Here is a 55,485-nt window from a genome sequence, read left to right as displayed (position 1 = left end):
TCATCAATAATAACAAGATGCCTGACCATGTTTCGACTCCTCTAACCCCCGCCCCAAAGCGGGGGTATTTATTTTGAAGCAATGCCCTAACGCCCGACTCGCCTGAACCGAAGTAAATCCGTATGCTTAGCCTTATTCAGACACGCATATGGAGCATCACCATGAAACCCCTGTTAACCATCGGCATCATCCTGACCACCTTGGTCAGCATTAACACCAACGCTGAAAACGCCACCCCGCTGGAACCGTTGTACAGTGCGCAATTCGATAACACTTATGTCACCATCGAAGTGCAGAGCAATGGCTGCACCCAGCCGGAAGATTTCACCATCCTCGCCAACGGCAAGGGCGGGGAAGCGTTCTCGACGCTGGGCATCCGCCGCGACCGGCCTGACACTTGCAAGGCAATGTCGCAACTGGTGCGCCTGCAACTGGAATTGCCACCTGCGCTGGCTGCACTGAAAGAACCTTACCGGCTGGAAAATCTGTTCGTCAGCAAGTCGCAGTTTCCCGGCGCAGCCAACACAGGAGATACGCATGACCGACCAAACCAAACTGACCAGCATTGACGCTTACCTGCTGTCGGTCACGCCTGAAGCCCGCACCATCCTTGCCAACATCCGGGAACTGATCCAACGCAACGTGCCTGATGCGCAGGAAACCATCAGCTACCAGATGCCCGCATTCAAGCGCAAACGCACCTTCATCTACTTTGCGGCTTTCCAGAAACATATCGGCATCTATCCGCCCATCAAACACGATGAAGCCTTGCTCAAGGAACTGCTGCCTTTCCGCAATGACAAGGGCAATTTGAAATTCCCGCTCAACCAGCCGATCCCTTACGAACTCATCGGCAGGGTGGCAACAGCCCTTGCGCAAGACTACGGATAAGCATTGAAACGCTCCTGACATAAGGGTGTCAGTAATCTTTTGCTATACTTCATACTTGACTGTATTACTTAACAAAAACACCTGAATGACAACCACCAAGGAGAAAAACCATGAGTTACGTAGACGGATTTGTATTACCCGTTCCTGAAAATCGTCTAGAAGACTACCGCGTGATGGCGCAGCAAGCAGGCGAAGTCTGGATTGAACACGGCGCACTTGCTTACAAGGAATGCGTGGGCGAAGACCTGAATTCCGAATTTGCCAACGGCTCTTTCCCCAAAATCTCCGGGGCACAAGAAGGTGAAACCGTCATTTTGGCCTTTATCATTTTCAACTCCCGCGAACACCGCGATGAAGTGAACGCCAAAGTCCACCAAGACCCGCGTATGCAGTGCGGCGATATGAAAGATTTGCCGTTCGATTGCGCCCGCATGAATTACGGCGGCTTCACCACGCTGGTCGATTTATAAGAATTTACCCATGCCTAAAATAACTATTGATCATTTTATGGAAAAACTGGAGCACCCTCATAAGGCGGTTATTCAGGAACCCCGTGAGTTCATTCTATCAATTGATGACCGAATTAAAGAGCAAGTGAAGTGGAATGCACCAAGTTTCTACCTGACAGAGGATTTTGCCACTCTGCGTGTTCAGCCAGCCCCTATGCTCCAATTGGTTCTTTATGCGGGTGTGAAAAAGCACACTGATCCCAAACAGTTCGAGATTCCAGACCCGTTAGGTATCGTCAAATGGATGGCAAAAGACCGTTGTACGATAACGCTTACTTCACCTGAAGACGCTCGTGAAAAAATGAACGCACTAACCCCTATCCTCGTTAGCTGGATTTCACAGTTGTAAGCAGGATCGTGGAAAGTGAATGAAACCCTCCTGACACAATGCTGTCAGGAGCAGGCAGTTACACTGCAAAAACCAATCAACAATGACCCACCAAAGGAGAAATATCATGAAACCGAACCCAGTCGGCTGGTTTGAAATTTACGTGCAAGATATGCCACGCGCAGTTGCCTTCTACGAAGCCATGCTTGCCACCAAGCTGGAAAATCTGCCGATGTCTGACCCAGAAGCATGGCCTGATCTGGAAATGTGGGCATTCCCGATGGATTACAATGTGACCGGCTCGGCAGGCTCATTGGTCAAAATGGGCGGTTGCCCATCCGGTGGCAACAGCACCATCGTGTATTTCAGTTGCGAAGATTGCGCGGTGGATGCCGCTCGCGCCGCCGCCAACGGTGGCAGCATTTTCAAGGAAAAAATGGGCATCGGCGAACACGGTTTTATTGCTTTGGTATTGGATACCGAAGGCAATATGATTGGTCTGCATTCCATGATTTAAGGACATCCCATGCGCCGTGCCGACCGTTTGTTCCAGCTTGTGCAAATCCTGCGTAACAAGCGGTTGGTGACGGCGCGTGAACTTGCCGAACGTTTGGAGGTTTCCGAACGCACCATTTACCGCGACATTCAGGACTTAAGCCTGTCGGGTGTGCCAGTGGAAGGCGAAGCGGGGGTGGGTTATCACCTACGTTATTCGCTCGACATTCCGCCGCTGATGTTTACTGCCGCCGAAATTGAAGCCTTAGTAGTCGGGGCGCGAATGTTGAAGGCGTGGGGTGGTAATGAATTGGGCAGCAGTGCGCAGTCCGTCCTCGACAAAATTCACGCAGTAATTCCCGCCGAATTGCACCGTCATCTGGAAGATAGCCGCCTGTTCGCCGTGCGTTTCGGGGTGCGCGAAGACCTTGAAACCACCCTTGATACTTGCCGCCATGCGATTGCGCAACACCGTTACCTACGGCTGGATTACCAACGGGCTGACCACGAATCCAGCCAGCGCGAAGTCAAACCGCTGGGGCTGTTTTTCTGGGGCAATGTGTGGACGCTGACCGCGTGGTGCGAGTTGCGTAACGATTTCCGCACCTTCCGCCTTGATCGTATCAGTGGACTGGACACGTTAGAACGCAGCTTTGAGGAGTTAGCGGGGCAAACCTTACCCGATTTCGTGAACTTGATGCGTTCGCAATGCGAAACCTTTTAAACAACCCTGCCCCATTGTTTAGGGATATTTGATCCGCCCGCCGTGCTTGTTATGCTTGCGGACATTATTTCACTGTCAGGCAGCACCCATGAGCGATACCACCCCTGTTGAATTCACCGAAGGCCAAGATTCCCGCCAATTGTTAAAAAACGAGCTGGCGCAACGTCAGGCGGCATTGATGCAATTGACCCCGGCGCATAACCCTCTCGAACGCGCCACAGTGCAATACGAAATTGCTGACATTATGTTGGAGCTGGAAGAGCCGGGAATGCGTGAAGCGGCATGGGGTATGACCCGCGAGTCGTTTGAGATTTTCCGCGATCACGAAATGTGGGAAGACGCGGTGCGTTGCTGTGATGTGCTGTTCCGCTGCGATTTGCCTGCGTCGGTTCCGGCGTTAGGGAACGGTTTGTGGCTGGCGGTCACGTACCCGATTGACCCGCAACTCACCCTGATTATGCTCAACCATTTAATCGACGCAACCCCGCCGCAATCCGACGGCGCGGCGGTGGCGGCTACGGTGGCACATTACATTGCTGATTTGCGTTTGGAAGGCGAAAAGCGCGACAGCGTGATGTTCCTCACCAGCGCGATGCTCTCCAAAGTGGCGGAACGTCACAGCAATGTGAGTACTCAAGAAGCCATGACAATGTGGTTAAACCGTTTGGATTTGCTCAACCCGGCAGTATTTTTACCGCGCTTGGGGCAAGTGATTGACGCTATCGTGGAAGGTCAATGGTGGTACGACCGCGAGGTGTTGCGCTCACGTCTCCCTGTGCATTGAAATAGCGGTAATGACCGATAATAGGCCAATAAAACAGCGCGTTTTCAATATTAGTGCCGTAAGCAATGTTATGCCCCATCAGCGGCACACCATCTTCAGTTTTGTAATGGGTCACGATGCCAATGTGTGCTTGACCCTTGCCTAAATCCCACGCGACCACATCACCCGGCAAGTAATCCGCCGGGTTTTGAGTAATGGGTTGCGCCTTGCCGTTACGCTCAAAAAACCGCATCAGGTTATACACCCGCCGATGGTCAATATTGGTGTCAGGGCGGCTCAACTTCCACTTTTTCGGGTAATCCTCGAAGGCTTTACGCATGTCTTCGTGCAGGGCTTGCTGCAAATCCACACCCTGCGCGCGAAACGCCCGCACCACCACATCCGCACACACGCCGGTCGTATCCGCGACATCGCCGCCGGGGTATTTCAGGTTCACGTAAGACGGGTCATACGAGCGGGTCACTTCCACCTGTTTGGTAATGGAGTTGAGTAATTTCGCCACATGCGCGGGCGGCACGGGTTTGAGTATCGGTGGTAAATCCGGGGTAGTCGGCGGTTGAAACGGCGAAGGAATGGTCACAACCGGCGGTGTCGGCGACGGTAAAATAAAATGCCGATACGCCCAAATACCTGCCAATGCGGTAGCAATAATCAGCAAGATAATCAGGATAACGCGCCACAACATAAGCTTTTCACCTACCAAGGATAATGACAAAAATTTAATGGCATTTTCTCACGTTACAAGGGCTACGTATATCGGTTATGACCTACACTCAAAGCTGGGAAAACGGTTTTTCCCGCACTGAAGTAATCGCACAAGGAGTGCTTATAATGATTGAAAATACAACACCTTATCCGCCACTATCAGAATTATCGGAAGCGCAATTACTGCAAGCGCACGACTATACCCGCCAGCAAATCATCGGCGAAACAGAGCTTACCCGCTCTGCCCTCGCCCGTAACGATGACCCGCGTAATATTGCCGACACTTTCACCCATGAAACCCTCGACGCGATTGAAGCGGCAGGGTTGCGCGAAGCCACTTTGCCCGAACAACCGTGGGCGGGGCATTACATCACTACCGCGATGGCAGCGGGATTACTCGGCTGTCGTTACCTCGATAGGAATACTGATCAAGAGTGGAGCAAACATTTTGCTTATATCCGTAACCATCCGGCAAAAGTGATTCTGCAAGGCGGTCTTGAAAACTGGATTGCCGAACTTGCACCAGCGGAAAAATACGATGCACTGGTGGGCGATGCAGAACAAACCTTAACCAAGCGCGTGTGGGCAAAAGGGCAAGCGGCGTTTGACCAGTACGGCGAAGTGCCTGGGTGGTTTGGCATTTGCCACGGCTGGGCTCCAGCGGCTTTCATGTTGCCGCGCCCGCAACACGCGCTGACTTTAGCCGCACCTAATGGCACACCGATTACCTTTCATCCTGCGGATATGAAAGCTTTGGCAAGCCTGCTGTGGGCAAATGCCGCACCACGGGTACGTTTCGTCGGCGGGCGTTGCAATATCGAGCCACCGTATGAAACCGACCCTGCCACCGGGCGGGTTGCACGCTTGTTTAACCCGTTCATTGCGGCGGAAGCCCCACCACTCGACCCGGTTGAATTCCCTGATGCGGAACCACTGGGCTGGGTAGAAGTGACCTTGGGCGAATACCAATGGAATGAGGAAACCGGCGAATCAACCCTGAGCGGCGGGCGCATTATCGCCGCTGAGTGCACCGACACCAACCCCGCAACTTGGCACTTGGCATTGGTGAACCAATTAGGTGTTTCCCAACGCGCAATGGTGATGGATGCCAGCTTCAACAACGAAGTGTGGAATCAACCGCTGTACGCTTACCAATACACCTATTTCAACCCGCAAACCTTGGTGCAAACTGACGACCTCGCCGCTGCTAGTGTCGCGATGGCGGATTTCAGCGATGACATTTTCACAAGCTACCGTGCGCCACAAGCAGCGAGCGTGGTGGGCGTGATCATGCGCGTCACTTACGTGGTGGAACCGTTTGAAAACGAACCGGAAAGCTATGTCCCCGAATGGGCAACAGAAAGCGATGACATCGAAGTGATCCGTCGCCAGCTTCAACTGAGTAAGCAGGATTACTACTACGATCTGGAACTGGATGCCGCTGGAAAAGTGATTGGCGGGGAATGGTATACCCGTGACCACCCCGACTTTTTGTGGACTCCGCCAGCCGGATCACGCGCCGTTACCCGTCATGAAGCTGCGGCTACCGGCGAGTGGGACAGCACCCAATCACTGCCTGAAAGCTGGCGTATTGCAGCACAGGCGGCAGCGCGGGAAGGCACGCCGTTAGCGACATTGGTGGAAAGTATGATTGCAGCGGCTAATGCGCAGGTGATGGGATAAGCATTACCAGCACCTTACAGCAGACATATCCTAAGACAGCCCTTGGATATGTCTGGTTTGTAATGCATCAGGGCAACGTATATGAAACCTGCATCTTGCGAATATTATAGCCAGCAAACTGATCCAGCCGCTATCACTCTGTTAATAATATAGAAAATCATTAAAAAAAGCCCCAGCGAGCGGAGCTATAAAATGGATGATTAACATAAACTCAGGTTTATTTTTTAGGGGCGATAACATTCATCCATTAATATATAAAATAATCAGTGCTTGATACGACCAAGATGAGTATAGCCAAGTGAATGTATTCACTTGCAACCAAAACAGTTACAATACACAACCTGTTCTGGCTTCTCTTGCATAGTCAATGATTACCGAGGGTAAGTCGTGAGATTTACTCAAAAATCTATCTACAATTAAACCAGCTTTTGGGAATCTATGATGTAAATGACCCAAACCATGCAAACCACTTTTCACACAGGCAGGATTTGGTAAATATAAAGCAAACTCCATTACTTCTGCCAAAGCAGTAAACACTTTATGTTGTTCACATAAAGAAACTTGGTTACTAGAGCAATAAGGTAAAGGGCTGATATCCCAGAGCATGTCGCAAATACAATTAATTTTATTACTGCAATCACAATGAAATTTTTGTTGACACCGCTTGTTAAAACCGTACTGATAAACCTTCTTGAAAGAACGAACAAGGCTTAGCTTACTTTCAAGGTTATTGCTGTGAATAATACTGTGCGCATAGCTACCAGTCAGCATTTTCTCTATGCCATACGCAATCTGATCATCCGTATATGAAAGCTCATAAGAATGATAGTACTCAAAGGATTGACTAATCAAAAAAGCAATTTCATCATCTGTTTCCTCAAGATCAAGAGCATTAAGGCAAGTATATCCTTCCGATAAGTCACGAGTGAATGATACTTCAAAAATATATCTTAGCCATTCAGGGAGTTCCATGATTGATTCCTATCTTCGGAAATTTTCAAATACAGAACAAGGTTTTGTAACTATTCTAATAGTTTGCTTTTTAAGCGCCGTCTTAAGGTAAGTGGCTTGGGCAGTTATGCCGACTTTGATAGTCTCATCTTTACCGCAAGGTTGCGGGTTCTTAGAAAAAGAAAGAACATCAGTCGCTGTGAAGTCTGTGTAAGTGCTATTTTCATTCACAAAATTATTTTTTGCTGAACGTGAAATGCCTGAACTACCGTAAACATGGCTACTTCTTGATAAAGTAGCATCACCTGAGACACGTAATTCAGTATCAAAAATAATTTCATCAAGCTGATCTTTTGTTGAGACATCAATCGAAAAATTAAAAGAACACCGAATAGTATTTGTAGTTGAGTTTCTGAAATTCAGAATAAGCATTTGCGGGTTTTCTGGTGCTCGATACGAGCTTATATTTTGACTTGGACAGTTATCACCGGTTCCAATATTAATATTGGAGTTGATATATGAAAATTTATTATTCTCATAGGAGTAGGTGCCTGGTGGTGCTGAGTAACCACTAACAGGTATTAACAGCGTGGCAATTACGATATAAAGTTTAACTTCTTTCATGATAATTCCCTATCGCAGCTATTTAATACTGGCTGTTGCATTACAGAGTGGGTAACTGTTACCTAGCAAATGGCGATAAATAATAGTTCGATTTGGATCGCTGATATTGACACCAATTTTCGTTTCACTGCCAAAGTCAAAAATAGCATATTTTTCATCCGCACTGATGACTTGCTTGATTATTTTTGTCGTACTAGCCGCAGGAATTGTACCACCACTTGGTTCAACCTTAATAACAAGAAAAGCACGTTGCATCTTTATATTAAAATCTACACCATAATCCATGCTCTTGCATTTAACCCACCAGTAGTCATCAGCACTAACCAGTGTCGGGTTTAGAGCAAAAGCTGCGATCAGTGTAAGAACAGGATATTTAACAAATTGATTGACTTTCATAATATGCGCCTTTTTAAATATAATTAATAATTTCCTGCTGTACGTCGCAAATATGCATTAATAGGTTCAGAGTTCCATTCAACACGATTATTATTAAGATTGCAGCCTTTATTCTCATCACCAATACCCAATGAAAATATCCAGGGAAACTCACCTTCGGCTGGTGAACGGGTATTCCACTCTTGATCGTAACTTAGAGCGTAACTGCCTTTAACACGACGAACAGCCACAGACTTCAAAGCCACTCGTGGCCCTTCACGGTAAAGAGTGATTGTTGTAGGGGATGCTGCACTCGGAACAGTGTAATTAAGATCGCTGTAGTTTAGCACAGTGCCTGTGATTCTTACTTTAGCTTGAAACTTTGATTTTCTTTCCAAAATCTGAAAACTAAATCCATCTGCTTTCAAATCAGCCAAACACTGCGACAGAGAATTAGTTGGCCTCAGTGGAGTAGTTGGTAGTCTAGGTATGTTATTATTAAAATTAAAATCTTGAGCTACTGCGATGCCAAAAGGAAAAGAAAAACCTATGGTTGTCATTACCAACAATAGTGACAACTTACTTCTTTCAAGTTTCATGATAAAAATCCTCAGACTAAACTAAAGGTAGAAAAACAATTTAATACAAATCCAGACTTGGTTTAACAGATTAAAAGCAAGCCAAATCTAAATTCTTAGTTTTTTGTGGCAAAAAAACCAAATTTTCGTCCTCCCCAATAGGTGACACCTGCCATCTTACTTTTATCCCAACTGAATATATATGCATCAAAACGCTGTTGATTTCCTGGGAAATGAATGAAAAAAATCATGTGTTGGCCGTTATCATCAATGCTTGAGATATGACCGCTGAGGTTCTGCCCATCTGATCCACGATAACGGACTGTCATGTCGCACCATAAGGGACGGGCGCAGTCTGCCGGAGTATCTGTTATTGTTAATGTCCCTCGCCAACCATCATGGTTCATCGCATAAGTTCCGAACCAGTCGGCTTTGCTGGCATCGGCGAAAACATGTATTGGGGTTAACAAAGTGACTAGCAAAACCAGCTTCAACTTGATAATGTTCATCGGTAAAATCCTTTAAATATTTGGTAACTACTCAGTCTATCCAAAAACCGCTCTGAGGGACTCAAACGAATTCCGTCTCTGAAGCTTGTCGGTTTTCCATAAGGAACGGATAACACAAAATGCCTCTGCGCCACCGATTATGCGGAGTACACTAGGACTTTCAATTTATCACCTTGAAAGCCCTACTAAGGAAGATGATAGAGGCAAGACTATTGATATTCCACAAAGCACTATAGATAGCCTGAACACTAACAATTATCACGGCTTCGGATACATCCTGGACTTGGAGGAGGTGTGCGGGGTGGCGTATAACCCGGCCTTGGCTGCGTGTTGCGCGGTGGGGGGATAAGCCTTGGCGGAGGCGGAGGAAGCCGAGACTCGCGCGGAGGAAGTGGTGGCGGTGAATACCTGTCACTTGGATATGTACAATGCCGTGGTGTACGATTATCACAGACTGCTCCAAATGGATTTGCCCGATCACGAGCCATAGCAAAATTCTGGCTAACTATCCCTAATACAATAAGAACTACAAAAGCTTTCCATGTTTTCATGACACTCTCCGTCAATAAAGGATAAATTCTAAAAATAGCAAAAGTGATGGGGCAACCTGCTTTTCCCAATCAACTATCATGCACTATATAGTCATTCTCCTGCTCATCAACAAGATCGAACTAGGTATAGACATTCATACCAGAATTGAGATTTTGCTCATCACCGACTTTTACAATTACGGACCAACCCTAGTTACACTAAAGCAACCCGGTCTTCCTTGACCAATCTGGAAGATGGTGTAGGCATTGGAATTAAGCAGTTGTGCCACGTATGACGAAGCACTGCTGCTTGAATCACAAATTCTCCTTGGCTCACTGTCTCTAAGCGCACGATCAGACCAAGTACACTGTCCGGGTTGCAATCCATTCGTTACTGCTCCAGCTCCTGGTGAAAATCTGATTTGGACTTGATTACCGCCCACATTATGTATGCTCAAACTACCACCCCCGCGACAAGTAAGCGGATAATCGGCATAAGCATAACTATTCAATAGCAGCGCAGCAGCAATCAAAGAAATTTTGCCTAATTTTTTATTCATGAAAATTCTCCTAATCCTAAAAATTATGTTTTCCATCCATTAATGATAATACATCTTTCAATAAGCGATTAAATATCAATCAAGGCTGCTATTGCTCGCAGTCGTGAAACTATTAATGACAGAGACATTGATAGCGACTAGATTCTCCCCTTCCACCACCCAACTCAAATAAACACTTGTTAGCGGAATCTTGTGAAGTGGATATATTAAATCCAGGTCGCCATTCTCCATTAATAAAACCTCTGCAAACATAGAACTGATAACCCTGCCTATCTCTTCCTGAAGATACTGCACTTGAGCATATTTCAGAGCACGATGTAGCAGGACTTGCTGCGACCCAGCGTAATGTGTTTGCCGATGCATTGAATGACGAAACAGCCAGCACAGTTACAGCCATAAACATAAGTAATAATTTTTTCATCTAAATAAATCCTTAATTAAGTTTTAAATATTTTAGGGGAGTATCCCTAAGCATAAACAACCATTAAATAATGGCACATCAGAAATCAAAAAAATTTTGTCTAGCTTTTATTCATAGAAGCCCTCCTTATCTTAAAAACGGTGCTGTCTATTAACAATTACAACTTTTCTATTATGGGTTTAAGTATAGTCAGTGATTCTCCGCTGCGACACTACCTCTTTGAATACATTCATTTGGATAGTAAAAAATATTTATACTCTATGAGTTCTGTACACGACAATTTTTTCTGTGGTGCTGTAAGTGATTGATTTATTGGCATGAGTGCAAACCTTGAAGAACCGTAAATCAATGAGTTACAAGCAAACAGCGTTTTTTGTCGTGTACAGAGTATTACATTATTAACGTGTACAAGTTATGCTGGTGAATGTTCCACAACCACCATCATCACAAACTTGTCCAGTGCCAAATAAGCGAGTCATTTCTCCAGACCGAATGTGACGCATAGCACCGTGGTTCAATACAGTGGTATACCCCTTATCTTTGCAAAACTTATCAGCTGTAGGACGACCACAGTTTTGTGCCCAAGGAGAACACCAATCAAGCAGAGTGTTATTTGCACCATAGCGAATCGGATCGCGAAATTCCTTCAGTTCGCGCTGACAATCTACCCAACCTTGGGAAACGGTACGGTGATAGTTATTATTCTCGGAACCATGCCAAGCATCAGCAGCAACATAATCGGGTCTTACCCGCAGAATAACCTTGCCCGGTACATTTGCTCGACACAACGCTTTCGCCAGTTCAGCATTTCCCCGACTAGCCATAATGCTCGTTGCACGATCACTTGCAGCGGTGCAAGCACGTCGTCTTGCTATGGGCGGTCGTAAATGTTCTCCATCTGCTTTAACTGCCGCTACGCCATTAAAACTGGCACTAACCTCACGTTGTTGACTGCCATCAGAAAGTGCAATCGTTCCCACCACGCGATGATTACTACTATCACAAGACCTTACTACGGCATGGGCTTGGCTAATGCTGCCTACAAATAATGCAGCCATTAATAACATTTGATGTTTCTTATTCATAAAAACCTCCTTATCTTGGAAATGGTGAATACTTTCTCAACTTGAAAATTATTTTCGTAGAACTAGCATTGTGTTACCACGCCAGTTACCATGCAAAAAATACTTGCAGGTTAGTCATGGAGGATGATTGATGAAAATTGATGGATCAGCATTGATAGCCGCACGTCAAAAGCTACGTGCCAACTTCCCCGGGCGTGGAGAGATAGGTAGCCCCTCCATAGGAACTCAAGAATGGTTGGCAGAGCAAGCACACGTCAGTATTAGAGCCTTGCAATACTTGGAACGTGGCGAAGGCAGCTTAAGCAACCTAAAAAAGGTCTGTACTGCCCTAGGCATTAGTCAGTGGCAACAACTGATCATCAACTATGGCGAAGACTACGTGAGCTGTATCGCGAACCGATTTGTGGATTTTCGACCAAGTATCTATCCACCGGAAAATCCAGAAACGTTTGCTAATAGTAGTCTACTCATGACACTAGACCCGTTAACCCTGTTAGTCGCTAAGGGTAAATTTGAGACTATTTTGCTTCAAGAAGTGAATGCGACGCTAACAGGGTTGGCGGAACCTATTACGTATACTTGGTTAGCTGAAGTGTCACTAACCCCAAATGGGCAAGGGTGGCTCGGCTGGGTGAAAGAAGTAGAACCCATGAATCTGTTAGCCAATGATGTACCGATGAATGTGCCGATTATGTTCAAGCAACTCTGCGTTCCGCAGGTGTCTTGGGGGGCGTTTGTTGACGCTGTGGAGAATCTGACAACCAGTCAGTTGAATATTGAGGTTTGTTTGATTTTTCAAAATTTCACCAAGAAATTCAAGGTATATGTTTCTGTGGATCTTCTGAAAATTTTATTTAATGAGGGGAGAAATAAATATCTCTCCCCATTGCCTTATCGCGCTCAGTTAAAGGCTATTGTTTAATTAGGTTGTCATCGGTCTATTACAGGGGCTACCATCACCACCACGACGATTAGCATTATCAGGGCAAATACTACTAAAGCGGCGAGGGGTAACTGCTGCCAATACTGGCACTTCAACCGTGACAGATCCTAAAGCTTTTTCTATTGCTTGAGTAACGATAGGTTCAAGTGCCTTTTGAATTGCTATCTGAAACGCTTGTTTGACTACTTTATCCAGTCCCTCACCCAAAACTCGGTTAATAGCTTGTTGCAATTGATTTTCAGGCATTGATTCAGTAGGAGGTGCTTCCGTTAATTCATCAATGGTTGGTTTTTGTGGTTCAGATTCAGGTGCTGCATCTACTAATTTATCATCAGCTTCCATGATATACTCCAAGTGTTTTATTGCTCTATAATTCATGGTAATTCAAAAAATGCTATTAATACGGGAGATTTTAAAGTTGAATTATTGAACGGTTAGCAGGATAGGTGCAGGTGTCCAAACTGTCCCCTCTCCGGCGTTGCGGTAGGGATAAGCTAGGCGAGTACCATTGACTTCTACGTTGAAATGTTGGGGGCCACCCCAGTCAAGACCAATAATCGCAAGATGGTATTGACCTGCGGGCAACCCGACTTCATACGAACCCGATAGTGGTGTCCATAGCCCATTCAGTTTGATCTGACCTTGGTAAGGGTTATTGCTGATATTAATGGTAACATCGACAGCTTTGTCACCACTTTGGATTGTACCAACCTCATAACTTGCGCCCCATTGATAAGCGATCAAAATCAATTGATTGTCACATCCTGTTACACGTATGGTATTAGCCATATTGAAGCTCCTTTTCTGGAATAACAAAACAAATAACTGCCTATGACATTTTACGATGCGGGCAGTAGTGGGGTTGAACATATAGTAAAGTTTATATGCTTGGTTTTAGAGATCCGAAATCACTTGATTATATGGGTAGTGTTTGTTTCTTTTCTCAAGTTGAATATTAGTTTTATTCTTTTGGTTCATCTACTATCACTTTGAATGTATCCAAATGAATAGTGTGATTTTTTCTTATTGCGAAAATTAGATTTTTAATCACTCCCCACAAGTGGCGACTATAAATTAATGATCAAAAAGATAAAATTCATTTTTATGGAAAAAGCCTGAAAAATTCACTTATTAACAGCATTAAGGCGATGTATATACAACCTGCATTTTGCGAATATTATAGCCAGCAAACTGATCCAACCGCTTTACTTTTTCTGCAAGTTGTTTCGCCTGCGTTAAATTCGCCCCCGCATAAACAGCAAGAAAATCATAATCATCACTATTCACATTGGTGTAAAAAATCAAATCATCCAGATAATTTCCAGTACAGCCTTCTTTATCGTAAAACACTTTATTTTTTGGGAAGTACGCCTGCGCTTTTTTTCTTTCGGAATCCTGCAAACTACACTTGGGTAGTGATTTAAGTATGATTGCATAAAATGGCACCGATTCAACGCGACCAAATGGCAGGTCTGGCAACACAAATGACAAATCATCTGGCCTGAATGAAGGATGGGTATATTTAGGATCTGAATAAATTGTGCCAACTGGTAAACCTGCACCATCGAGAACAACATCTTTCTTAATTAATGCGTGATCTAATTTTGGCCTTACAATAAGCTTATCGACAAACTTTTTAGCTGGATCAACCAACTTTATACTACCACAACGCTCAAAACCACAGCCGGGGCTGCTTTTCGTTGCTACAGAAAATTGCACTACACCTGTGGCATTGCTTTTTCCCATAGGGCTGTGTTCATTATCACAAAAAGCTTGGATATTTTTGACTGGCTGACGGTTTTTATCACGCAAAGTCAGATTATAAGACAAGTTAACATCGCCCCAGCAACCACACATAGAACGCCCACAAATCGCGTCTGCCATTACTTGTGCATTCACAATCATCAGCAAGGCACCAATAAATTTTATCAGGTGATTTTTAATTTTCATAACCGAACTCCAACTTCATCATTTCCACTCTATTGATAATATAGCAAATAATCAAAAAAAAGCCCCAACAAGTGGGGCTTCAAACGGATGATCAACAAAAAAACTCAGGTTCATTTTTTAGGAGAGAGAACATTCATCCATGAATGTGTATTGCATGACACGACTATCAATAAGTATAAAAACTTCGCAACTTCAAGCTGTACTTTCCATTTGCAACGACAGTGTGTCTGTCATGGGTTTAAGTGTAATCAGTTATTTTCCGTTGCGACACTATCACTTTGGATACATTCGTTTGGGTCATCAATCAAAGCCATTTTATGCTTCATATTCAAATGACACGAGCGATAAAAGTGATGGTATCTGTATAATGGGTGAGTGCGGTGACTGCTGGTCTTGTCACTCCACGAATAGTTATAGCAAGTTCAGTATCAGGTAAATTACATCCTCCCGCTGTTGAACCTCCTGTACCAACACTAATTACCAGTGGATGATTTGCTGGAATGTTATCATTTTGATCAAAATAACCATATTCTAAGTATTTATCCGCCCCAAAAGTAGAATGGAGATTGCTCGATTTGATCTCATATTTGATAGGATCAAGTCCGTCTGATTCTAACTCCCAGTCAGAGTCAGCACTGAGTTCACAAACTCCGGTGAATGTGGTTGGATAGCCTGTGGCACTCATGCCGATAGTACCCATAGATTTCGTGATGGTATCATGAACGCTAGATAATTAATCAAAACTAAGATCGGTTTGTGTTGTTCCGGTGACAGCACTACCATTTAATCTGAATTCTGGTACATCAGGCGTAGCATACAGATTAATAGTATGGCTACCTTCAGTAGCGGCGAAAGCCGCGCCGCTTACAGCGCAGGCGATAGCGGCAATAATGAGTTGCTTTTTCATGGTATGTACTCCTGTACAAAGGTTTAGGGGAGAGTAAATAGCTGGGTCGGGGTGTTTCACGAGGTTGCCCTCAAGTCCAGCGTTTGGGTTTCGCCGGGTTTGCCCGTGACCCGTATCGGCGGGTTGCGCAAATCCGGCAGGGAAAACAGTTCGACGCGGTAATTGCCTTGGCGGATGTGCGATAAGCGCATTACGCCGTCCTCGTCGGTGAAAAATGGGATAGGTTTACCACCCTGTTTGGCATCCAGCGCGATCAATTGCCCGCCTTGCAGCTTGAGCGGTTGCCCGCTGGCATCGGCTAAATGCGCTTCTAACATTGCGCCGCGTTCCCCGCCCACTTTCACGCGATAGCCGCTTTTGTAATCGGGCATGACATCAAACTCGGTAGCGTCGAGGTCAAAGCCTTCCGGCAATACCGCGCTGTCGCTGCTGACATGTTGCACTTGGTACGAAGCGAGGTTATTCAGCACCGCTTTGCTGCCCGGTTGCATCACCGCGTCGTAACGCTCCGGCAAGCTGTCGAGCGTGTTTTCTTTGCGTTGGAATAAATTCTTGCCACGGCTGGCTGCCATTGGGTGTTCCAAACCTTCCGGCGGTTCGAGGATGGCGAAACTGTCATGCACCGGGCGACTCATCGCCACCGCACCGTCAGCAAACACAATCGCGGTATTCACATTCGCCGAACCGCTGTAACCCACTTTGCTGCTGGCAAGCTGCGGCGTGATGGATAAATTCGCGTCAAATGCTTCGCCTTGGTAGCGCACATCCGCCCCCAACCCAGTGTTGCCGCGCTCATTTTGCAAGCGCACCCCGCCGCTCAAACTGTCCACCCCGCGCTTACGCTTGCCGGAAATGCGGTATGCCAGTTGCGAACGCCCTTTATCATCGTGCGAACCGCTCACCGATTGCCCACGCCCGGAAGCGGTAGCATCCAGCGGCATACTGAAACCGACCCGCACCGACATATCCGCCGCACCCTTGGCATCGCGGCTTTGCGAGCCATACACCGACACGTTGAGGTTTTTACCCAAACGGGTACTCACCCCGGCATTGAGATTGGTGCGGGTTTTGCCATCGTGTTGGGTGGTGTGCGCCACCCCAAGATTGCCACTGGTGCGGTCGCTAAACGCTTTGCTGACACTGGCATTGAGTTGCTGCTTAACCGCCTGAGTGGAGGTGGTAGTCGTCGTACCGTCGTCTTGCGGATTGAGATTTTGGTAATCGGGTGTGAAGCGTTCGGCGGCAATATCCCACTGGATCGGGTGTTGTTTGTCGCCTTCCCCACGGTTATCGGGGCGGCGGCTGATTTGCACCCGTGCCGCCTGCCCTTTTTTGCCGTTGCGGCTTTGGCTGTGGCTGACCCCAGCGGTGACATTACCGATTTCCGTTGCCCAAATAATGTCGCCGCCCACTTGATGCGCCTTACCGTCGGTTTGCACATCGACCCCGGCGGTGAGGTTCTCGGTCACACCTTGCTGGTAATAGGCACTGGCAACCGGGCGTTTGGTGTCGTATTTGAGCTGGTCGGCTTCGCGGCGCGAGGGGAAACCGACGCTAATGGAATAGCGCGAAAATTCCGGGCTTAACAAGCGGCTGTCGGTAAAGCGGCTGAATTCTTGCGTGGTGATTTTGCCAAGATCGTCTTTGATGCGCAGCTTGACGCTAGTGCCGCCGAGTGCGTCGAGTTCCGCCAACTCGTGTTCCCCTGCTTGTAAGCGCACACTGCGGTGTAAGCGTCCATCAAGGTAAATATCGACTTCGGCGGGGCTGCTCAGGCTGAAACGCTGGTTGCCTTGCGGGGTGTATTCGCGTGAGCTTGCCCAAGTCAAATCACGCGTCACTTGCACCCCGCCGAGGGGTAACGAGCCTTGGAAATTGCGACTTTCAGTGCTGATGTCGCCAATGCGATAGCGGTGTTCCTCTTCCGCATCGTCGATGACCAAGCGGGTGTAATCGCGGGTCAACTTACCCGGTTTGCCGTTCGTGCCGTGTTGGTAGGTGTGTTGATTTTCCAGCACAAAGCCGTGGACATTGACCGCGCTTTCCGCCCGCACATTGAGGCTGGGTTCCGCGCTGCTATTGCTGAAATCTTGCAAAATCCCACTGCTAAGATTGATGTAACCGCTGACTTTAGCAGGGTCAGCCAAGCGTTCGGGAATAACGTGCTGCTTGTCACCGGGTAACGCACTGAGTAACGAGCGCATCCGCCGGTTCATGCTTTTTTTGTCGATTTTGACCGCGACGGCTAATTCTTGAATGTCGTAATGGGTGCGGATACCCGCCGCTTCAAGTGCGCTGGCACTGAGCCAACCGCTGTTAGCCGCGTTTTTTTCCAGCGATTTGAGCAAGGATTCTTTCAGGTAAGGGCGTAATTTGGGTAGCAATGCCTCGCGCTGCAATTGGGTAATGGTTTTGCCATTGGTGCGGGCGAGGATTGTGCCTTGAACATTGCCATTCACCCGCAACTCGGCTTCGAGTTCGCCGGGAAGTTGCTCGTTTTCTTTACCGAAGGCTTCCCGAAACAGCGCGTCCAACTCTTCTTCGCTGTTGCCATTCGCAGCAATATTGGCATGACTCGCCCCCGTCGCCAGCAGCAACGGGGAGAGGTAAAGCCAAAGATGAGGGTTCAGGGCTTTCATGGTGTTAATCGGCAGCGGTTAGCGACCGGCTGCCAATTGCCCCTGCCACTGGACGCGCTCATCAAATCCAGCAGGCAGTGGCATTTGGAAGTGGCGAGTCGCGCCGCCCAACAGGTTTTGCCCTTGTAGATTGCCGAGTTGCTGCCCGCTCAGGTTCAATGTTTTGATGCCTGCCTTAAGTTGCAAACGGGTGGCATTGAGAATGATGTGTTCTTGCGCGGGGTTATGCACGCTGATAACCAGATATTGCCCTTGTTTGCGTATATCTTGCACTTGCAACATCGCAGGGGTAGTGCTGGTTTGGTTGGCGGCGGCTTCGGTGGCGGCCATTTCTTCGCGGGTTGGGGTGTAATCGTCACCTTTGCTGGCGGCGGGTGCGCTGTTGCCCGTACCCGGCTTGACGTAAAGCGCACCTTCCATCGTCATTACCACATTGATGCTAATGTCGCCGCCTTGTTCGAGTTTGACCGGCACTTGTTTGGCAATGAAACGGTAGGCTTGTTCGCGGCTGACATTACCGCCTTGCCATTTCACTTTGACTTTTTGCGTGCCACCCGCCGGAATCACCACTTGCGACGGTTGCACGCTGAAATGGTTATTCGCAGCTTGGCGAGTTTCTGAACCATCGCTGCGCTGTTGGCGAGTAGTAACATCAAACTGGATCGCGGCAGGTTTTTGGGAACTGTTGGTGAGCAGATACACCTGTTCGGCTTTCGGACCGGTTGGCTCCAGCGCGGCAACCACGGGTGAAAGCTGGAAAGCATAGGCAGCAGGGGCTAAGGTAGCGAAGCCTAAAGCAGCGAATAAAGGCAGGGAAAAAGTGCGTGCGGTTTGCATTGGTAGTCTCCATACATTATTGAGGTGATGGAGCTATTGTGACGGGAAAGCAAGGCCAATATAACTATCTAAACGAATGTATCAATTTGAATAGTAAAGAATTTATGATCTTTTATTTTTACTGTGAATGCCAGCTTTTACTGATTAGCTGTGGTTTATTTCAGATTAAGGGGATGCGTAACACCACCCGATTATGCAATTTGGGCTTATCACGCAATTCAAACCTAACATCACCGCCCAGCCGCGCAATCCGTGTTTGAATCGAGCCTAACCCCGTCCCTGCTTTCCAGGTTGCAGGATCAGAAACCCGCCCGTCATTGCCCACCAAAATCTGTAAAGTGCTGGCATCCATCTGGAAGCGCAGGCTGAGTTGTGCGGGTGCGGCGTGCTTCAAGGCATTGCTGACGGTTTCGCGTAACAGTTGCGTGATTTCCAACACCAGTTTAGGGGTTAAAGCATGAATACTTGCGTCACCGGTTTGCTGCCAATGCAGGGTGACACCTGCTGCATCGGCGCGTTCGGCAATTTCTGCCCGCCAATCGGCTAGGTGGTCTTCCAAACGTAACGGCGTGGTTTTCAGCGATAAACGGATAGTATCGCGCAAGGTCATCAGGGCTTGTTTAGCAGATTCCTTGTGGTTGGGGTCGGGTAGCTGATGGGTCAAGGTCAGCAGTTTTGAACCCAAGCTGTCGTGCAGGTCGTGCATAATGCGCCGCCGCTCTTCCATAATGGCTTGCTGGCGCATTTCGCTGGCGTTGCTTGCCATCCGCGCTACGGTCAGCAGCGATTCGGTGTTTTTTACGTCGGTTTTGTGGAACAAACGCGCGGCGCGTTGTTTACCACTGAGCCGGTAAGAGCGGGTGTTATCGAGACTGGGGATTTGCAGGTGCAAGCCATTATCCGATAGCTGGGTGTGCGTAATGGTTTCAGGTAAGGGCTCCAGATGCAGCGGGTGAAAACGTTGTTGCAGCGATTCCAACCAGCGTTGCTCAAAGGTGTCTTGGGAAACCGCATCCGACAAGCTGCTGCTAAACGCGGGCAGGAAATCCTGCAAGTTTTGCTTTTCCGCCGGAATCACTTTCCCCAGCAACCATTGACGCAGCGGGAAATACAAAAAGCCTGCAATAATCACCGAAATGCCCAGCGCGTAACTATCAGAGAGCTGGAACAACGCGGTGACACTCAAATCAATCGCCGCCACCAAACAGCCGCCGAGTAACCACAACAGCGATTTCAACCACCAAAATTCAATATCAAACAAGCGGTAGCGCAAAATGCCCACCGCCAACCCTACTGCAATCAATAGGAATAGCATCAATATGATCGTATTCCCCACCAACGGCAGTTTCCCGAACAAAATAGGGATAACGTGTATCGCCACAATCAGGGTGCTAGGCAACATAAACGAAGTAGCGAGAACCAGCAAGGCAGCGCGTTCGACCGGTTGTTGGCGGGTGCGTCGCCATTGCAGGATGATCGCAATGGATGCCCCGATGTAAATCAACGGATGTTGCGAGTAATACATATGCCCCGGCGATTCAAACCAGTGGTAATGGTAGTTGACGATGGTTAAAGCCGACCCACCCAAGGTAAGCCATAACAGCCAATTTCCGCGTACCAACGGCGATGGCGCGTAACACAAAATCAGCACCATCAGTGGCGCGGCGATGCCGATCCCCGCCACTTGCAACAGCAACACCTGCTGCAAAATCTCCGGTGGCAAATAAAATTCCGATGCCACCACACATACGCCACCCATCACAAACAGGTAATAAAATAGCCCGTGCATCAGCAACAACGCCGACGCTTGCTGATTAGGGCGATACGTCCACACCAATACGCCCACCAAAGGTGAAATCAAATTGATTAAACTCAGCAACCAAAATGTCAATGGCAAGGCAGACAACGGGGTGTAAAGCAGCGGTGTCAAGGTAACATTTTCCCCAGTCACCGTAACGAACGTCACTCCCACCGGATCAGTAAAAGCGCGGTGTAACGTCGCTTGCCGTTGATAAAACGCATCCAATTGCGCAAACGTGGCAGGTGACAGCGGCGGAAAATCGTAAAGCAACGGCGCGAGTTTCAGCAACCCTTGCGCGGTTTGCACCCCGGTCAGAACTTCGCCAACGGATAACTTGCCAGCAGCGGGAGAATCCGCGTCTATCGACTCAACCACCACGGTGTCGGGTAGCGTACCAGCCACCGCATTAATCCCCGTCCAAGGAGTTTGCATCAGCAAATAAACGGCGGTCATTTGTGCAAACGCGACAAACAGCAGCACCGCTAACAACACATTCGCCGGGGTAAGTATCGCTTTATTCATGCGCTTGCGACGGTGATTGCAGCGGGATACGGATTTGCACCCGATTATGCGGGCGCGGCTCCGGGCGTAACTGGAACTGGATGTCACCACCGAGTTGCCGGGTACGGTTACGCAAGCTGCTTAACCCCGTCCCTGCCCGCCAGCCTTGCGGGTCAGAAACCTTGCCGTCATTGCCGATGAGGATGTGTAACTGCCCGTGTTGCAGGGTGAATTGCAGACTGAGCACTTGCGGGGCGGCATGTTTCAAGGCATTGTTGACCGCTTCGCGTAACAGTTGGGTAATTTCCAGCACTTGCTTGGAGGTAAGCAGGTGTTGCTCAAGCTGTCCGGTTTGTTTCCAAGTTAAATGAACACCAGCGGCTTCAGTGCGATCGGTTTGTTCTGCCCGCCAATCTGCCAAATGGTCTTCGAGTTTGAGTGGTGAGGTTTTCAGCGATAAACGAATGGTATCGCGCAACGTCATCAGGGCTTGCTTGGCTGCCTCCTTACCTTCCGGGTCAGCCAGCTTGTGGGTGAGGGTTAGCAGTTTCGCACCGAGGCTATCGTGCAGGTCACGCATAATGCGCTGGCGTTCCTCGAAAATCGCTTGCTGGCGGGTTTCACTGGCACTGCTTGCCATACGTGCAATGGTCAAAAGCGCATCAACGTTTTTGACATCCGCTGAGTTGAACAGGCGCGAGGCGCGTTGTTTACCGCTGAATTGATACGCATGATTCGCCGCGAGTGTTGGAATCAGCAAGTGCATTCCGTTATCCGACAGTGCGGTGTGGGAAATCGCTTCGGGGTAAATTTCCCAATGCAACGGATGAAGGCGTTGCAGCAACGTTTCGCGCCAACGCTGCTCAAATTCTACCAGCGAAGTAGCTTGCGCCATCACCTGACTAAACGCCGGTAGCGCGGCTAACAGCGGCTGGCGTTCTGTCGGCAATAGGGTTTCCAACAGCCATTGGCGCAACGGGAAATACAAAAAACCCGCGAGCAGTACCGCCCCGCCCAAAGCATAGGTCGTCGAAGTTTGGAAAACGCTCACCAACACTATATCCAGCACTACCACCAGACTGCCACCCACAATCCACAACAGCGATTTCAGCCACCAGTATTCAATGTCAAACAGCCGAAACCGCAGAATCCCCACCGCCCAACCTGCAAAAATTGCCACCAACAAGGTGCGCGTTGCCACATCCCCAATAATGGCAGAGCCGCCCAACATCACCGGAATGGCGTGGAGTAACATAATCAGCCAAACGGGTAATAACACCGACAATTGCAGCATCAACAAGGTAGCGCGGTTCAACGGGTTGCCGATTGCGCCCTGCCACTGTTTGTAAAACAACCACGTCGCATACAACACGAACGGCACGATGGGCAGCATAAAACTGTGGATCGGCACTTCCCACCAGCGCATGGGGTAATTCACCGAATGCAACAACAGCACGGTAGCCGTAACCGGCAATAACCAACGCGGCGCGACCCGGCGCGGGTAGTAACACAAAATACTGAACAAGCTGGTCATGAATAAATTGAAGCACGCCGCCTCAATGCCCGCCATCGTCGCCGTCAGTTGCGGCGGCAGGTAAAACTCTTTGCTGATCGCAATACGGAACACACTTTCAGCCACAAAATAGCTAAGACTCGCCACCAGCAAGCTATTTGCTTCCAGCGTATTGGGCCTGTACGTCCACACGATCACCCCCAACATCAACCCCACCACATTGGCAAGCAACAGCCACCAAAACACACCCGGCAAGTCGTCAATGTGCGTGTGTGGCTCAGGCTTAAACACGTTACGTCGCCCATCCGCCGTGACCAGCACCAGCGGCTCATTCGCCAGAAATGCCTGTTGCAATTGCCCTTGCACTGCCAACAGCGCATCAATATCCGCGTAGGTGCGTAAAGTCAGCGGCAACACCAGCAGTGCTTTTTCCAGCGGAATGCGTTCCCCACGAAACTCAAGATGCGACAACACGTCACCCACCGCCAACTCAGCCACCAACGGCGAATCCGCATCCACCGCCGTGACTGCCAGTTGTTCACCCTGAATCTGTAAACGCACCCCAACCCACGGCTGCTGCAAGCGCACGCCCAACACCATCGCTTCGACCAACACCACAAACAACAACGCCAGCAAAAACACATTGGCGGGAATGAGTGACTTGTCGCGCCCGATTTTCAACATACCCTTAAGAAGCTTCGGTGCTGACCAACCCCATGCGGCAGGCTTCCACCGCAGCTTCGGCACGGCTGGAAATATTGAGCTTTTGGTACACATCGCGGATGTAACGTGCCACGGTATTGCCCGAAAGCCCTAACAATTCCGCCACTTCTTTACGGCTCAAACCCTTTGCCACCAACACCAACACATCGCGTTCCCGCTGGCTGAGGCTGGTAGCATCTGAGGTTTCGGCATTGCTGGGGGTTGCCGTTGCTGACTTGTTGGTGGGTTGTGAAAAACATTGCAAGATACGGCGGGCAATGCTGGGGGAAAGCGGCGGATCGCCGGTCAAAATACCGCGCAATTTCTGGATAAACACCTGCTCGGATGAATCTTTCAGCAAGTAACCGTGCGCACCATTACGTAATGCGGTAATGATATGTTCGTCGTCGTCAAAAATGGTGCTGGTGATAATGTAAGCGTTAGGAGATGTTTTGAGAATACAACCAATCAAATCCAAGCCATTACCATCCGGCAGATTGATGTCAACCAAGGCTAAACTGACCGGATTGGTTTTCACAAACTGGCGTGTGGCGGCACATGTCGGGCAAACCTTCACCGCAACGCCTGTAAATGCGCGTTCCAATAAGGCTTGTAACCATTCCCCGGTTTCAGGAATATCTTCAACGATTAACGCGGTGTGCATAATATCTACCTTGCCTTATATTTTTGCGTGCATGTGAAGCAGAGCGTAGCAAATCTGGTGTGCATTGATCCGCCAAAACCCGACAAAATCCGTGAACTTTAAGACAAATAGCCTGAATCAGCGGTAAATTCCCCATCATCCATTCACCACTTTTCGCGCGTTTCGGTGTATTCTCAAAGCAAGCAATTAGGGAATCCCCAAAGGTGAAACCATGCCAGAGAGTGTATGGATTATGTGTTGCGGCAAGCTGGGACGCTGCATCGCGCAATATTACAACCGTGAAAACGTGCCGGAAGTGATCGGCTGGGTCAGGACTAACGCCGCACTCGAAGCCGGACTCGCCAATGGCGTTCGCCTGCGCCAAGGTAAATTAGACTCCAGTTGCACCCAACCGTTTTACACCCGCGAAAATGTTTGGGTATTCTGGTTCGCCCCCCCACCCGCACGCGGTGTCAGCGATATTCGCCTGCGCCGATTTTTACTATCCGCCGGAACAGCCATAGATCGCCTGTTACTGTTAAGCCATCACCGCGATGAGCCAGCGCACACCCCACGCGAACAACGTTACGCTGATGCGGAACAGGCTGCTAAAGCTTGGGCGCAACAATCAGGGCGTGAACTTGTGATTGTACGTCAGCCTCCTCACGGTGATGCCGACACACCAGAACAACTAGCCGCTTTATGCCAACAAGCGATGCACCAAGCCACCGATGGTGGAGTCTTGATCACAACGGCAACAAATCCAGCCAATGTTTAAAGGAGAGTACGTAATGAAAATCACCCTGCAAAAGATGCTATTGGCGGTAGCGGTATTGTGGTTGTCAATGGTATTGCCTGTTGCGGCAATGGAGGCTTCCGTCGCTGCAAGTGGACAGAAAATTGTGGTTGGGGCAGGCGTGAGGGTGCGTAATGCACCATCAGTCAGTGCTAAAGAAGTTGGCAAACTGACCTTGGGTTCGGTAGTGGATGTCAGTCAACGCAGCAAAGAGAAAGCGAAAGTGGGCAGTAATACGGCTTACTGGTATCAGATTTCCAGCCCCGTCAGCGGGTGGGTGTTTGGTGGCTTTACCCAAGATTTTGATGCGGCTCATCCCGATGCGGCGTGGTTGGAGCTGACTCGCGCGAAATTGGGCAAGGAAGATAAAGTGTTGACGGGTGATGCTTTACCTCTGGGTTTTTCCGACGCGGTTGAATTGGCGACTTTCGCTAAAACGGCTGCGGCCAAAAGCACAGACCCGGAAACCCAAGGCGAACTGGCGTTGGCACGTTTGCGGGCTATGCAAATCGCCGCGTATGCACTGCCGATGGAGCAGGAAAAACGCGCTGCTGAGCCTTATGCCAGTTGGCTGAAAGCGCAGGGCGACCAAGTGTTTGCCGATGAAGTTTCGGGTTCTTATCTGGTTCCTGCCGCTCATTTTTGGAAGTTGGCAGATAAATACAAAAATGCCGCGATCGGCGATGCCATTGCGTTCCATGCCGCCAATGCTGCTTTGGGCGGTGAGTGTGAAGGGTTTATGTCCTGTTATTCGGTTGCCAGCCAAAGTTCGGAAGGTGAATACCTAAAACGTTTCCCCAAGGGCAAATACGTTGAACCCGCATTGGCAATGGTGAAAACCACGCTGGACGCTTTGCAAGCCGATTGGGATAGCCAACGCGATGAACGAGCGGAAACCAATCTGGCAGGGTGGGAAGCGATCCTGAAATCCGTGGAAGGCAAAACAGCAGAACAGTTGCGGAAACAGCTCAACCGTTTGAAAGCGAGATAAATTTACGCACAGATCAAACGGCTGGCATGTAAGCAGTGGCTTTTCCGCGTCAGCCGTATCCTGACCGTATTCAACAACTAATCAAAATCCGCCCATCCTCAATACGCACAGGATAAGTTTGCAACGCAATCTCCGCCGGTTCTGCCAAGGCTGCGCCGGTTTTTACGCTGAATTCGCCCCCGTGTAACGAGCAATGAATCCGCTCCCCTTTTAAGCACCCCAGATACAGCGAGGAATCTTCGTGGGTGCAGCGGTCATCCACCGCGTAAAATTCGCCGTCGACATTGCACACCAACATGCGTTTACCGTTGGCAGCGTCCACACGTTTGGTTTTGCCGGGTTTGATTTCGTTTATACTGCCTGCATCGAATTGGGAGTTGTTCATGGATACGTCTAACCAAAAAGTGTGGATTATGGGCTGTGGCGATATAGGTCGCCGTGTCGCACGGTTATACCAAAACGAGGGTACTAAGGCTATAGGCTGGGTACGCAGTGAGGAATCCCTACAGTTGGGCTTGGCACAAGGTTTAGCCATGCGCAAAGGTGACGTGGATCGCGGCAGCTATTTCTCGATTTTCGCGCTGGATGAAGCCTTGGTTTACTGGTTTATGCCGCCGCAACCCACCGGCGAAACCGATGACCGCTTACGCCGCTTCCTCAAAGGCATGGATGCTGCACCGCGAAAAATCGTGCTGATCAGCACCACTGGGGTTTACGGCGATTGTGAGGGGCGATGGATTGACGAAAACGAACCGCTCAAACCCGTCGCAGCCCGTGCCAAACGCCGTGCGGATGCGGAAGCTGCGTTGCAGGAGTGGGCGGCACGGTTTCGTGGTGATACGGTGATTTTGCGCGTACCGGGCATTTATGCCACCGACCGCTTACCGCTCGAACGCTTGCGGCGCGGTGAGCCGGTGTTAAACGCTGCCGAAGCACCGTGGACTAACCGCATTCACGCCGATGATTTGGCAATGGTGTGTAAACGCGCAATGGAGGTCGCCCCCTTTGATGCGATTTACAACGCCACGGATGGACATCCGTCCACCATGACCGACTACTTCAACCAAGTCGCGGATTTCGCCGGATTGCCGCGCCCGCCACAAGTCAGCATGGAACAAGCGCAAGCTGCGATGAGCGCGGGAATGTTGTCGTATTTGCAGGAATCGCGGCGCATTGGCAATAGCAAATTGCTGTCTGAGCTGGGGGTTAGTTTGCAATACCCGTCGTTGGCAGATGCACTGGCACACCATGACCAGCCGGTGCTACCCGCTTGTGCTAATATCAAATCCAAACACGTTCAGGAGAAAGCCTATGCCACCCTTAGCACGCCAACTTGATTATATCAGCGTAGAAAATTACCTCGCAGGTGAACGCGAGAGCGAACAAAAATACGAGTACGTCGATGGAAAGATGTGCGCAATGGCAGGGCAGGTGCCAACCATAATCGTATTGCTGGCAATTTGTATGCTTTGATTTGGAGTCACCAGCGAGGCAAACCTTGTGAACCCATGACCAGTGATATGCTGGTTAAAACCACTGCACAGCGTTTTCGTTACCCCGACTTAATGGTGGTATGTGAAGATGATGCATCACAAAATACCTATGTACGCGAAAACCCGACTCTCATTGTAGAGGTGTTATCTGGTAGCACCCACCGCAAGGATAAAACCGAAAAACGCGCCGAATACCTCGCCCTACCCAGCTTGCTGAAATACATGCTAATCGAACAAGATATTGCCGAAGTCGTGGTGCAACGCCGCAGCGAGACATGGCGCTCCTCGTATTACTACCCCGGCTCTGAAGTTTCCATCGAATCCATCGGTCTCACGGTCGCGGTCGAGGCGATTTATGAGCGCGTGGATAATGCGGATATGCGGGCGTTTTGGGCAGAAAAGGGAGAGTAGTATTTAAGAGCATCTTAATCGTCCCCAACTAAGAATATTGTAAATTATGGAAACGCTCATCAGACAAACGGGACTAGATCTAAGATCAAAGAGCGGGTAAATTTACGCATATATAAAAAATATACAGAGTAAGACAGCACTACATTGCACTGTTAGCTAACTGCGATGTGGACAACCCTCCCGAGGAAAAACCCGCATGTTCCTAGAAAAAAATGAACCAGAGCAGTTAGTTAGCGACAAGTCAGAGGGAGTGTTTGCAACAGTACGCAGTAAAGCCCTACGAATGCGCGAAATTTGGCAGAATATTTACCAAGAATTTCAAAAATCCGACTCGCGATATACGGATGAACTCAAAGCGCACAATACGCACTTTGAACAAGCATTAGACAAGCTACTCGCCGACTTGACTACTCCAATGTTAACACTTGCCACCACCGGCACAACCAGCAGTGGCAAGAGTACACTGGTAAATTTATTATGTGGTGCAGACATTATGCCGCGCATGGCTGGTGAAATGAGTGCTGGAATTGTTACCATTAAGCATTCCAGCAAAAGGCAGCGACATTTAAAAATCCAATCAACCGAAAATGCTACTTGGGACTGTGGTGAATGGCAAGACCTGAACGATAATGAAATTCGGGAGAAACTCACCAGCACAATGGATTCATTCAATCGGGCAAAACAACACGTTGATTTATCAAGTCCCATCATTGAACTGACATATCCAATTGCCTGTTTTTTCCCTTATGCGGGACTATTGAATTTAAGTGATCTGCCTGAAAACACACAGTTCCAGATCATCGATCTGCCAGGAAAACGTAATCAGGATGACCAAATCAATAGTTCTGTGATTCAGCATTGCCGTCAGGCTCTTTCGATAGTCACTTACGATATGGCACAGACCGATGAGAAGTTACGCCAATCCCTGATGGAAGAGGTATTGGATCAGGTCAAACTCATGGGGGGATCACCGGCTAGAATGCTTTTCGCATTAAACCGGATTGATGTGTTCAGCAAAGACTATGATTGGCAGCGACGTGAACAGGAGGCAGTTAACCAAACTATCGAAGAAATCAAGCAAATTATCCATGAGCGACTACCGGAACACCGTCAATCATTGGAACGATTATCATACGGCAAATTAAGTAGTTTGCCAGCGCTGCTTGCTTGGCAGATAAAAACCACTGAAAACAATAATAAAACATCAGCGGCTGAACAAATAAACGATCATTTCGCCTTTATGATTCCTGAAAAAATCAAAGAAGATTTGCCACGTTCCGTAAAAAAATGGAATGATGTTGAGTACGGCAACATTAGCAATGCCATTTGGAATAGTAGTTACGCTAATGATTTCTATGCTTTATTAGGACAGCATATTCATGATAATTTCTCCAAATTAGTGATAACCCCTACATTGATAGCCTTTGAAGACAGGACAATGGTTATTCTTAATGACATTATTAATAGTTGTAACGCCAAAATTGATATAATGACCAACGGTTACGAAATTGTCGAGCAAAACTTACGCACTGATCACGAAGCCATACTGGCTATTTTAGAAAGCTCTTATACTGAGCTGATGCAGCCTATTGAAAACTTGCCAAGTGTTGGTGAGAACGAGATGAAAGAGCTACGCAACATTATAAACTCAACTAAAAATCATCAAGGTTTTTATCAAACCCTACCAGAAGGTACATTGAGTCCTTTGTATACTGCTTCCGAAGAAATTAATAGGTGGTTGTCAGGAGCATTAGAAGGCGCGATGCAATCATTGAAGCAAGGGAAAATTAATTTTTCAGGAACACAAGCAGACTATCTTTCATCAAAACACCAAGACAGACTTAGTGTCATTTGTAAAAACTTGATGGGAAAAGGTTATACAACCGAAATAGCCAACAGAGGAACAATAATCACTTCTATAGAAAATAAAACAGAAGAAATGGACAGGCTAAAAAAAGGATTAAGTGATTTTTCTGGGAAGTTATCTTCATTATTGCATGACATATACATTGAAAAGTCTAAAAGAGAAAACCATAGGATTCGAGAGTCTTTAGAAAGCACTATTTTCAATTTTTTTGAATATCTTAATAAGAAAATAAAAGAAGGAAGCATTGGCCTAGCTATTAAAATTCCATCGTTAATTTTACAAGATATTGCATTTAATAACGCCTTACACATCAATCTAACAAACGACTTAACAAAAGACAAGCCAAGCTCAAGAAGAAATCCTTGGCGATTATGGACTATGACACAAAGTGTAATTTATACGGATATACCTTCGACAGCAAAATTACATGAAGAATATATAAAGAACTTGAATGCTATAGAAAAAAATTCTGTCAAATCATGCGTGGAAATTACGAAAAAGTATCTTGAAGAAATTGAAGTAAAAATGACTCGTTATATAGATGCAACCATGGATGATCTCGGTGAAAAATATGAAACAGCATTCGATGAAATTCAAAAAGATTACAGCACCAATATAGATTACTGGGAAAAACTCAAAATTAAACCCAATGAACTTATGAATATTTTACAAAACATTAAGGCGGCATGAACATGCTTTTTTCTAAAAATAAAAAAATCTTTTTTGCAAATACATTTCTTGCTATCAATATGATAATGGAAGTCGCTATTGCTGATACAACATCAAACATTACTGATGCAACATCAAACATTACCGAATCAACATCAAATAATTACTTAACGCCTTCCGTTTTGGTGATTATATTATTATTGATAATAATAGCGCAATTTATTCGATCACAACTTAAACAAAGAGAAGAAGTAAAAAAATGTTTTTCATTATCATTGATAATAACCTCAAACAAATTAAGCAAGTATACAGATACTGATCTCGTTAAAAACAAAAAAATTAGTTTGGATGAAGTAACGGCTCTTATTAATCAAAGTAGTTACTTCATGATTGAAATTCCAAAAAAAAACAGCATGGAAAATAGCGGAAAATCAGATTACCCAGACCCTGATAAAGAAATAGATTTTCTTGTCAAGATTAATGGAGAAGGCAAAGAAAACATAACAACGCATCAAACAAAAATGGGCTTGCGTGACAGCATCACCTCACCACAATGCACTTTAGAGTTTATGCAAAAACTCAAAATGACCATCCCAGAAGAATTCATAAGAAGCATTTAACCAAAGGCCCACTTGTCATGGATTGGAAATCAATTTCAAAAGTTTATGCCACTAAATTAAAATCTGCATTAGATGTGCAACGTCATGCCTTGCAATTGGCAAACTTGTCACAAGCTCGCCAAGCGGGCATCACCGAGGCACAAATTAACAAGTTGCAGCAAGCAGGTAAGATTGCTGAGAAACAAATGCATCGTCTGGATAATGGTGAGTTTCGCATTGCAGTCGTGGGATTAGAGAAGGCAGGAAAAAGTACGTTCATTAATGCATGGCTGGGCTGTGACCTATTGCCCGCCAAAACCGAACGCTGCACGTTTACTACCACTCAAATTTATTCTGTTCAACATACCAATGAGCAACGCTTTGAAACAGAACCTAAAACAACCGCAGCTTTCCGTTTATACGAAGATGAATTAACCAGTCAATCCAACAGTGCTGACCGGAGTGCTGCCCAAAAAGCCGTAAATGATCTGGAAGTTATCCGCAAACACCGTAATACGCTGCAAGAAATCCTTACAGAAGGTAAACGCTCTCAAGTTTTCACTCAACTGACAGACATAAAAGAAACGCTGACTAAATATGTGGCGGATGAGCGTTATGCCCATGCCATGCAGGAAGCACGACTTTATACTCGCGAACTCGCGGCTGTAGATGGTGTAGTATTTTATGATGTACCAGGGCTGGATTCCGGTTTATCTAAACACATCGAAGAATCGAAAGCGATGCTAGCAGATTGTGATGCCATTATTTTGGTACAACGTCGCGACATCAGTCTTAAAGCTTATGAACAGGATTTAATTCGATTTGGGGAAAATGGTGATCCGTATCTCAAACTAGCAGATAAACTATTTGTATTCTGGGGACAAGTAGATTTGCAACCTTCCCGCACTATTTTAGAAGAAGACTGGCAAAAACTGCTCGCTATCTGGCAAGCGGAAAACATCCCAGAAAATCGGATTGTTCGTGGTTCAGCCGGAGCTCATTTGGTGTTGCAGGGTTTTGACATCCCTAAAATTGGTTCGCTAAGCAGCGTACAAGAAAAAATGACATTACTGACTGATATTACCGATCTTAGCGAATTGAAACAAGCCACTGGCATTCCCGAATTACAGTGCCGGATCCAGCATTATCTGAATATTGAGCGCACCACTTTACTAGAAAAACGCTGTAAAGGTATGTTAGAAGATATTACCAACACAGCCCAACACATTTACCAAACTATCAGCAAGCTCTATCCAGAAGATCCCGAACAAGCCAAACGCAAACAAGACGAAAACAATATAAAAGAGTTTTATCAATGGCAGAAACCACGATGGGATAAAATTCATGCAAACATTAATAAAATCAGCAAAAATTATCTTGACAACATAGCTATTTTTAATAATTTTAGCGAAAGCTATGCAATCTCGGTACAGCACAAGATAGAAAATTTGCCATCACGTCAAGTGGATGCACGTAACCTCGTATTCGATAAATGCAGTACTCCTGTTTTTGATCCAGCAGCTAGTAACCTTGCATGGCGTGAAAAGCTCTATAAAGAATCACGTGAACTACTAAATGCTATTGCTACTAATATGGCTAACGGCTTGGTGCAAGAGGCTCACACGCTGATTGACGACATGAAGCAAGAATTATGGCATTCCGATGATGTCGAATCACACTTGATTGAAGATAAACAACACTACCAACACGATCTTGAGCGCAGTTTTAATACCTTATTCATGCGTTTTGCACGACCGGTAGTCGAAACATTAATCAGAAAACCCGTTGGCAGTACCGCCCGCACAGAAATTATCAAACGTCTGGATGTCGATATTGAAAGCATCGACAATTACGTTGAAACGGATGAACCCGCTTTCCATCGCATCAAACGCTACGCCAAACATGGCTCTAGTTTACTGACTAATGCCAAGTTACGTTCTGAGATTTTAAGTACGTCTGCGGCAGCAAAATTTGTCTTACGTAAAAACTTCATGACGAATATCGCTGTAGACTTGCTTGAAGAAGCTGCCGACACCATTTCCAGTAACGACAGCAATCATTACGACACAGTAGTACTTGAAGTGGAAGCCGACATTCAGGCATTAGAACATTTTCTATTACAAGGAATTTTCGATGCCGCAGGTTTTAAAACATTCCGCGAACAAGAATTATCCAGTCTACGGGATTCTTTCCTCGAAAAAGAAAGTACATGGCTAGGTGTGATGCAAAATGAATGGAAAAATGGCAATCCCGCCCTTTTGAAGGAATTACCCCCTCATTTACAAAATCTAAAATTTGATACGGTTGTCAGCGATAAATTGCGGCAATTGGGCATTGCCCTACACCAATAGTCCACAAAACACTAATTCCAATTTAGAGGCATCTATATGAACATATTGCCCACATCAACACCAATTGAAACGACGGAAGAGCCTAAGCTGGGCGATCATTTGGTTTCTCCTCGCACAGGGTACACACATCATGGTATTTATAGCGGTGGTGGTAAAGTCATTCACTATTCTGGATTGGCAGATGGCTTACAATCAGGAGCAATAGAAGAAACAACACTCGAAGCCTTCAGCAACGGACGCGGTTTCACGATAAGACACTACAACAACCCACGCTTTAAAGGTCGATATGTCGTAGATCGGGCTCTATCGCGTTTGGAAGAAGACCTATATTGCGTTCGGACGAACAACTGTGAACATTTCTGCGAATGGTGTATTAACGACGAACACAGTAGCGAACAAGTCAATAGTGTGAAAGCTTTAGCAATAGCCGCAGCTCTAGTCATTGTACCAAGGCTTATCGTACCCTTGCCTGTTACCGTCGCTGCCACTATCGGCTATGGTGCATATCGTTTAAGTAAAGACGCTCTGTCACCAGCACAAAAAGAACTTTGACAATATCACGCTCAAGCTGTCGAGATCTATGTCAGGAACTTGAGTTAGAAACCGATTAGATTGTGTGACTTAACAGACTTTCAACGAACGCAGGCACAATCTTACTGGCTAACCCGTTGATAGACTTGTGGAATAACCCACTGTTACTGCTGGGGTCAAGGTTTAACTCCAGCGTGTGTGCACCGTTATTACGGGCAACTTCCACAAAACCAGCGGCGGGGTAAACGTTCCCAGATGTGCCGATGGAAATGAATAAATCGCAGTTTAGCAAGGCGGTTTCGATGGTATCCATGTACAAGGGCATTTCACGAAACCAAACGATGTGTGGGCGCATTCCGCCGGTTTTTCCGCAATGGTTGCAGGCAGTGTGCGTACCAATGTCTTCTTGGCACTCATAACCCGTGCCGCAATGGTTGCAGCGGATTTTATTCAATTCGCCGTGCATGTGTAGCAGGTTGTCACTGCCAGCACGTTCGTGCAAATCATCGACGTTTTGGGTAACGATCAACACATTGCCGGAATGTTCACGCTCCAAGCGGACGAGGGCAAGATGTGCGGCGTTGGGTTGCACCGCCGGATCACGCAATTGCTGGCGGCGGGCGTTGTAAAATTCGTGTACCAGCGCGGGGTTTTTGGCGAAACCTTGCGGGGTGGCGACTTCTTCGATGCGGTGGTTGTGCCACAAACCATCACTGGCGCGGAAGGTTTGAATGCCGGATTCGGCGGAAATGCCCGCGCCGGTGAGGATGACGATGTTGGTGGGGTGGGTCATGGGATGCGCTCCGCGTTCTTCAATGTGTATGTATTTGATTAAGCAACTATTCCCAGTAAATCCAGAAAACGCGCAGGTTTGATGGCCTGCGTTACGCCATACGGTGAGTTTGGAAAATCCTGTATATTGCCAGTAACCAGGTAGTCAGCTTGTGTAGCCAACGCCAAGTCGATATAGGGTTGATCTTTGGGGTCTGGGGAAAGCACATTGGATTCAGGTACATGCGCTACTAGTGTGCCACCCGAATACACCGCAAATAGGATTTTCTGCATATTTTCCTGCTGTGCTACAAACTTTTTCCGTGTCAGCACATCCCGATACTCGCTCAGAATGGCAATACTGAACACGACCTGTGTTTCCCGTAAGGCATAGCGCAAAACGGCATTGCACACCCGACTTTTCAGTCCAGATGAGACTAAAATATTGCAATCAATGATGACTTTCATCATTTGCTTTGCCGATGCACATTGGTTTCGGCGATGGCTATTTGCATAATGTCATCTTCTTGTTGTGCGGTCGTACCCGCTGATTCCTTGATCATGTTGTCAAAGAAAGCATCGCGCCCAGCTGCGGTTGCCAGTATCGGATAAGCGGTTTGCAGTTGTGCCATTTTTTGCAACACTTTTTCCGTTTCAGAAAATTGCTGCTTTTCGAGTGCTTCACGAATTAGGGTGCGTACATAGTCGCTGGCATTGGAAAAACCGCGCAACTCTACTTGGTGTTGCACGAAATCTTTCAATGCGTCAGAAAGTGAAATGTGTAAAGTTGCCATGATTTGCCTCTCTTGTGCGTTTTTCTAATCATAGCTTGATGTAAATCTTTGTCAAAGTTTTACATATTATCGTTCAAATTTCCTTCCAACAAAGCAATTTCCCCTTCTGGCTTGACCAGAGAGGATTAATCCTTCCACCTCAGCTGGAAGATCAAAACGCTCCGTTGCAGATTACGGCGTAAGTGCGATGAAGCTATACTGCGGCGATGCAACATTCATTTCTTGATCGGTTTTCCCCTTACTTGCTGCTAGTGCTGACGATTTTGTTCTGGGCGGGTAATTTTAATTTAGCACGGGCTATCCATGCGGATGTGCCGCCGCTGGGCTTGTCGTTTTGGCGTTGGGCGGTGGCGGCGTTGATTTTGTTACCATTTGCGTGGGGTTCGATGCGAGCGGCGTTGCCGTTGGCGCGGGAACATTGGCGTTTGGTGCTGGCGTTAGCGGTGTTGGGGATCGCGGGGTTCAACAGTCTGGTGTATGTCGGGTTGCAAACGACGACCGCGACGAATGGGGTGTTGCTGCAATCGGTTACGCCAATCACGATGATTTTGCTGGCGGGATTAGTGCTGCATGAAAAGAGTACGCTGGCGCAATGGGCGGGGATTGGCGTTTCGTTAGTCGGCGTATTGGTGATTATTACCAAAGCGGATTGGCAGGTTTTGCAGCAGTTGGCGTTCAATCGTGGCGATATGTGGATTGTGTTGGCAACGCTGGATTGGTCGTTGTACACGGTGTTATTGCGCAAGTTGCCGCAAGGTTTGCGGGGTACGCCGATTCTGGGGTTTTCGATTACCCTAGGGGCGTTGGCAATTTTGCCGCTGTATGTGTATGAAAGTGTGACGTTTCAAACCATGCCAGTGACGGCGGTAAGCGTGGCGAGTATTGCGTATGTGGCGGTGTTTCCGTCGCTATTGTCGTATATGTTTTGGAATCATGCGACGCAAAAGCTGGGGGTAAACCGTACCGGGCAGTTCAGCCATTTGATGCCGGTGTTCGGAATTTTGCTGGCGACGTTGTTATTGGGGGAACGCTTGCAGCTTTACCATGCACTGGGGATGCTACTGGTCGTGGCGGGTTTGGTGCTGACAAATAAAACCACCGGGCGTTGAAGCCGTACCGCCGGAGGTGTTGACACGCAGCGCGGCGGTACTGGGGGTGAATTAAGACGTGCGTTAAGCGACGCGCTCATTCCACAATTGAGTGCGTAATTGCTGGAACAACTGCGCCGCGTCCGCCTGTTGTGGCAAACCGACGGCACGACGCACCAGCGGGGTTTCTTCACGCAGGAATTTCTGCGCAAGACTATCCACCGCTTCGGCTTGTGCTTGGCGAATGTGGGCTTGCTGCGCCAGCGTCAATTGCGGCATTGCCCATTCGTGGATTGACCAAGACAAGGCCGCGTGACCGATTTCTTCCTCGGCAATATGCCCAATCACTTGGCGGAAAACGCTAAATTCCGCTTGCTGTTCCTGCCACAAACCGCAAGCAGCGGCGAAGGTTTCATTGACACAGCCTTCGATGGCATTTTCCAAGGCAATTTCAAACAGGGAACGTAATTGGAAATCCGCCACTTCCACCACCGGAACCGCCGTATCACAGGCTTGCGACAATAAACCTGCCATGTGCGCGTGACGGGTTTCCTCCTTAACCGCTGCTTGTGCCAACTGGATCAAGTTTGCCGGGGCTTGATACGCCGTCAATTCAAGCACGAGATAGCGGAACGCGGTAATCGCTGCTGTTTCCATCGCTGCCATGTCCGCGAAATAGTTGCCTAATTCACTTGCTGCGGTTTGCGGATGAATCTGCAAACCTGCGGGCATCCGCCCCGGAACCGGGCGTGATGGGTAATAGCAACCGGGCGCACCAGTGTAGGCCGAGTTTACTTCAGTGAAACTCGCCGTGCATTGCAGGGTGGTGTCGTAAGTTTTAGGATCAAACTTGGTTGTACACTTATTAGCCTTGAAATTTTCTAGGCCGATCAAGTCGCTCCACTCAGGGCTGTACTGTTTCTTCACCAATTGCTGACATACCTTGACACATTCAGCGGCGGACAGCGTACCCGAACTATTCAGGTACATCTTTTCATCAATAGTAGCTTGACCGGGTGAACGTACCGCTGGCTCACGGCACGGGTCGGTAGATTTGGGTGGGTCGACAATAACGGGTTCGGATACGCAACCCACTTGCGTGGCTACGGGCAACGCGAGCAGTACCGCATTGCGCAGAATTTGTTTCAGTTGATCTTTATGCATTACATCGCTCCTTTTGATTTCTGCGGGCAAGCGGCAAATTCACAACGCGGCCCTGAACGCCCAACATAACTTCCATCAGGGCATTGCTTTGCTTCTTGGGTACAGGCAATGCCGCCGCCATCGTTGGGTGGCGTCACTGGATTCGCGCTGTTACACCCTTGTAATATGAAAAGCGTAGTAGCAAGTGCAGCAAATAGCGTGGTTTTAATGCGTTTTGATAATGGCATGAGGAACTCCTTGGTGGTTAGTTCAAAATGATAATGCAGATAAGCTAAAAGGAAGGCGCATATTTCTAAGCTTGGGGGAACGCTCCCGATTTATCGCGGACAATTTACCCCACTCACCTGACGGCGTAATTTGGCAATATCTACCTGTTGCAAATAAGCCGGAATATTATCGAAAACGGCATGATAACCGTAGTTGCCGTGTTGCAGTTCGTCCAATGCCTGTTCCCTGCTCCAGCTTTGGCACACCATACGATACAAGGCAATAACCGTGCCGGTACGGTCTGCGCCATGCCAGCAATGCACCAACACCGGGCTGTCGGCAGTGGCGATGGTTTGCAGCGCATCCAACATTTCTGTGTCACCGAAATCACTCGTGTTGACCCAGCGGTGTTTCAGCACCATATCAATGCCAGTGGCCTCATCGTCGTCATCGTGGTATTGGCGCAAATTCAGCACAGTACCAACACCCAAAGATTCCACCGCCCGAAACCCTACTGCTGTCGGCTGGGCGGAGCGGTATAGCCGCTCGTTGATGCGGTGCAGATTGGGGACACCTTCCAGTACCAGTGGTTGCGCCCACCACTGAGGACGCGGCGCATCGGTGGCCTCGGCTTGACAAGCGAACAAACTGAGGCAAAACAGCAGTAATATATCTAATAGCAGAAAACGCTTGTTATTCATGATATTTATCCATTGATAATCTCACTCCTGTAAGGTTTTCAGCAATTGCTCCGCCTGTTTGAGCCATTCCAGCTCTTTGCGGCGATAATACTTGGGAGAACGGCGGGCGCGTAACTGCATTTCCTCCAACACTTGCCGCGCCCGTCCGGTTTGCCCTTGCTGGTGCAGCAGGTGAGCATAATGCCAACGGGCTTCTTCACCGGGATAACTGACGGCAAGGGCTTGATATTCTTCCAGTGCTTGCGGAATTTTCCCCAATGCTTCCAAACTGCGGGCGTATAACAAATGCCCGTCAGGTGAGCGAAAGTTAGGATTGGCTCGAATCAACGAGTCCAAAGTATCAACAGTCTCCTGAAACTGCGCTGCAACGAATTGAGCTTGCGCCAGTTTCAGCAAAATATCAGGGTCATCATGTCCATTGTTTAAGCAACGTTGTAACAATGCAATCGCTTCGGTAGGAAAACCGGATTCGATGCATTCATCAGCAAGCTTTACCCGATTCTGAACGGTATCGGCAATCTCCAGTTCCTCCTTACGACGGCGCAATTCACGTTCCGGGTCGATGGCTTTGAGGATGGTGTTACCAGCGGAACGTACCGCGCGGTTGTTTTGCATTTCCGGCAAGATTTGCGTGAAAAAATACACCGCACAACCAATACCGGGCAAAAATGCGATAATGTAAATCCAGAAAGTTTCGCGTCCGGTGCGGATAGCGTGAATAGCAAAGGCTATTTGGATAAGGATGATGAGTCCGCCAAGTACGGGCATGGTGCGTTCCTGTTATGCTGATTATGTGATGATTATTGCGCAAGTTTGGGCAGGATTCCACAGCGTAAACCTTCGTTTTCTCCCGTTTTAGCACCCATCTCGTACACTGGCGATTCCTAGCATTTATACATCACAGCCCCGTCACTGCGTAATGATGAATGAAATACACCTCCCGCGCCAAAAACGGTAACTGCGTCGCTAACGAGCGGTACATACTGGTCGGTGTTGGCGAGGATACCGCCGCAATGCCTACGTCATTTGCCATCCACATGGCGCGTTTCAGGTGCAGCGGATCACTTACCACAATCGCTGAATCCAGCCCGTATTGGCGCATGATCGCGGCGGCTTCCACCATATTTTGCTGCGTGGTGTGGGAATTTTCTTCGCGGTAAATCACGTCGCTCGGTACACCAAGCTGCGCGGCAAAATGGCTGGCAACGCTGCTTTCTGAATGTGCATTGCCCTCACCTCTGCCACCCGTGAAGATGAGCTTTGCCGCCAACCCGCGCTGATAAAGACTGACTGCATAACGGATACGTTCGGCAAAAACGGGCGTAGGCTCATTGCCTTGCACCGCTGCACCCAACACGATGATGCAAGCGGCGGGCGCGGCGTTATCTTGTGTGCCGTAGTGCCAGATAGTGCTGCTGACGGTGATGAGCCAAAGCGCAATAAGCAGGGTAAGCCATTTCATGGTTGTTCGTAACCGCTGACGTGGCAAGTGTAGGCAGTGTCTTCCCACAATTCGCGGAAACGTAAATCAGGGAGGCTGAAACCGTTGTGGCGGTTGTAACGAGTGGTCAGGAAATACGGCGGGATGGTCAATGTTGAAGCGTTCGTTTTCATTGCCATACCTCCACGTATCGCCCGTCAGGATCTTGCAAGACACGCTGGCTTTTCCCACCGAAATGAAATCCCAGACGGGTGTTATCCGGCTCACCCTTGGCGGGGTATAGTTCCAAAACCAACCCGTTGTCCATCACAGCAGTATAGTGCCTTGAGCCGTTACCGTGCTGTTCTGAGATAAAGTGGAGGTTCAGCCCCTCGTAAAACAAGCGGGTCAGTTCAATATCACGGCAGCGCAATACCAGTAAGTTCAATTGTGGGCGTGTTTGCTGCATTTTCATCACATTATGCTCCACTCAAATATCTGCCCAATACACGTTAAGTAGCTTCACGGTGAATGACGGGATTTTGTCCCACATTCCCCGTTCATTGATGCCCGTTTCGTCTGACATCATAAATACACCATACACTGTACCGGGAATTTCTGTACCAAAGGACGATGCTCCTTGCACCTCCCAGCCGCAGCAGGCAAATTTCATGGCAGGCATTCCCGTCCGCTCACGAAAAAGTTGCTCTACCACCGTCGCATACTTACCTTCAACGCGATAGGTTGCTATGGCTTTGCGTGTTTGTGAGTTCACTTCCCGATGACAGGATTGGTACACTAATCCTGCTATTTTCCAGTCCATTTTTGCCAAAAAATCTTCACATTCAGGTTCGGTGTATACTTGCCACCGATATTTTAACCATGCGGGGACTTCACGTAGCGATGCATACACATCCCGCCACTCGAAATAATGGGGGTATGCAACACCAACGTCTTTAAACCCAGCGTGCGCGAATGCCATTTTGGTACGGGACAAGTGATACAACTGGGAAACAGCAATGATAGATTTGTTCATGTTATTTTGTAATATTTCAGCCGCATACGATGCAGTGAGTTCCGTGTTGTTGCCGAAAGAGTGCAGAATAATTGATGTTGGTGGGATGCCTTGCGCCTCCAGATATTGCTTCATCACGGATGCTTCGTCGTGACCCTCCTTACCCAAACCACCGCTGACGATGATCTGTTGCACCGTGCCGTCGCGGAACAATTCGGCGGCGCGTTCCAGCCGTGCTTTCAGGCGTTCGGACGGTTCGCCGGAAGGGTAAACCTGATTGCCCAGCACCACGGCGTATTCCGACTTTTCATAGCCAGTAGTTGCACCGTCAAGCCAGATGGCGGCAATGCCGAAGAAATACAGCAATGCAAAAATAAGCAATGATTTTTTAATCATAATGATCTTTTTCACTTCGTATACGTTTTGCACCGATAAACACCCGATACGCAGGATGTTGCAAAAAATTTTCCAGCCGATCAATCACCGGATAGCCGTTGTCTTTAGCAAGGTGAATAGCCTGTCCCGCTCCGATATACACCCCCACATGCGCACCGTAAGCGTCGGAAGTTTTGTTCCACAACAACAAATCACCCCACACCAATTCCGCAACATGGCAAGTATGCGTAGTGTCTTCCCACAATTCGCGGGAACGCAAGTCTGGGATTTGATAGCCAAAATGTCGTAACAATTCGTAGGCAAACTGTTGGCAATTTGCCCCGCCTTGCAAACCGTTGGTATTCGGCGAGCCGGGGTAATGTGCGCCGTTGTAACGGACGCTCAGAAAATGTGGGGGGATAATAAACATTACGTCGGTAGGCTGTACCATACTATTCAGCATATCTTCCCGCTCAGGCGAATATCCACCCACCACACCACGAAACACCCCGCCGCATACATCCACACATCATGGAAACTGAAACTCGTCCCCACCACCACCCGCGCCCAGCCAGTCAATTGCAGTACATCCGCCACACGGAACAATTGCGCCAACTCCACCGTCAGGGAGAAGGCAAATACACCGATAGCCAGCCGTTTCGGTTCCACATCCCAGAAGGCTTTCACCGCGCAATACACCAAAATGACCACCAGAAAATCGCCGAAATAGGCGCGAATGAAGGTGTAATCGTTAAGCTTGGTGGCGATAATCACCTCAATGACAAACAAAGCGATAGCGGCAAATAGCATCGGCAAATTCAAACGCATAGTAACTCCTTTAATTCAACACTTACCGACTCGGCGGGCAAAAACCCAGAAAATCCGGTTTAGGGCAACTCGGCTCAACTCCCTTCCATTTTTGGCAATGCCCAAACGCATCCGCCTTTTCGCAATCGGGGTGTGCCGTGGCACAGGCATTCAGTCCCAACAGGCATAGCCAGAGCAATAAGTGTTTTCCGTGGCGTTTCATGGTGATTCCTCCGTCATTGTTGAGAGCCGTTATTATGTATTCGAGCCAGCAAAGCCGCCATCGGCTCAAGTAACATCACTTTAAAATCCCAGCCTGCAAAATTCACCATGCTTTTTCCACGCTGATAATGCCGCCAAAAATCTCTGCTGTATTCCGGGTAAAACACCAAACCAACCGCAATCACCACCAATGTCGGTGCAGTACGTCGCCCGCTGCCTGCCAGACAACATTGCATCCGCACCTCATCAACCACCGTCACGCCATAGCCGAGTAACACATGAAACAAATCATGGCTTTCAAACTTGGGCATTAGCGCGAAACCGTGCTGCTGTAAAAACACCGCCAATGCCCGCCCTGTGCTTGCCGCCGGTAGCTGTTGCAAATCTTCAAGTGTTACATCCCAAGCTGTTGCATGGCGATAGTTAGCGCAACGATACAAGTCATGCAGTATTTGCACCAGCCAGCGCATTAAGCATTCGCGCCAACCGTTTTCGGCTGAAAAATCCATCGCTGCCATGCGCCTCGTCAGTGGTTCAGATAGCGAGGATTATCGACAACAGGCGTGCAGCGATTTTGCAGCAGTTCAGGAAATAACGCGGATTTTTAGTGGAGAACCAACCGTTTTAACACCGCCGCACACGCCGCAGGTTGGGTTTGCAGCAAAAAATGCCCAGACTGCGCAATGCGGGTGATTTCCACATGGGCAAAGTACCGCCGTAACTCATCTGCACACCGCTCCGGCACTGCCCGATCATTGACTGCCCGCAAATAATGACAGGGGATTTCCCAGCGTTGCGCCAAAGCAAACGGGCGTGCTGCTGCAATCAGCCGCAAACGGTACGCCGCCACGCCGGGCAGCACTTGCTCCCGCGCAGGTTTCAGCAAGGCTTGTAAGCGTGCATCAATACCCAACAATCGCAGCAATGACTCAGGTAATGGCAACCGCCACCAACGCTCCAACGGCAAATGCATCGCCAGTTTCAACAGCCACGGATGCGGTGCGCTGGCAAACGACGCGCAAAAAATAACGCTACGTAACGGGATTCCCTGCCGCAATAATTCCACCGCGATCAAGCCGGAAAACGATTCCGCCAGTAATACCGTGTCGGTGTCGAACGCCACTTGTGAGCGAACTTGTGCCGCCAGCGCTTCCACCGACAGGCATTGATCGGGCGGGTAACAAATGACCTGAACCGGAAATGCTGCCCCCAATGCTTCCAGTAACGGCTGGAACAGCAAGCCAGTGCCATCAAGACCGGGGAGGAGGACGAGTTTTGTTGCCATCATTTACCCCACAAAAACGTTACTCGGTTTGCATCAAGGGTGTGAACACCGCACGGGTCAGGCTTTGCAAGTCTTGCGGGGCAAGTTCGATTTCCAGCCCGCGCCGCCCAGCACTCACGTAAATCGTCGGAAATTGCAGCGCAGACTCGTCGATGAAGGTTTTCAGCAGCTTCTTTTGCCCCAACGGGCTGACCCCGCCGAGTACGTAACCCGTAGTGCGGGCAACCAATGCTTTGTCTGCCATGTCAGCTTTTTTGGCGTGGGCGGCTTTGGCAAGGTGCTTCATGCTGAGCATCGCGGCGACTGGCACGATACCGACGGCGAGTTCTTTGCCATCAAGACTCACCACCAGCGTTTTGAAGACTTGCGTGGGGGGAAGCCCTAGTTTTTCGGCGGCTTCCAAACCGTAGGCGGCGTTGTCCGGGTCGTGGGTGTATTCGTGTACCTTGAAGGCGATCTTGGCTTTTTTGGCGAGGTTGATGGCTGGGGTCATTGCACTTGATCTCCGACCTTAATCACCACCCCATGCCCTAGCGTCAACGTGGCATTCTGCCCAAAATACGCGCCGCTCAAATGCGGGTAAGGGTTCATCGCGGTCAACGTGCGTAACGGCTCTTTCGGGTTGGCAATCACCCCTGTGCGCTGATCGACAGTAGTGGTTTTGCAGCGTTGGCAAGGCTTGCGAAGCGTGAAACGGTAGCTGGCATCAGTGGCGGTAAATGTTTTGCAGTCATTTTCCCCGAACGCACTCATCCCGCTAAGGACGATATTAGGGCGAAAACGCGCCATCGGCACAGCCTCCGCGCCATTGGCAAGCAATTGCACATTCACCGCCGCCAGCGAAGCCTCGGATACAATCAAAAACGGGTAGCCATCGGAAAACGCGGTATCCGCACTATCGCCATCCATGTACGCGGGGTCAACCGGGCGCACGCCTTCAGGGGCAAAGCGCACCAAACGTAGGTCGCCGCCCTGCCACTGCCCTACCGCTTGCGTCAACCAATGCGAAGCCGCCGCGCCCTCGTCACAACCCATACAGGTATCGCGCCACACCGTCACCGCGCAACGATTATCAGGCATCGGAACTAACGGAATCGACAACGGCGGCAATCCAGCGTGTTCCAACACCAAACACTCAGCGGTTAAGCGCGTGCTGATCCGCGCCAATGCAGGCATTTGTCGCTGGGTCACAAACTTTCCGGCGGCATCAACCAACATCCACTGACGATCAAACGCCAACCCTTGCATGGTCAAAACCGCGTCACTCAAAGCGATGCCTTGCAGCGATTTGACCGGGTAAATGTGCAGGCTGCTAATGGTAAACATGGCAAATCCCAAGATGAAATCAGCATTTTCGCGCTTATTGCCCGGTTTGCAAACGTATTGTCTTATTTTTGCTGTTTAGGTTTCAAACCGCTGGCAATCTTGAAATTGCTGGCGGAAAGATACACTTCTTCATCCGCCATCATCCGGTCACGGTCGATACTGATGCTGGTCGGATAGCCGTAAGTCGCGTTGTATTTCACCGTCACGCTCGCCGATTTATTAACAATCGCTTCGCGGATCATGCGAAACAAACCCTCAACCGGCAACGCTTCTGCCTTGCGCTCGGCGGGAAGTGGCGTGCCTTCTGGTAACAAACTGGCTTGCTGCACCTTGCCACGGAACACCCGGATTTCTATCGGCTTGCGGTAATCCGGGGCGCAGAAACAAGAGCGTTGCAGGGTGTAGCTGTAATGTTCCGGGCGTTTTTTCTTCCACTTTGCTTCAGCGGCTTTCAATTGACGATCCGCCTCCGCCAACGGATTTTTCACGATGGGCTTAGTCGGTGACACCGGCTTGTCACCCGCGATGACTGACGGGGCGGCACAAATACTGAGGGATGCAGCGGTTAACAAAGCAGCGATTAGCAGTTTCATGGTGGGTTCCTCGTTCTTAGGGTCATAGTGATGGTGTAAGTTAGAGGAAGACGCGATGGGGAAAGTTCAGCTCCAACACTATTCTCGTCATCGTTAATACGAGACAAGCATCCTAGCATTTTCCCAGCTTTTCGACTTGCTTACGGATGCCTGTTTCGACGCTGCCCCAGAATTTGCCGGGGGAAGACCAATCTTCCAAGGAATCCGCATTTTCGTTGGTGGCGACGGTCAAATTTCCCAAGGTTTCGTGCCAATAAGCCGTATGACGGACAAGCACGGGGATAACGGGAATGCCTTCTTGCTCGTGGCGTTCCAAGGCAATCGGTAGCTCAACACGATGGCTGTAACGCTCCGGGTCGAGAAAATCAGGGCTGACCAACAACACAATCAAATCGGCACGGTGCAATTCGGGCAGGATTTGTTCATTTACACTGTCACCAGCCTGCATTCTGTTATCACTCCAAACTTCGAGTTTAACCCGCTGCTTGAGCGCGGACTGGATCAGGCGCAGGTGTCTTTCTAGGATGAGCTTATGCTCATAATCCTTGCGTGAATAAGAAATGAAAAGCTTGACGGTTGTGTCAGGTTCAATCACATCGAGGCGCGAGCGGATTGTATCCGCTTCCCCTTCAGCAAATGGCGGGAGTTCCTCGCGTACTTTTTGCCCTTGCTGTAAATATTCCTTGTAACGTGGCGGTTGTGGACTGATTTCCTTCACCAACTTGCGCAGCACCTGAACGAACTTATGAGGTTGCTGATTCGCCCGGATGTAAAACTGCAATTGCCCCGCGTTGGAAGTCTTACAATTTGGTGTCGCTGGTTCACAGTGTAATAACACCTCCCCGAATTCTGTTTCGCAGAAAACGCCTGTTCGCCAGACCTCACTGTCGTAAGTTTCGCCCAAACGCAAAATCAGGCGTTCAATAATGCTACGGTGAAGGAAGGGATAATCCACCACCAGTAACCAATCATCCGCTTGTGACTGCTCACGCCGTGCTTTTTGCGTTTTACTCTCCGGTGGCAATAACGCGGGGATGATGAATTCACGCTCGGCAAAGGGAATTTCTTTATTTTGATTATCGCGATACTGTGGTTCATAACAAATGCCACAATTGCGCATGAAATCGAGGTAAATTTGCCGTTCCACATCATCCACTTTCGACCAAATAAAGCGAGTAAATTTGCCTTTAAATTTACCATGCTTGTCTTGAATGTCTTCACGGAAACCTTTGGGGTCAAACACGCGGTAAGCCGCATCAATCACCCAGTTTTGGTCAAGGATCACCTGATCTTGGAAGGTATTCTTTTGATAAAACAGTACACCAATTTTATGCAGGTAATCCACAAACCAATCCACGTAGTCAATACCTGCCACTATGCACAGGTCGCGGAAACGAGAAAAAGCGATGCTCTTTTCGGTGGTTTTCAGTGCTTCCAGTTGCTCCTGAACAGCCACCCATGTGTTTGGTAATTCGACACGAACTTGCAGTTTTGGGTCGTGCAGGAAGTCTTCAATCATACCGCGCAGTTGACGGATGCCTTCGTATTTTTTGGCTGATATACCGACGAACTTATAATCTTGTTCAAGCTCTTCCATAGCCAACTCCGGTGGCACGGGAGATTTGTTCTTGGCTCGATCTATCTGATTTTTGATTATAATAACGGGGCTGTTCCCCCCCAAATCGTGAATCGCCTCCAACCAGTAATTGACGGAATGACGAATTTCTTGGACGTTCTCTTCGGTTTCCTCTGCCCATAGCAACAAATACAGGCAGTCACGCGACAAGAATAAACGGTGGGTGGCGTGATAAATTTCTTGCCCACCAAAATCCCATACGTTCAAGCTGATGGTGTCTCCACTATCCATCGGAAAGAGAATGGTGTTAATCGTAATCCCATGCGTTGAGGCACAATCCTTTTCAACGGGTTTGCCTGTTTCCAACGCAATTGCCAGCGTGGTTTTACCAACCCGCCCGTTGCCGACTAGCTGGATTTTAAGTTGCTTTTGCGTCACTGAGCCGTGCGAGAGGATGGCTTGGCGGTAGTGTTTAATATTTTCGAGACAGTTGTTAGCGTGATAACTACCCAACAATGCAGATGGAATGCCGGATTTAGGGCTGTCATGAAAAGAAAATTTTTGTAGCTGATCCGACAACAGCAAGTCATCAATCACAGAAAGGTCATTGACTTCATTAGCCCCACAAGTAAGTTTTTGCAACGCGGGCAAATCGCGCAGCGGCGATAGGTCACTGATCTGGTTAGTGCTACAGTCTAGCGTTTGCAACGCGGGCAAATCGCGCAGCGGCGACAGGTCAATGATCTGGTTAGAGTTGCACTTTAGTGTTTGCAACGTGGGCAAATCACGCAGCGGCGATAGGTCACTGATCTGGTTAGTGCTACAGTCTAGCGTTTGCAACGCGGGCAAATCGCGCAGCGGCGACAGGTCAATGATCTGGTTAGAGCTACACTCTAGTGTTTGCAATGCGGACAAATCACGCAGCGGCGACAGGTCAATGATTTGGTTATCGTGACAATAAAACCCTTGTAACGCGGGCAAGCCACGTAGCGGCGATAGATCAATGATCTGGTTAGAGCGACAAAATAGCGTTTGCAACGCGGGCAAATCACGCAGCGGCGATAGGTCACTGATCTGGTTAGTGCTACAGTCTAGCGTTTGCAACGCGGGCGAATCACGCAGCGGCGAAAGGTCACTGATCTGGTTAGAGTTACAGGATAGCCATTGCAACGCGGGTAAATCGCACAATGGTGAAAGGTCACTAATCTGGTTAGAGCTACAGGATAGCGTTTGCAACGCGGGCAAATCGCGCAGCGGCGACAGGTCAATGATCTGGTTAGAGTTACAGGATAGTTCTTGCAACGTGGGCAAATCACGCAGCGGCGACAGGTCAATGATCTGGTTAGAGTTACAGGATAGTTCTTGCAACGCGGGCAAATCACGCAGCGGCGACAGGTCAATGATCTGGTTAGAGTTGCACTTTAGTGTTTGCAACGTGGGCAAATCACGCAGCGGCGACAGGTCACTGATCTGGTTAACGCTACAGGATAGCGTTTGCAACGCGGGCAAATCGCGCAGCGGCGACAGGTCAATGATCTGGTTAGAGCTACAGTATAGCGTTTGCAACGCAGGCAAATCACGCAGCGGCGACAGGTCACTGATCTGGTTATAGCCACAGTAAAGCATTTGCAACGCGGGCAAATCACGCAGCGGCGACAGGTCACTGATCTGGTTGAGCGTGCAATCGAATTCTCTCAGTGCAGTGAGTTGCCCAATCTCAGCAGGGATCTCCCGGATATTTCCCCATTCCCAATATTCTCTATCCCCCGACACATCCAGTTTTTCCAGCCATGTCAACTCAAACACCTCTCCCGGTATTTCTGCCAGTCCAAGCCCACCCAAATCCAGTTCGGGCGCACGGGTACGGCGGCATTCTTCGATGCGTTGCAGGGCGATTTCCAGCGGAGTCATAGACATGGTTAGTCAAGCATAAGGGATGATGACTGGATAGTAACCGGAATGCTGGAGGCGGGCAAACACTGCCCAAGCGGATGCACTAATGTTGCGATTTATCGCTGGTAATGGCGGGTTTGGTAAGGCAGCAGTTCTTTGGCAAGCCGCTTCAAGTCCTGATCCAGCCCCCAATTTTTGGCTAGTGGTTCAACATTCGGTTTGGTGCTGACTGCCGGTTTAAGGTGTGTCTTGAGGGCTGTCACATTCGCAAACAGGGTTTTTTTACGCTCATCCGATACACAGTTATAGCGCAATAGGCGGTCAACCAAATAGCCAGCACGGAGTTGGGATTGCAGGTTGGTTACGGGTAATTGTGTGAAGTCGGGGATGAAATCCTGATACCAAAGTCCTAACGCCACGGTCTTGACATCCTCCAGCGAGGCTTGGTCAAAGTCGTGTGTGACTAAACGCTCGAAAGCGGTGTGGACATCAGTCGGCATTGACAACTTCCGCAAGCAACAAACTGATCGGCACAGCAAAAAACTGCTGTCCCCCAACCCGAAACGGCAACACCCGCTCCCCACTGTAAAACACCAACCCCGCTTCCAACCTATCCCCCACAAACTCCGCCAACTGCACCAGCCCCTTAAAATCCGCCTCACCCACCGATGCCGAAGCCTTGATTTCAATCCCAATCAGCTTGCCGCCACTGCGTTCCAGCACAATATCTACCTCGTTTTTGCTGGTGTCACGGAAGTGGTAAACGCCAACTTCCTCTTCCGCCCAGCCCATGTGCTTGAAGCATTCCATCACGATAAAGCTTTCCAGCAGATTGCCAAAAATGGCGGAAGTCGCCAGTTGCCGCGCTGTCTTAATACCGAGCAAATGGCAAGCTAGCCCGGTATCCACCATGTGCAGCTTCGGCATTCCCACGGTTTCACGTTTGGCACTGTTTTTCACAAACGGGGAAATACGCTTGATGATAAACATCCATTCCAACGCTTCGATATAGGATCTGATGACTTGATCGTTTTGCGCCAAATCGTTGGCAACACTGGCATATTTCAGCAGATTGCCGCTCAAACCCGCGAGGTAAGGGATCAAGGCTTGCAGTTTGGCATGGTATTCCCCCCGCGCTGCGTACAGCGTTTCAAAATCCTTGAACAAACGCCCCTGTATGTACGATTTGAACCAGATGGATTTGCCGCGTGCGCTTTTGCTTTGCACTTCCGGGTAGCCACCATCTAGCAGGATTTGCGCGAGTTGTTCGCGCCCCAGTTCGGGTAATGCTTGTTGGTAAGAAAAGTCACCTGCCAGCAAATAGTCGATCAGGTTGAAACGGCTACCCCGGATTTCAGTGATGGAAAGCGGCCACAATTCCACTCGTGCCATGTGTCCCGGCAAGGCTTCTTGAGTGCGAGCTGAACTGAAAATATCCGCTGAACCCGTCAACAGGAATTTGCCTTTCTGCCCCGGCGGTAAATTATCAGATACCCGTTTAATCGCAGAAGTGAGTTCGGGTGCGTACTGAAATTCATCCAGCACCAAGTTCTGCCCGGCAAACGATTGAATGAAACCGTGGGGATCATTGCGTGCCGCCGCCAATACACCTTCCTCATCCAGCGACAAATATTGCATTCCACGTTCGGCAGCGATGGACTTGGCAATCGTGGTTTTGCCTGCCTGACGTGGCCCTGTGAGGTAAAGAATCCTGAATTCTGCCAGTAAGTCCAGCAGCAAGGGGGTGCTATTACGTTGATACATGCAGATCTCTCATCGCCTTAATACGAGAAATAGTAGACCTTAATACGAGTTTCGGAAAGCACTATCACGAGTTTTAACAAATTAACTCAATAAAAATCAGTCAACTAAAAATTTTTCATGCAAAACTATAGTGCCAAACCAAAATATTCAACCCTACCGCGACAGCCACCGATTTGGATCAACAAAAAACAGTTTATTCCACGCCTGCGGCACACCCGCATCATACAGCCACGGCTGCGGATACGGCGTGCGGATTGCGTAATGTAAGTGCGGTGGTTTGCCCACGGCATTGCCCGACGTACCCACCGTGCCAATCCGTTCCCCCGCCTTGACCCAGTGCCACGCTTGCGTGTCAATGTCTTGCAAATGCGCGTAATAATGCAGCCGCCACTTACCACCCAGCACCAGCACAATATTGCCGCCCAAACTATCGACCCCGGTATGCACCACCAAACCGTGGGTAGCCGCCAGCACGGGCGTGCCTTCCTGCGCGAAAATGTCGATGCCTTTGTGTGTGCCGGAACGCCCCCACGGGTAATACCAAAACGATTGCGGATGCCAATCGCGGGTAGTCGCGCCCTGCACCGGAATCGTCGGGGTTTCAGGCAGCAACCCACCCAACGCGCCAACACTCAACAGGGTTAACGCTATCCAGTAGCGCGTTTTGAGCATGGTTACACCTGCCTTATGGCTTAATTGATCAGGCGTTTAGTCTAAGCAGTGGATGTGCAGGGCGCGTGCAAGGGTTACGGAAAAACGGTGGAAACAGGTGCGGTAGGGCGCGTTAACGCCCCAAGGAAATCGGTAAGTTGAGCTGTTGCCCGCCACGGGTCAAACTTAAATTGACCTGTGGGGAAGATGCCGCCGCGCTCAATGCCTGTGCTCCGGCGGCGGGGCTATCGAGTGGTGTGCCATTAATCGCGGTCACTATATCGCCGGGTTGCAACCCAAGCTGATTAAACAAGCCCACGTTGCTCCCCGGCATCAGCCGAAAGCCGACGAATTTACCATTAGCTTCGTGCGGTTCTGGCGTTACCACTTCACTCAGTTGCGGCGTATTCATTGGCACTGGTGCGGCTGAATTCGGCTCAGGTAAAGACTCATGCGGCACGTTCATTTCCGGCTGTTCGGGCGACATGCCGCTGGGTAAATCGGGCGGTATATCAATGGGTGCATTCAGACCATCCGGCAAGGCTTCGTCCATCACGGGCGGCATCGGCTCTTCCATGGCGAAGTCCGGCACGCTGGGGGAAGAACCGGCATTGCTGCTGGCTTTTAACGCAGGCAAGGCAATCTTTTCCGGCGTGCCATTGCGCAAAATCACAATATGATCCGCGAATACCGCCTGTAAGCGCACCCCCGCCGCAATGTCTTCCCCGACACGGTAATTGCTCTGCTTCCCGCCATCTTCGATGACAATTTGCCCTGCTTCACCTGACACCACGCCCGCTAACTTAAATGCTAACTGGCTGGTTTGTAGATTTTTGGTATCGGTCGGGGTCGTTGGTGGCTCGACTGCCGGTTGCCCAAACAAGTGTAAATCAGCGATTTGCGCCCCCACATCAGGCGTATCGGTCGTGGTTTGCGCGGGTGCTTGCGTTTGGGTTAGCGACTCGTCGAACGCGGTAGTTTCCGCCGGATACAACGCCCACAACAACCGCGCCAACAAAAACCCGCACAAAATGACCAGCAGCAAGCTCAGGTAATCCGGCAATCGGTTCAACAGTTGTTTGACGCTGCGGTGTTCACGAATAGCTTGCATGACTTAACCTTACTGGTAACTAGACCCCGTAGTATTCCCGATACCACGCGACAAAACGGCGCGTGCCTTCATCCACGGACATACTCGGACGATAACCGACATCCTGCACCAAAGCACCGACATCAGCGTAAGTATCCGGCACATCGCCGGGTTGCAGCGGCAATAAATTGAGCTGCGCTTTCATCCCCAACGCATTTTCAATCGCTTGGATATAGTCCATCAACTCCACCGGATGCTGATTACCGATGTTATACACCCGCCAAGGGGCTTTGCTAGTCGCCGGGTCTGGGGTTGCGCCCTGCCAATCGGGGTTGCCGGTTGCGGTATTATCCAAAGTACGGATAACCCCTTCCACAATATCGTCAATATAAGTGAAATCGCGGCGGTGTTTACCGTAGTTAAACACATCAATCGGCTGCCCTGCCAAAATCGCCTTGGTAAACTTAAACATCGCCATATCCGGGCGACTCCAAGGGCCATACACCGTGAAAAACCGCAGCCCGGTAGTCGGCAAACCGTACAAATGCGAGTAAGTATGCGCCATCAACTCATTGGCTTTTTTCGAGGCCGCATACAATGACAGCGGGTGGTCAACATTATCGTGTACCGAAAACGGCATGGATTCATTCGCGCCGTAAACAGAACTCGACGAAGCGTACACCAGATGCTTCACCCCGTTATGGCGGCAACCTTCCAGAATGTGCGCAAACCCCACCAAGTTACTGTCAACATACGCCAACGGGTTGTCGATGGAATAACGCACCCCGGCTTGCGCTGCGAGATTTACTACCGCATCCAAACCTTCCGCCGCAAACAATTGCGCCATGCCGTCACGATCTGCCAAATCCAAGCGCATGAATTTGAATCGCCCTGCACTATCCGCATCCACCACGCGCTGCAAACGACGCTGTTTCAACGTCACATCGTAGTAATCGTTGAAATTGTCGATCCCCACGACTTCATCGCCGCGCTCCAGCAGTTTCAGAGCTAAATGCATCCCGATGAAACCAGCTACCCCTGTTATTAGTACTCGCATGATTGCCCTGCCCTCACTTCATTAATAAATCAGCCACTTCCCGATACTTAGCTGCTGTCTTTTCCATAATCTCGGCGGGCAATTCCGGCCCCGGCGCAACCTTGCCCCAATCCAAGGTTTCGAGGTAATCGCGCACGAATTGCTTATCAAACGACGGCGGGCTAATCCCCGGCTGGTATTGATCCGCAGGCCAGAAACGTGAGGAATCCGGCGTTAAAATTTCGTCGATTAACACCAATTGATCATTCGCATCCAAACCGAATTCAAATTTGGTATCCGCAATAATAATCCCACGCTCCAATGCGTAAGCCGCCGCACGGTTATACAACTCAATACTGACGCTACGCACTTGTTCAGCCAAGGCCGCACCAATCTTATCCTGCATCTGCGCAAACGAGATATTGATGTCGTGTTCGCCCACTTCAGCTTTGCTGGATGGGGTAAAAATCGGCTCAGGCAAACGATCCGCCATTTGCAATCCGGTCGGCAGGGTGATGCCGCATACCGCGCCAGTTTGCTGATAATCTTTCCAGCCCGAACCGATCAGATAACCACGCACGATAGCCTCCACCGGCAACGGGCGTAAGCGTTTCACGATAATGCTGCGGCCTTGCAACGTGGCTTTTTCGGCGGCAGTCAGTGGCAAATCGTCCAGCGTTTTGTCACTCAAGTGGTTAGGAATCACGTCCTGCAATAAACCGAACCAAAAGTTCGCCACTTGGGTAAGAATCACGCCTTTTTGCGGAATCGGGGTGGGCATAATCACGTCAAACGCCGACAAACGGTCAGTGGTAACGATCAGCATGTGCTGTTCATCCACCGCATAAATGTCGCGAACTTTGCCGCGTGCGATTAAAGGCAGGGAGGTAATAGCGGTTTCAAACACGCTGGAGGAAGTAATTGTGGTATCCATTGTATGGGTATTGCCGTAATCAAATAGTGCGAAAGGGTACATCACGGTATAATATCAGATTTTGCAGGAAATAAGGGTAGCATCATGGCCCAAGTCGGTTCAGGTGTCGTCGTCGGCGTTGTTATGGGCAGTAACAGCGACTGGAACGTTATGTCAAAAGCAGTCGAGCAACTGGAAAAGTTCGGCATCGCTCACGAATACCGGGTGGTTTCCGCGCATCGCACCCCTGATTTATTGTTTGAATACGCCGAAACCGCACGGGAACGCGGCCTGCAATGCATTATTGCGGGTGCTGGCGGCGCGGCGCATTTACCCGGCATGTTAGCGGCAAAAACCACCTTACCCATTTTGGGTGTGCCAGTGACGAGCCGCGCTTTGAGTGGGGTGGACTCGCTGTATTCCATCGTGCAAATGCCCAAAGGCGTGCCAGTGGCAACCTTCGCGATTGGTGAGGCGGGTGCGGCGAATGCGGCCTTGTTTGCAGTGGCCATGCTCGCCAATAACGACCCGGTTCTGGCAGAAAAGCTGGAGAAATTCCGTGAAGAACAACGGCAACACGCGATGAATATGCCATTGCCTCCAGAATAAAGACAATATGGGGAATCGGTGCATTATCCGTGCAACCCGCCTTGTACTGCTTGTTTGCCTGTATTGTTTCACTATACCGTTGTGGGCAGCCCCAACAACGGTTTTGACGGATGCACAAACGTCCGTATCGGTGAACACGCATCTCGATTTTTTGCATGACCCTGCTGGCAATCTAGGCATTGAAGATGTCGCGGCCCACGCTTATGCCGAGCAATTCCACAATACGGGTGCGGCAGATTTTAGTAAGGGGCTAACAACAGATGTGTATTGGCTGCGTGTGCGTATCCTG

General features: G+C 48.9%; 67 protein-coding genes (1 of these 67 cut by a window edge). 21 read left to right on the top strand and 46 right to left on the bottom strand.

The window, feature by feature from the left end; genetic code table 11:
- Positions 1-161 precede the first annotated feature (161 nt).
- The 7 genes from J9260_RS01010 to J9260_RS00980 all read left to right on the top strand — a co-directional run bounded on the left by J9260_RS01010 (position 162) and on the right by J9260_RS00980 (position 3,731).
- Positions 162-569, top strand: coding sequence for a hypothetical protein (locus tag J9260_RS01010; protein ID WP_210219211.1), 408 nt, complete (start codon positions 162-164; stop codon positions 567-569).
- A complete protein-coding gene (locus J9260_RS01005) occupies positions 538-891 on the top strand; it encodes an iron chaperone (RefSeq protein WP_210219210.1) in 354 nt (117 codons plus the stop codon). The genes J9260_RS01010 and J9260_RS01005 overlap by 32 nt, the downstream gene beginning before the upstream one ends.
- 110 nt (positions 892-1,001) lie before the next feature.
- Positions 1,002-1,361, top strand: coding sequence for a DUF1428 domain-containing protein (locus J9260_RS01000; protein ID WP_210219209.1), 360 nt, complete (start codon positions 1,002-1,004; stop codon positions 1,359-1,361).
- 10 nt (positions 1,362-1,371) lie between these two features.
- Positions 1,372-1,749, top strand: coding sequence for a DUF5655 domain-containing protein (locus J9260_RS00995; RefSeq protein ID WP_210219208.1), 378 nt, complete (start codon positions 1,372-1,374; stop codon positions 1,747-1,749).
- Between the two features lie 106 nt (positions 1,750-1,855).
- Positions 1,856-2,245, top strand: coding sequence for a VOC family protein (locus J9260_RS00990; protein WP_210219207.1), 390 nt, complete (start codon positions 1,856-1,858; stop codon positions 2,243-2,245).
- Between the two features lie 9 nt (positions 2,246-2,254).
- Positions 2,255-2,947, top strand: a complete 693-nt coding sequence (locus J9260_RS00985; RefSeq protein WP_210219206.1) for a helix-turn-helix transcriptional regulator — start codon at positions 2,255-2,257, stop codon at positions 2,945-2,947.
- Between the two features lie 88 nt (positions 2,948-3,035).
- On the top strand, positions 3,036-3,731 hold the full coding sequence (locus J9260_RS00980) for a hypothetical protein (protein ID WP_210219205.1): 696 nt from the start codon (positions 3,036-3,038) through the stop codon (positions 3,729-3,731).
- Here J9260_RS00980 and J9260_RS00975 read toward each other — a convergent pair.
- A complete protein-coding gene (locus J9260_RS00975; RefSeq protein WP_210219204.1) occupies positions 3,667-4,416 on the bottom strand; it encodes a DUF1287 domain-containing protein in 750 nt (249 codons plus the stop codon). The two genes, J9260_RS00980 and J9260_RS00975, sit on opposite strands and share 65 nt — an antisense overlap.
- A gap of 146 nt (positions 4,417-4,562) precedes the next feature.
- Between J9260_RS00975 and J9260_RS00970 the strand changes: the two genes are divergently transcribed.
- Positions 4,563-6,119: a hypothetical protein gene (locus J9260_RS00970; RefSeq protein WP_210219203.1), complete on the top strand. Its 1,557-nt coding sequence runs from the start codon at positions 4,563-4,565 to the stop codon at positions 6,117-6,119.
- Between the two features lie 327 nt (positions 6,120-6,446).
- Here the strand turns inward: J9260_RS00970 and J9260_RS00965 are convergent, their stop codons facing one another.
- From J9260_RS00965 to J9260_RS00945, 5 genes are all read right to left on the bottom strand, one after another.
- Complete coding sequence (locus J9260_RS00965) at positions 6,447-7,091, bottom strand: hypothetical protein (RefSeq protein ID WP_210219202.1); 645 nt, start codon at positions 7,089-7,091, stop codon at positions 6,447-6,449.
- Positions 7,092-7,100: 9 nt separating this feature from the next.
- Positions 7,101-7,694 (bottom strand): hypothetical protein, encoded by a 594-nt coding sequence (locus J9260_RS00960; protein WP_210219201.1) that lies wholly within the window; start codon positions 7,692-7,694, stop codon positions 7,101-7,103.
- Between the two features lie 18 nt (positions 7,695-7,712).
- Complete coding sequence (locus J9260_RS00955; RefSeq protein WP_210219200.1) at positions 7,713-8,090, bottom strand: hypothetical protein; 378 nt, start codon at positions 8,088-8,090, stop codon at positions 7,713-7,715.
- 23 nt (positions 8,091-8,113) lie between these two features.
- A complete protein-coding gene (locus J9260_RS00950; protein WP_210219199.1) occupies positions 8,114-8,668 on the bottom strand; it encodes a hypothetical protein in 555 nt (184 codons plus the stop codon).
- Between the two features lie 95 nt (positions 8,669-8,763).
- Positions 8,764-9,156 carry a hypothetical protein gene (locus tag J9260_RS00945; RefSeq protein ID WP_210219198.1) on the bottom strand — a complete coding sequence of 131 codons (393 nt, stop codon included), beginning with the start codon at positions 9,154-9,156 and terminating at the stop codon, positions 8,764-8,766.
- 352 nt (positions 9,157-9,508) lie between these two features.
- On the opposite strand from J9260_RS00945, the gene J9260_RS00940 reads away from it, so the two are divergent.
- Positions 9,509-9,646, top strand: a complete 138-nt coding sequence (locus J9260_RS00940) for a hypothetical protein (protein WP_210219197.1) — start codon at positions 9,509-9,511, stop codon at positions 9,644-9,646.
- Between the two features lie 237 nt (positions 9,647-9,883).
- Here J9260_RS00940 and J9260_RS00935 read toward each other — a convergent pair whose 3' ends face one another.
- From J9260_RS00935 to J9260_RS00925, 3 genes are all read right to left on the bottom strand, one after another.
- Positions 9,884-10,246, bottom strand: coding sequence for a hypothetical protein (locus J9260_RS00935; RefSeq protein WP_210219196.1), 363 nt, complete (start codon positions 10,244-10,246; stop codon positions 9,884-9,886).
- Positions 10,247-10,358: 112 nt separating this feature from the next.
- Complete coding sequence (locus J9260_RS00930; protein ID WP_210219195.1) at positions 10,359-10,667, bottom strand: DUF3421 domain-containing protein; 309 nt, start codon at positions 10,665-10,667, stop codon at positions 10,359-10,361.
- Positions 10,668-11,065: 398 nt separating this feature from the next.
- A complete protein-coding gene (locus tag J9260_RS00925) occupies positions 11,066-11,752 on the bottom strand; it encodes a hypothetical protein (protein WP_210219194.1) in 687 nt (228 codons plus the stop codon).
- A 130-nt stretch (positions 11,753-11,882) separates the two neighbouring features.
- Between J9260_RS00925 and J9260_RS00920 the strand changes: the two genes are divergently transcribed.
- On the top strand, positions 11,883-12,674 hold the full coding sequence (locus tag J9260_RS00920) for a helix-turn-helix domain-containing protein (protein ID WP_210219193.1): 792 nt from the start codon (positions 11,883-11,885) through the stop codon (positions 12,672-12,674).
- Here the strand turns inward: J9260_RS00920 and J9260_RS00915 are convergent, their stop codons facing one another.
- The 10 genes from J9260_RS00915 to J9260_RS00870 form a co-directional block, all read right to left on the bottom strand.
- A complete protein-coding gene (locus J9260_RS00915; RefSeq protein WP_210219192.1) occupies positions 12,675-13,037 on the bottom strand; it encodes a hypothetical protein in 363 nt (120 codons plus the stop codon).
- Between the two features lie 81 nt (positions 13,038-13,118).
- Positions 13,119-13,484, bottom strand: coding sequence for a hypothetical protein (locus tag J9260_RS00910; protein WP_210219191.1), 366 nt, complete (start codon positions 13,482-13,484; stop codon positions 13,119-13,121).
- A 351-nt stretch (positions 13,485-13,835) separates the two neighbouring features.
- Positions 13,836-14,645, bottom strand: a complete 810-nt coding sequence (locus J9260_RS00905) for a hypothetical protein (RefSeq protein WP_210219190.1) — start codon at positions 14,643-14,645, stop codon at positions 13,836-13,838.
- 328 nt (positions 14,646-14,973) lie between these two features.
- Complete coding sequence (locus tag J9260_RS00900; protein ID WP_210219189.1) at positions 14,974-15,345, bottom strand: hypothetical protein; 372 nt, start codon at positions 15,343-15,345, stop codon at positions 14,974-14,976.
- Positions 15,346-15,378: 33 nt separating this feature from the next.
- Positions 15,379-15,552 (bottom strand): hypothetical protein, encoded by a 174-nt coding sequence (locus J9260_RS00895; RefSeq protein WP_210219188.1) that lies wholly within the window; start codon positions 15,550-15,552, stop codon positions 15,379-15,381.
- Positions 15,553-15,608: 56 nt separating this feature from the next.
- Complete coding sequence (locus J9260_RS00890) at positions 15,609-18,191, bottom strand: fimbria/pilus outer membrane usher protein (protein WP_210219187.1); 2,583 nt, start codon at positions 18,189-18,191, stop codon at positions 15,609-15,611.
- 18 nt (positions 18,192-18,209) lie between these two features.
- Entirely contained in the window at positions 18,210-19,028 is an 819-nt protein-coding gene (locus J9260_RS00885) for a fimbria/pilus periplasmic chaperone (RefSeq protein ID WP_210219186.1), read from the bottom strand.
- Positions 19,029-19,188: 160 nt separating this feature from the next.
- Positions 19,189-21,351 carry a sensor histidine kinase gene (locus J9260_RS00880; protein WP_210219185.1) on the bottom strand — a complete coding sequence of 721 codons (2,163 nt, stop codon included), beginning with the start codon at positions 21,349-21,351 and terminating at the stop codon, positions 19,189-19,191.
- Entirely contained in the window at positions 21,344-23,527 is a 2,184-nt protein-coding gene (locus tag J9260_RS00875) for a sensor histidine kinase (protein WP_210219184.1), read from the bottom strand. The genes J9260_RS00880 and J9260_RS00875 overlap by 8 nt, the downstream gene beginning before the upstream one ends.
- A 4-nt stretch (positions 23,528-23,531) precedes the next feature.
- Complete coding sequence (locus J9260_RS00870) at positions 23,532-24,209, bottom strand: response regulator (RefSeq protein WP_210219183.1); 678 nt, start codon at positions 24,207-24,209, stop codon at positions 23,532-23,534.
- A gap of 211 nt (positions 24,210-24,420) precedes the next feature.
- On the opposite strand from J9260_RS00870, the gene J9260_RS00865 reads away from it, so the two are divergent.
- Both J9260_RS00865 and J9260_RS00860 read left to right on the top strand, forming a co-directional pair.
- Positions 24,421-24,966, top strand: coding sequence for a hypothetical protein (locus tag J9260_RS00865; protein WP_210219182.1), 546 nt, complete (start codon positions 24,421-24,423; stop codon positions 24,964-24,966).
- A 13-nt stretch (positions 24,967-24,979) separates the two neighbouring features.
- Positions 24,980-25,975, top strand: a complete 996-nt coding sequence (locus tag J9260_RS00860; protein ID WP_210219181.1) for an SH3 domain-containing protein — start codon at positions 24,980-24,982, stop codon at positions 25,973-25,975.
- Positions 25,976-26,045: 70 nt separating this feature from the next.
- Here J9260_RS00860 and J9260_RS00855 read toward each other — a convergent pair whose 3' ends face one another.
- Positions 26,046-26,360: a non-heme iron oxygenase ferredoxin subunit gene (locus J9260_RS00855; protein ID WP_210219180.1), complete on the bottom strand. Its 315-nt coding sequence runs from the start codon at positions 26,358-26,360 to the stop codon at positions 26,046-26,048.
- Here J9260_RS00855 and J9260_RS00850 point away from each other — a divergent pair.
- The 6 genes from J9260_RS00850 to J9260_RS00825 all read left to right on the top strand — a co-directional run bounded on the left by J9260_RS00850 (position 26,359) and on the right by J9260_RS00825 (position 33,917).
- On the top strand, positions 26,359-27,312 hold the full coding sequence (locus J9260_RS00850; protein ID WP_246499557.1) for a Rossmann-fold NAD(P)-binding domain-containing protein: 954 nt from the start codon (positions 26,359-26,361) through the stop codon (positions 27,310-27,312). The genes J9260_RS00855 and J9260_RS00850 overlap by 2 nt on opposite strands.
- Positions 27,313-27,387: 75 nt before the next feature.
- Positions 27,388-27,879, top strand: coding sequence for a Uma2 family endonuclease (locus J9260_RS00845; protein ID WP_246499555.1), 492 nt, complete (start codon positions 27,388-27,390; stop codon positions 27,877-27,879).
- Between the two features lie 196 nt (positions 27,880-28,075).
- A complete protein-coding gene (locus tag J9260_RS00840; RefSeq protein ID WP_210219179.1) occupies positions 28,076-30,436 on the top strand; it encodes a dynamin family protein in 2,361 nt (786 codons plus the stop codon).
- A 2-nt stretch (positions 30,437-30,438) separates the two neighbouring features.
- Positions 30,439-31,035, top strand: coding sequence for a hypothetical protein (locus tag J9260_RS00835; RefSeq protein ID WP_210219178.1), 597 nt, complete (start codon positions 30,439-30,441; stop codon positions 31,033-31,035).
- Between the two features lie 17 nt (positions 31,036-31,052).
- Complete coding sequence (locus J9260_RS00830) at positions 31,053-33,365, top strand: dynamin family protein (protein ID WP_210219177.1); 2,313 nt, start codon at positions 31,053-31,055, stop codon at positions 33,363-33,365.
- Between the two features lie 36 nt (positions 33,366-33,401).
- Positions 33,402-33,917 (top strand): lecithin retinol acyltransferase family protein, encoded by a 516-nt coding sequence (locus tag J9260_RS00825; protein ID WP_210219176.1) that lies wholly within the window; start codon positions 33,402-33,404, stop codon positions 33,915-33,917.
- 55 nt (positions 33,918-33,972) lie between these two features.
- Here J9260_RS00825 and cobB read toward each other — a convergent pair whose 3' ends face one another.
- From cobB to J9260_RS00810, 3 genes are read right to left on the bottom strand one after another with little or no spacing between them, the layout of a single operon-like run.
- On the bottom strand, positions 33,973-34,713 hold the full coding sequence (cobB, locus tag J9260_RS00820; RefSeq protein WP_281419470.1) for a Sir2 family NAD+-dependent deacetylase: 741 nt from the start codon (positions 34,711-34,713) through the stop codon (positions 33,973-33,975).
- Between the two features lie 14 nt (positions 34,714-34,727).
- Positions 34,728-35,138: a putative toxin-antitoxin system toxin component, PIN family gene (locus J9260_RS00815; protein ID WP_210219174.1), complete on the bottom strand. Its 411-nt coding sequence runs from the start codon at positions 35,136-35,138 to the stop codon at positions 34,728-34,730.
- Entirely contained in the window at positions 35,135-35,461 is a 327-nt protein-coding gene (locus J9260_RS00810; RefSeq protein ID WP_210219173.1) for a ribbon-helix-helix domain-containing protein, read from the bottom strand. Before J9260_RS00810 ends, J9260_RS00815 begins: the two co-directional genes overlap by 4 nt.
- Before the next feature lie 206 nt (positions 35,462-35,667).
- On the opposite strand from J9260_RS00810, the gene J9260_RS00805 reads away from it, so the two are divergent.
- The gene (locus tag J9260_RS00805; RefSeq protein ID WP_210219172.1) at positions 35,668-36,570 is read left to right on the top strand and encodes a DMT family transporter; all 903 of its coding nucleotides are present in this window, start codon (positions 35,668-35,670) and stop codon (positions 36,568-36,570) included.
- A gap of 63 nt (positions 36,571-36,633) precedes the next feature.
- Here the strand turns inward: J9260_RS00805 and J9260_RS00800 are convergent, their stop codons facing one another.
- The 23 genes from J9260_RS00800 to J9260_RS00690 form a co-directional block, all read right to left on the bottom strand.
- On the bottom strand, positions 36,634-37,713 hold the full coding sequence (locus tag J9260_RS00800; protein WP_210219171.1) for a hypothetical protein: 1,080 nt from the start codon (positions 37,711-37,713) through the stop codon (positions 36,634-36,636).
- A complete protein-coding gene (locus J9260_RS00795) occupies positions 37,713-37,940 on the bottom strand; it encodes a hypothetical protein (protein ID WP_210219170.1) in 228 nt (75 codons plus the stop codon). The genes J9260_RS00800 and J9260_RS00795 overlap by 1 nt, the downstream gene beginning before the upstream one ends.
- A gap of 90 nt (positions 37,941-38,030) precedes the next feature.
- A complete protein-coding gene (locus J9260_RS00790; RefSeq protein ID WP_210219169.1) occupies positions 38,031-38,621 on the bottom strand; it encodes a tyrosine-protein phosphatase in 591 nt (196 codons plus the stop codon).
- Positions 38,622-38,642: 21 nt separating this feature from the next.
- The gene (locus J9260_RS00785; protein WP_210219168.1) at positions 38,643-39,389 is read right to left on the bottom strand and encodes a tetratricopeptide repeat protein; all 747 of its coding nucleotides are present in this window, start codon (positions 39,387-39,389) and stop codon (positions 38,643-38,645) included.
- A gap of 130 nt (positions 39,390-39,519) precedes the next feature.
- Positions 39,520-40,083 (bottom strand): YdcF family protein, encoded by a 564-nt coding sequence (locus J9260_RS00780; RefSeq protein WP_210219167.1) that lies wholly within the window; start codon positions 40,081-40,083, stop codon positions 39,520-39,522.
- Positions 40,080-40,235 carry a hypothetical protein gene (locus tag J9260_RS00775; RefSeq protein ID WP_210219166.1) on the bottom strand — a complete coding sequence of 52 codons (156 nt, stop codon included), beginning with the start codon at positions 40,233-40,235 and terminating at the stop codon, positions 40,080-40,082. Before J9260_RS00775 ends, J9260_RS00780 begins: the two co-directional genes overlap by 4 nt.
- A complete protein-coding gene (locus J9260_RS00770) occupies positions 40,232-40,516 on the bottom strand; it encodes a VOC family protein (protein ID WP_210219165.1) in 285 nt (94 codons plus the stop codon). The genes J9260_RS00775 and J9260_RS00770 overlap by 4 nt, the downstream gene beginning before the upstream one ends.
- Positions 40,517-40,531: 15 nt before the next feature.
- Positions 40,532-41,452, bottom strand: coding sequence for a DUF4952 domain-containing protein (locus tag J9260_RS00765; protein WP_210219164.1), 921 nt, complete (start codon positions 41,450-41,452; stop codon positions 40,532-40,534).
- Complete coding sequence (locus J9260_RS00760) at positions 41,445-41,894, bottom strand: NlpC/P60 family protein (RefSeq protein ID WP_210219163.1); 450 nt, start codon at positions 41,892-41,894, stop codon at positions 41,445-41,447. Before J9260_RS00760 ends, J9260_RS00765 begins: the two co-directional genes overlap by 8 nt.
- A complete protein-coding gene (locus tag J9260_RS00755; RefSeq protein ID WP_210219162.1) occupies positions 41,888-42,259 on the bottom strand; it encodes a ribosomal maturation YjgA family protein in 372 nt (123 codons plus the stop codon). The genes J9260_RS00760 and J9260_RS00755 overlap by 7 nt, the downstream gene beginning before the upstream one ends.
- A 22-nt stretch (positions 42,260-42,281) precedes the next feature.
- Positions 42,282-42,461 carry a hypothetical protein gene (locus tag J9260_RS00750; RefSeq protein WP_210219161.1) on the bottom strand — a complete coding sequence of 60 codons (180 nt, stop codon included), beginning with the start codon at positions 42,459-42,461 and terminating at the stop codon, positions 42,282-42,284.
- 13 nt (positions 42,462-42,474) lie between these two features.
- A complete protein-coding gene (locus tag J9260_RS00745; protein ID WP_210219160.1) occupies positions 42,475-42,978 on the bottom strand; it encodes a hypothetical protein in 504 nt (167 codons plus the stop codon).
- Positions 42,979-43,064: 86 nt separating this feature from the next.
- The gene (locus tag J9260_RS00740) at positions 43,065-43,745 is read right to left on the bottom strand and encodes an alpha/beta fold hydrolase (RefSeq protein ID WP_210219159.1); all 681 of its coding nucleotides are present in this window, start codon (positions 43,743-43,745) and stop codon (positions 43,065-43,067) included.
- A 19-nt stretch (positions 43,746-43,764) separates the two neighbouring features.
- Positions 43,765-44,238 carry a Cys-tRNA(Pro) deacylase gene (ybaK, locus tag J9260_RS00735; RefSeq protein WP_210219158.1) on the bottom strand — a complete coding sequence of 158 codons (474 nt, stop codon included), beginning with the start codon at positions 44,236-44,238 and terminating at the stop codon, positions 43,765-43,767.
- Entirely contained in the window at positions 44,235-45,071 is an 837-nt protein-coding gene (locus tag J9260_RS00730; protein WP_210219157.1) for an MOSC domain-containing protein, read from the bottom strand. The genes ybaK and J9260_RS00730 overlap by 4 nt, the downstream gene beginning before the upstream one ends.
- Positions 45,072-45,133: 62 nt before the next feature.
- Complete coding sequence (locus J9260_RS00725; RefSeq protein ID WP_210219156.1) at positions 45,134-45,664, bottom strand: DUF6174 domain-containing protein; 531 nt, start codon at positions 45,662-45,664, stop codon at positions 45,134-45,136.
- Positions 45,665-45,776: 112 nt separating this feature from the next.
- Complete coding sequence (locus J9260_RS00720) at positions 45,777-49,157, bottom strand: leucine-rich repeat domain-containing protein (protein WP_210219155.1); 3,381 nt, start codon at positions 49,155-49,157, stop codon at positions 45,777-45,779.
- Between the two features lie 92 nt (positions 49,158-49,249).
- Positions 49,250-49,633, bottom strand: a complete 384-nt coding sequence (locus tag J9260_RS00715) for a hypothetical protein (protein ID WP_210219154.1) — start codon at positions 49,631-49,633, stop codon at positions 49,250-49,252.
- Positions 49,623-50,897 carry an ATP-binding protein gene (locus J9260_RS00710; protein ID WP_210219153.1) on the bottom strand — a complete coding sequence of 425 codons (1,275 nt, stop codon included), beginning with the start codon at positions 50,895-50,897 and terminating at the stop codon, positions 49,623-49,625. Before J9260_RS00710 ends, J9260_RS00715 begins: the two co-directional genes overlap by 11 nt.
- Positions 50,898-51,050: 153 nt before the next feature.
- Positions 51,051-51,569, bottom strand: a complete 519-nt coding sequence (locus tag J9260_RS00705; RefSeq protein WP_210219152.1) for a M23 family metallopeptidase — start codon at positions 51,567-51,569, stop codon at positions 51,051-51,053.
- Between the two features lie 112 nt (positions 51,570-51,681).
- Positions 51,682-52,659 carry a type II secretion system protein N gene (locus J9260_RS00700; RefSeq protein WP_210219151.1) on the bottom strand — a complete coding sequence of 326 codons (978 nt, stop codon included), beginning with the start codon at positions 52,657-52,659 and terminating at the stop codon, positions 51,682-51,684.
- Between the two features lie 19 nt (positions 52,660-52,678).
- Entirely contained in the window at positions 52,679-53,695 is a 1,017-nt protein-coding gene (locus J9260_RS00695; protein ID WP_210219150.1) for an NAD-dependent epimerase, read from the bottom strand.
- Between the two features lie 13 nt (positions 53,696-53,708).
- A complete protein-coding gene (locus J9260_RS00690; protein ID WP_210219149.1) occupies positions 53,709-54,608 on the bottom strand; it encodes a phosphoribosylaminoimidazolesuccinocarboxamide synthase in 900 nt (299 codons plus the stop codon).
- 84 nt (positions 54,609-54,692) lie between these two features.
- Between J9260_RS00690 and purE the strand changes: the two genes are divergently transcribed.
- A complete protein-coding gene (purE, locus tag J9260_RS00685; protein WP_228292398.1) occupies positions 54,693-55,196 on the top strand; it encodes a 5-(carboxyamino)imidazole ribonucleotide mutase in 504 nt (167 codons plus the stop codon).
- 130 nt (positions 55,197-55,326) lie between these two features.
- Positions 55,327-55,485: the 5' end (the start) of a hybrid sensor histidine kinase/response regulator gene (locus tag J9260_RS00680; protein WP_210219148.1), read on the top strand. Its footprint extends 2,022 nt past the window's final position; 159 of the gene's 2,181 nt are visible here — the first part of the coding sequence; it begins with the start codon at positions 55,327-55,329; its stop codon lies off the right edge, out of view.

It is taken from the genome of Thiothrix unzii (assembly GCF_017901175.1).
Taxonomy (GTDB): Bacteria; Pseudomonadota; Gammaproteobacteria; order Thiotrichales; family Thiotrichaceae; genus Thiothrix; species Thiothrix unzii.
This window is presented reverse-complemented; position numbering and strand designations above follow the sequence as displayed.

Bases quoted from the DNA above. Each gene is read 5' to 3' on its own strand.
- J9260_RS01010 (WP_210219211.1), top strand. From the start codon at position 162: ATGAAACCCCTGTTAACCATCGGCATCATCCTGACCACCTTGGTCAGC.
- J9260_RS01005 (WP_210219210.1), top strand. From the start codon at position 538: ATGACCGACCAAACCAAACTGACCAGCATTGACGCTTACCTGCTGTCG.
- J9260_RS01000 (WP_210219209.1), top strand. From the start codon at position 1,002: ATGAGTTACGTAGACGGATTTGTATTACCCGTTCCTGAAAATCGTCTA.
- J9260_RS00995 (WP_210219208.1), top strand. From the start codon at position 1,372: ATGCCTAAAATAACTATTGATCATTTTATGGAAAAACTGGAGCACCCT.
- J9260_RS00990 (WP_210219207.1), top strand. From the start codon at position 1,856: ATGAAACCGAACCCAGTCGGCTGGTTTGAAATTTACGTGCAAGATATG.
- J9260_RS00985 (WP_210219206.1), top strand. From the start codon at position 2,255: ATGCGCCGTGCCGACCGTTTGTTCCAGCTTGTGCAAATCCTGCGTAAC.
- J9260_RS00980 (WP_210219205.1), top strand. From the start codon at position 3,036: ATGAGCGATACCACCCCTGTTGAATTCACCGAAGGCCAAGATTCCCGC.
- J9260_RS00975 (WP_210219204.1), bottom strand. From the start codon at position 4,416: ATGTTGTGGCGCGTTATCCTGATTATCTTGCTGATTATTGCTACCGCA.
- J9260_RS00970 (WP_210219203.1), top strand. From the start codon at position 4,563: ATGATTGAAAATACAACACCTTATCCGCCACTATCAGAATTATCGGAA.
- J9260_RS00965 (WP_210219202.1), bottom strand. From the start codon at position 7,091: ATGGAACTCCCTGAATGGCTAAGATATATTTTTGAAGTATCATTCACT.
- J9260_RS00960 (WP_210219201.1), bottom strand. From the start codon at position 7,694: ATGAAAGAAGTTAAACTTTATATCGTAATTGCCACGCTGTTAATACCT.
- J9260_RS00955 (WP_210219200.1), bottom strand. From the start codon at position 8,090: ATGAAAGTCAATCAATTTGTTAAATATCCTGTTCTTACACTGATCGCA.
- J9260_RS00950 (WP_210219199.1), bottom strand. From the start codon at position 8,668: ATGAAACTTGAAAGAAGTAAGTTGTCACTATTGTTGGTAATGACAACC.
- J9260_RS00945 (WP_210219198.1), bottom strand. From the start codon at position 9,156: ATGAACATTATCAAGTTGAAGCTGGTTTTGCTAGTCACTTTGTTAACC.
- J9260_RS00935 (WP_210219196.1), bottom strand. From the start codon at position 10,246: ATGAATAAAAAATTAGGCAAAATTTCTTTGATTGCTGCTGCGCTGCTA.
- J9260_RS00930 (WP_210219195.1), bottom strand. From the start codon at position 10,667: ATGAAAAAATTATTACTTATGTTTATGGCTGTAACTGTGCTGGCTGTT.
- J9260_RS00925 (WP_210219194.1), bottom strand. From the start codon at position 11,752: ATGAATAAGAAACATCAAATGTTATTAATGGCTGCATTATTTGTAGGC.
- J9260_RS00920 (WP_210219193.1), top strand. From the start codon at position 11,883: ATGAAAATTGATGGATCAGCATTGATAGCCGCACGTCAAAAGCTACGT.
- J9260_RS00915 (WP_210219192.1), bottom strand. From the start codon at position 13,037: ATGGAAGCTGATGATAAATTAGTAGATGCAGCACCTGAATCTGAACCA.
- J9260_RS00910 (WP_210219191.1), bottom strand. From the start codon at position 13,484: ATGGCTAATACCATACGTGTAACAGGATGTGACAATCAATTGATTTTG.
- J9260_RS00905 (WP_210219190.1), bottom strand. From the start codon at position 14,645: ATGAAAATTAAAAATCACCTGATAAAATTTATTGGTGCCTTGCTGATG.
- J9260_RS00900 (WP_210219189.1), bottom strand. From the start codon at position 15,345: ATGGGTACTATCGGCATGAGTGCCACAGGCTATCCAACCACATTCACC.
- J9260_RS00895 (WP_210219188.1), bottom strand. From the start codon at position 15,552: ATGAAAAAGCAACTCATTATTGCCGCTATCGCCTGCGCTGTAAGCGGC.
- J9260_RS00890 (WP_210219187.1), bottom strand. From the start codon at position 18,191: ATGAAAGCCCTGAACCCTCATCTTTGGCTTTACCTCTCCCCGTTGCTG.
- J9260_RS00885 (WP_210219186.1), bottom strand. From the start codon at position 19,028: ATGCAAACCGCACGCACTTTTTCCCTGCCTTTATTCGCTGCTTTAGGC.
- J9260_RS00880 (WP_210219185.1), bottom strand. From the start codon at position 21,351: ATGAATAAAGCGATACTTACCCCGGCGAATGTGTTGTTAGCGGTGCTG.
- J9260_RS00875 (WP_210219184.1), bottom strand. From the start codon at position 23,527: ATGTTGAAAATCGGGCGCGACAAGTCACTCATTCCCGCCAATGTGTTT.
- J9260_RS00870 (WP_210219183.1), bottom strand. From the start codon at position 24,209: ATGCACACCGCGTTAATCGTTGAAGATATTCCTGAAACCGGGGAATGG.
- J9260_RS00865 (WP_210219182.1), top strand. From the start codon at position 24,421: ATGCCAGAGAGTGTATGGATTATGTGTTGCGGCAAGCTGGGACGCTGC.
- J9260_RS00860 (WP_210219181.1), top strand. From the start codon at position 24,980: ATGAAAATCACCCTGCAAAAGATGCTATTGGCGGTAGCGGTATTGTGG.
- J9260_RS00850 (WP_246499557.1), top strand. From the start codon at position 26,359: ATGGATACGTCTAACCAAAAAGTGTGGATTATGGGCTGTGGCGATATA.
- J9260_RS00855 (WP_210219180.1), bottom strand. From the start codon at position 26,360: ATGAACAACTCCCAATTCGATGCAGGCAGTATAAACGAAATCAAACCC.
- J9260_RS00840 (WP_210219179.1), top strand. From the start codon at position 28,076: ATGTTCCTAGAAAAAAATGAACCAGAGCAGTTAGTTAGCGACAAGTCA.
- J9260_RS00835 (WP_210219178.1), top strand. From the start codon at position 30,439: ATGCTTTTTTCTAAAAATAAAAAAATCTTTTTTGCAAATACATTTCTT.
- J9260_RS00830 (WP_210219177.1), top strand. From the start codon at position 31,053: ATGGATTGGAAATCAATTTCAAAAGTTTATGCCACTAAATTAAAATCT.
- J9260_RS00825 (WP_210219176.1), top strand. From the start codon at position 33,402: ATGAACATATTGCCCACATCAACACCAATTGAAACGACGGAAGAGCCT.
- J9260_RS00815 (WP_210219174.1), bottom strand. From the start codon at position 35,138: ATGATGAAAGTCATCATTGATTGCAATATTTTAGTCTCATCTGGACTG.
- J9260_RS00810 (WP_210219173.1), bottom strand. From the start codon at position 35,461: ATGGCAACTTTACACATTTCACTTTCTGACGCATTGAAAGATTTCGTG.
- J9260_RS00805 (WP_210219172.1), top strand. From the start codon at position 35,668: ATGCAACATTCATTTCTTGATCGGTTTTCCCCTTACTTGCTGCTAGTG.
- J9260_RS00800 (WP_210219171.1), bottom strand. From the start codon at position 37,713: ATGCATAAAGATCAACTGAAACAAATTCTGCGCAATGCGGTACTGCTC.
- J9260_RS00795 (WP_210219170.1), bottom strand. From the start codon at position 37,940: ATGCCATTATCAAAACGCATTAAAACCACGCTATTTGCTGCACTTGCT.
- J9260_RS00790 (WP_210219169.1), bottom strand. From the start codon at position 38,621: ATGAATAACAAGCGTTTTCTGCTATTAGATATATTACTGCTGTTTTGC.
- J9260_RS00785 (WP_210219168.1), bottom strand. From the start codon at position 39,389: ATGCCCGTACTTGGCGGACTCATCATCCTTATCCAAATAGCCTTTGCT.
- J9260_RS00780 (WP_210219167.1), bottom strand. From the start codon at position 40,083: ATGAAATGGCTTACCCTGCTTATTGCGCTTTGGCTCATCACCGTCAGC.
- J9260_RS00775 (WP_210219166.1), bottom strand. From the start codon at position 40,235: ATGAAAACGAACGCTTCAACATTGACCATCCCGCCGTATTTCCTGACC.
- J9260_RS00770 (WP_210219165.1), bottom strand. From the start codon at position 40,516: ATGAAAATGCAGCAAACACGCCCACAATTGAACTTACTGGTATTGCGC.
- J9260_RS00765 (WP_210219164.1), bottom strand. From the start codon at position 41,452: ATGATTAAAAAATCATTGCTTATTTTTGCATTGCTGTATTTCTTCGGC.
- J9260_RS00760 (WP_210219163.1), bottom strand. From the start codon at position 41,894: ATGCTGAATAGTATGGTACAGCCTACCGACGTAATGTTTATTATCCCC.
- J9260_RS00755 (WP_210219162.1), bottom strand. From the start codon at position 42,259: ATGCGTTTGAATTTGCCGATGCTATTTGCCGCTATCGCTTTGTTTGTC.
- J9260_RS00750 (WP_210219161.1), bottom strand. From the start codon at position 42,461: ATGAAACGCCACGGAAAACACTTATTGCTCTGGCTATGCCTGTTGGGA.
- J9260_RS00745 (WP_210219160.1), bottom strand. From the start codon at position 42,978: ATGGCAGCGATGGATTTTTCAGCCGAAAACGGTTGGCGCGAATGCTTA.
- J9260_RS00740 (WP_210219159.1), bottom strand. From the start codon at position 43,745: ATGGCAACAAAACTCGTCCTCCTCCCCGGTCTTGATGGCACTGGCTTG.
- ybaK (WP_210219158.1), bottom strand. From the start codon at position 44,238: ATGACCCCAGCCATCAACCTCGCCAAAAAAGCCAAGATCGCCTTCAAG.
- J9260_RS00730 (WP_210219157.1), bottom strand. From the start codon at position 45,071: ATGTTTACCATTAGCAGCCTGCACATTTACCCGGTCAAATCGCTGCAA.
- J9260_RS00725 (WP_210219156.1), bottom strand. From the start codon at position 45,664: ATGAAACTGCTAATCGCTGCTTTGTTAACCGCTGCATCCCTCAGTATT.
- J9260_RS00720 (WP_210219155.1), bottom strand. From the start codon at position 49,157: ATGTCTATGACTCCGCTGGAAATCGCCCTGCAACGCATCGAAGAATGC.
- J9260_RS00715 (WP_210219154.1), bottom strand. From the start codon at position 49,633: ATGCCGACTGATGTCCACACCGCTTTCGAGCGTTTAGTCACACACGAC.
- J9260_RS00710 (WP_210219153.1), bottom strand. From the start codon at position 50,897: ATGTATCAACGTAATAGCACCCCCTTGCTGCTGGACTTACTGGCAGAA.
- J9260_RS00705 (WP_210219152.1), bottom strand. From the start codon at position 51,569: ATGCTCAAAACGCGCTACTGGATAGCGTTAACCCTGTTGAGTGTTGGC.
- J9260_RS00700 (WP_210219151.1), bottom strand. From the start codon at position 52,659: ATGCAAGCTATTCGTGAACACCGCAGCGTCAAACAACTGTTGAACCGA.
- J9260_RS00695 (WP_210219150.1), bottom strand. From the start codon at position 53,695: ATGCGAGTACTAATAACAGGGGTAGCTGGTTTCATCGGGATGCATTTA.
- J9260_RS00690 (WP_210219149.1), bottom strand. From the start codon at position 54,608: ATGGATACCACAATTACTTCCTCCAGCGTGTTTGAAACCGCTATTACC.
- purE (WP_228292398.1), top strand. From the start codon at position 54,693: ATGGCCCAAGTCGGTTCAGGTGTCGTCGTCGGCGTTGTTATGGGCAGT.